Below are 46,131 nucleotides of genomic sequence, written 5' to 3'. Positions count from 1 at the left end.
ATAGCTTGTTTCATCCATTTCTGGTTCGTAATGATCAGCCGTTACCAAAACCAACGACGCCAATGCCTTCGCTCGATCTGTTAGCCAGCCCTTTAGCAGAAGAAGAACCGGTTGATATGTTTGCTCTTGAGCAGACTTCCCGTTTAATTGAAGCGCGTTTGAGTGATTATCGGGTTAAAGCTGATGTGGTTGGTTTCTCGCCAGGTCCGGTGATTACCCGGTTTGAACTGGATTTGGCTCCAGGTGTTAAAGCATCACGAATTTCTAACTTATCAAGAGACTTAGCACGTTCGTTATCTGCGGTCGCTGTGCGTATTGTTGAAGTGATTCCAGGTAAACCTTATGTCGGTTTGGAATTGCCGAATAGAAAACGTCAGACGGTCTATTTGCGCGAAGTATTAGATTGCGAAAAGTTTCGCGATAATCCATCACCACTGACAATTGTATTGGGTAAAGATATTGGTGGTCAGCCGGTTGTCGCTGATTTAGGTAAAATGCCTCACTTGCTGGTGGCGGGTACGACCGGTTCAGGTAAATCTGTTGGGGTCAACGCGATGATCCTCAGCATCCTCTATAAAGCAAAACCGGAGGATGTCCGCTTTATCATGATTGACCCGAAAATGCTGGAGTTGTCGGTTTATAAAGGCATTCCGCATCTGTTGACTGAAGTTGTCACTGATATGAAAGACGCGGCAAATGCACTGCGCTGGTGTGTTAGTGAAATGGAACGTCGTTATAAACTGATGTCCGCGTTGGGTGTACGTAATCTGGCTGGTTATAACGAAAAAGTTAAACAGGCGGAAGAGATGGGTCGTCCAATTCCTCATCCATTCTGGAAACCTGGCGACAGCATGGATATCACTCATCCTGTGCTGAAAAAAGAGCCTTATATTGTTGTTATGGTAGATGAATTTGCTGACCTGATGATGACAGTTGGCAAAAAAGTAGAAGAGTTGATTGCCCGCTTGGCGCAGAAAGCCCGGGCTGCCGGTATTCATTTAGTTCTGGCGACCCAACGTCCATCTGTCGATATTATTACCGGCCTGATTAAAGCTAACATTCCAACCCGTATTGCCTTTACGGTTTCCAGCAAGATTGATTCCCGAACGATCCTTGATCAAAGCGGTGCTGAATCTCTTTTGGGAATGGGGGACATGCTTTATTTAGCACCAAACTCCTCTATCCCGGTGCGTGTTCACGGTGCATTTGTCCGGGATCAGGAAGTTCATGAAGTGGTTAATGATTGGAAAGCCCGTGGTCGTCCTGAGTACGTTGACAGTATCCTCAGTGGTGGTGATGATGCTGAAGGTGGATTGGGTCTTGACAGTGATGAAGAACTGGATGCCCTGTTCGATCAGGCAGTTGAATTTATTACTGAAAAACGGCGGGTTTCGATTTCTGGTGTACAGCGCCAGTTCCGTATTGGTTATAACCGTGCTGCGCGGATTGTGGAGCAAATGGAAGCACAGCAGATTGTCAGTGCTCCAGGCCATAATGGCAATCGTGAAGTATTGGCGCCACCGCCACATGAGCGCGGATAATTAATTTTAAACGCGGGAAATTCCGATAATAAATACACCGGGTAATAATGCTGAGTAAAGGTATTTCTTACATGAAGAAGCTAATATTGATGGGTTGTTTGATGGCTGGCATGGGTATCAGTTCTGCATGGGCAAATGCCAGCCAGGATTTGCAGGAACGTTTGGGCAAAGTAAATAGTTTTCATGCCAGCTTTACTCAAACAGTAACCAGTGATGATGGTGCAACAATTCAGGAAGGTGAAGGGCAATTGTGGGTTAAACGCCCAAACTTGTTTAACTGGCATATGACATCACCTGATGAAAGTGTTCTGGTATCGGATGGTAAAACGTTGTGGTTCTATAATCCGTTTGTTGAGCAGGTAACAGCCAACTGGCTGAAAGATGCCACCGGCAACACGCCGTTTATGCTTATTACCCGTAATGATGCTAAAGACTGGTCTCAATATAAAATCAGCCAGAAAGGGAATGATTTTGAGCTGACACCGAATAATATCAATGGCAATTTAAAACGCTTTTTTATTACTGTAACGACTGATGGCACTATTCAGAAATTTTCGGCTGTTGAGCAGGATGGACAAAAAAGTATCTATCAATTAAAAGGGCAGCAAAATACCCATGTGGATGCGACAAAGTTCAGTTTTACGTTACCGAAAGGCGTCACGCTGGATGATCAGCGCCAGTGAGGTTTTAAGTGAATAACCTGTCACTCGATTTTTCACAAAATGAATTCCAGCCACTGGCCGCGCGTATGCGGCCGGTGACATTAGAGCAATATATCGGCCAGCAGCATTTACTGGCTGAAGGAAAACCATTGCCAAGAGCTATTCGGGCGGGGCAACTGCACTCCATGATTTTATGGGGGCCGCCTGGAACGGGGAAAACAACATTAGCTGAAATTATTGGACATTATGCGCAGGCGGATATTGAACGAATATCTGCGGTCACTTCCGGTATTAAAGAGATACGTGAATCTATTGAAAAAGCGCGGCAAAACCGGAATGCAGGGCGTAGAACTATTTTGTTTGTTGATGAAGTACATCGTTTTAACAAAAGCCAGCAGGATGCTTTTTTACCACATATCGAAGATGGCACGATTACCTTTATTGGTGCTACGACAGAAAACCCCTCTTTTGAATTGAATTCCGCATTACTCTCACGGGCGCGTGTTTATCTGCTTAAGTCATTGACGATAGAAGAGATTGAACAAGTGCTTGATCAAGCCATGAAGGATAAAGAGCGTGGTTATCATGGTCAGGATATTGTTTTGCCGGAAAACATTCGTCACATGGTTGCAGAGCTGGTTTCCGGTGATGCCCGTCGTTCACTGAATCTGCTGGAAATGATGGCGGATATGGCAGAAACCAATACTCAGGGACAACGGGTTTTGACACTCGAGCTATTGAACGAAGTCAGTGGAGAGCGCAGTGCCCGTTTTGATAATAAAGGTGATCGTTATTACGATTTAATTTCAGCATTACATAAATCTGTGCGTGGCTCTGCGCCTGACGCTGCGCTTTACTGGTATGCCCGGATTATTACTGCTGGTGGCGATCCGTTATATGTTGCCCGCCGTTTACTGGCTATTGCTTCGGAAGATGTTGGCAATGCGGATCCCAGGGCAATGCAGGTTGCCATTGCCGCATGGGATTGTTTTACCCGGGTTGGGCCAGCGGAAGGTGAAAGGGCAATTGCTCAGGCGATTGTTTATCTTGCCTGTGCACCGAAAAGCAATGCTGTTTATACCGCGTTTAAAGCAGCGCTGGCTGATGCAAAGGAAAAGCCTGACTATGATGTTCCTGCACATTTGCGTAATGCGCCGACAAAATTGATGAAAGAGATGGGGCTTGGTGAAGAATATCGCTATGCTCATGACGAACCTAACGCTTACGCTGCCGGTGAAGTTTATTTTCCGCCTGAAATGCGGGAAACCCGCTATTATCACCCGGCTAACAGAGGTTTAGAAGGCAAAATAGGTGATAAACTCGCCTGGCTTGCTGAACAGGATCAAAATAGCCCGATAAAACGCTATCGCTAATGTTGCTGTTGCGGTAAGGTTGACGGGTAAAAATATCTTATGGCCCATAAACTTGTGGGTCTATTCACATCATCTAACTTAATAACGACAAGCACAGGACAAGCATGCTCGATCCAAACATACTGCGTAATGAGCTAGACGCAGTCGCCGAAAAACTGGCTCGCAGGGGTTATACCCTTGACGTGGATACGCTGCGCAAACAAGAAGAGCGCCGCAAAGTTTTACAAGTTGAAACTGAAACCCTGCAAGCAGAACGTAATTCCCGATCGAAAGCTATTGGTGCGGCAAAATCCCGTGGTGAAGACATTGATCCGTTACGTCAGGAAGTGAACCAGTTAGGTGAGAAGTTGGATACAGCGAAATCCGAACTGGAAAAACTTCAGGCTGAAATCCGCGATTTGGTGTTAAGTATTCCTAACATGCCAGATGACTCTGCACCAATAGGTAAAGACGAGAATGACAATTTGGAAGTGAGTCGCTGGGGTGAACCACGTAAATATGATTTTGAAATCAAAGATCATGTTTCATTAGGTGAACTGGCGAATGGTCTGGATTTTGCCGCTGCCGTTAAACTGACCGGTTCGCGCTTTGTGGTGATGAAAGGGCAGATTGCCCGTCTGCATCGTGCTTTGGCGCAATTTATGTTGAATCTTCACACCGAGCAGCATGGTTATCTGGAAACCTACGTTCCTTATCTGGTTAACCATGACACTTTATATGGTACAGGTCAGTTGCCTAAATTTGGTGAAGATCTTTTCCATACCAAGCCCTTGGAAGAGGAAACAGCGAACCATTACGCACTGATCCCGACGGCTGAAGTGCCGGTAACCAACCTGGTTCGTGGTGAAATTCTGGATGAAAGCGAATTACCACTGAAAATGACAGCGCATACACCTTGCTTCCGTTCAGAAGCGGGTTCTTATGGCCGTGACACCCGTGGCCTGATCAGGATGCACCAGTTTGATAAGGTTGAATTGGTCCAGATTGTTCATCCTGACGAATCAATGAATACGCTTGAAGAGCTGACTGGTCATGCAGAGAAAGTATTGCAATTACTTAACCTCCCTTATCGTAAGGTCTTACTGTGTACGGGTGATATGGGCTTTGGTGCATGTAAAACTTACGATCTGGAAGTGTGGTTACCGGCGCAGAACACTTACCGTGAAATCTCTTCCTGTTCTAACATGTGGGATTTCCAGGCCCGCCGTATGCAGGCGCGTTTCCGTGGCAAAGACGATAAGAAGACTCAGCTGCTTCATACCCTGAATGGTTCTGGTTTGGCTGTTGGCCGTACTTTGGTTGCTGTTATGGAAAACTATCAGCAAGCAGATGGCCGCATTGAAATTCCAGAAGTATTACGTCCATATATGGGCGGTTTAGAATATATTGGCTGATTATTATTGTATTAATGAAAAGCGCCAGTTTGGCGCTTTTTTAAGGACACAACGCTAATAAATTATCACTTTGATATATGGTTTTTTAATGACTAAACCAAATTTATTGTGCCAAAACCGAATTTAGCTCTCACCTCAAAATTGTTAAATTCCAAACTTTCAGGATATGGTGGTGTCAACTTTGATCGTAACACCTTTATTTGAGATCAAAATTCGTTCTGACTTCCAATGAATGATAAGGCAACAACCCAGTGAAAATAGGGCTAAAACAACACCTTCGTATTCTAATAGGATTAGCAGTAATACTGATCATAACCCAATTGCTTGATACTTTAACCGGTAGCGCACTAAGTAATTTCGGTATCATTCCCCGATATGCTCAAGGATTAATTGGCATTCCACTGTCGCCATTCCTACATGGTAACTGGGAGAACTTATTTAGCAATCTCCCCGTATTATTAGTACTGAGTGCGTTACTTATGACACACTCCATTCGTTATTATGTGCAGGCCAGCCTGTTTATTATCTTTACGGAAGGAACATTAGTCTGGTTATTTGGGCGCACTGCTATTCATATTGGTGCTAGTGGATGGATTTTTGGTCTGTGGGGATTGTTGCTGGCTAACGCCTTTTTCCTGAGAAGAGCAAAAGATTTCTTCTTTGCGATTCTGGTATTTGTGTACTACGGTGGGATCGTATTTGGCCTGTTGCCGTGGCAAGAGGATATTTCAACGGAAGGACATATTTTTGGCGCGATATCTGGGCTGATTTTCTCTTGGCTGTCAAAGAAATGGGTAATAACGGGCCATTAGTGTTATGATATTGGGGATAGTAGATTATCCCCATTTCAGATACTCATTAATATAAACAGTAAAAAAATAGACTTAGTTACCTTTATTCTACGAATAAATTACCATTCAAAGTAGAATGACAACTTGGGATATTTAGGAATACAATATTGCGACTTTTAATCATGATCTCATTTCTGAATTAAGAGTCGTATTCTATATCATTCAACAGAGTTCAATTTAACTCTGTTTCGAACAGCTCAATGAGCTTTATATTTATGAAACAAGATCTTATATTTATGCTTTTAAAAAAAGCAAATAATATATAACCACTGATTTTTGGATTTCGTATGGTTATGTCCATTTCAACAAAAGATCAATTTCGTGTCGGAAAAAGGAGAGTTCAGTACCTCAATAACCAGTTCAATAGCCCCTGCTGGAGTATAAAATAATCCAGAGAAGGGGGGATTCTCTGAATTATTTCAACGATACGGAGTTGTTCAAGGTATCTTAACCGAACAGCATTACCTTTTAAGGAGGTGTTCTTTTACATTTCTATTATTTACTCATTTACTGAAAATCAAATTGCTAGATTTGGTAAAGAATAGATATAGCTTTTAGCTAACTAAAATGGATGATTTTTCCTTACTGATAAAAATGCTGCGGTAAGATGAATAATAGCTAGCCAAAATTAACGGCATAGAGATTAAAAGACCTAAGCCGAAAGGGATTATGGAGATTATGAGTATTACTGCCATAATGGTAAAGAATAAGAAACCGGACAGTAAATTCTTTTTCACGGCTTCTAAACTCATTGATACGGCAGCACCAAATTTCAAATTATGGAGGACGATTAATGCTGGTGCAAACCAGGTTAAAGCAGCAGTAATAATACAGAAAATTATTAGAACAAAGGCTCCAAGAAATAACGAGGACATGCTGTTTTGGAGAATTTCAACTGAGGGTTCACCATATTGGCTGGCTAATGGGAGATGTATCATTGCACTACCGCCGATAATAAACATTGCGATAATGCCAAGGATCATAATACCAAATGACAAAGCACCAACGCCAAGCAGCGCGGCAAAATTTTTCTGGAATCCATTGAACAACAGTCCTAGCTCAAATTTTCCGGTAGTTCTTTGCTTCTCACACAGGACAATAATACCGCCAAGAAATACTGGATTCAGAATCCCGGCAAATAGCCCAATGAGAGGAATAAGCTGGAGAACAGACACAATAGTTAAATAGACAATGTTAAGCAGTATCCACATACCCAATTTACTTTTGACGAGACTCCATGCCTGACCAATCCATTTTACCCCATTTTCCCCGCTGAGGGACTGACCACCAGCAATAAATACCTCCTGATTATCAGATATTGCTTGGGAATTAAAACTTAGGTTTTTATTATCCATGTATTTTTCCAATTTCATTGTTGATTTATATTAAATAGCTTTTTCTGTCTGTACCTCAAGAACTCCAGTCAGCTGGAGAAAGCCGGCAGGTATATTATATTAATTTTATTAATCGACAAGTACTAAATAGGAGTAATAAGCCAAAAATATTGGTTGATTTCTATTCAATGCATAGCTGAATATTTTTAACTGTACAAAAATATCCCAAAGTAACCTAAATAGCTAAGTTATCTCTGTAATATATTGCTGTTTTTTATATAGCCTAATTAATGCTTATATTTTAGATGATTTTAGATGACCAAAATATTATTTTGATAATTCTTTTTAACAAAAAACATGAGTAGCATACATGAATCAGTAAATTGGTATTACCATTATAAGAAGGACATGTGCAACTATATTGCTACGGGGCGTGTGACCCCCCGTCGCTATAAAGTATGTTTAACTATTTCAATCGTCTCTCTAAATTTTTGATAAAATCGTCTGCACTAAGTTTTACTCCACAGGAAGCTATTATCAGTTCATCGAATTCGTGGTAACAACCTTGCCTATAGATTTTTTTGTCTAACCATTGGAGTAAACTGCTAAACTTTCCCCTAGAGAGTTCCATTTCAATTGATGGGTTTTTCCGAGCTTTGTTGAATAATTGCGCGGAAATAACTGCGCCCATGAGGTAGCATGGAAAGTACCCAAAATAACCGACAGCCCAGTGGATATCTTGCCAGGGGCCTTCATGAGGTGATGGGCTGATATCAAGATATAACTCGAATAATTCTTGCCATCTGCTTTTGAGCTGTTTTGTAGAAAGTTCGCCTGAGAGTAGTTCTTTTTCGATTTTATAGCGTATAAGAATATGTGCGGGGTAGGTGAAATCATCAGCTGTAACTCGGATACCATCCGTATGGATTGTGTTGAAGTGTTCACACAACCGCTCCTTGTTGAAATAATCAACATGGTCGAAGTTATTTTCCAACTGTTTGGCCAAATATCCTAAGTAGGCGTCGGAGTGACCGACCTGTCTTTCGAATAGCAGAGCTAGACTTTCATGAATACACATTCCCCTAGAGTCACTGACCGGTTGCCCAAGGTGCTGTTTTGGAAGTCGTGCTTCGTACGACGCATGGCCTGTCTCATGCATAAGAGCTGAAATGCTCAAAAGTATGTTTTCTGGTTTGAAATAGCTGCAAACCCTGATGTCGCCTGTTAGGCCTCCAGTGAAAGGATGACGGCTTTCATCCAGCCTTCCGGTGTTAAAATCAAATTCCATGTTTACCATTAAGGTGTTGGCAAATTTCTTTTGTTGGTTCTTACTTATTCTTGGCCAGATGTTTTGTTGTTTTGGTGAACCTTTTATTGTGGCGACCAAGCTTGAGGTGAATGGTTCTATTTTACTGAAAATAGCATCGACCGATTCAGCTCTCAGACCTGGTTGATGCTGTTCTAGTAAAGCATCATATGAGCTTATCCCAAGTTTTTCTCCAAGGGAAGATGCCATTTCCCGTGTCAGCGCTAGCAGCTCCTCAAAGTTTTGCTCAAGAGACGGTTGACTTGTTTCATTAGCCTGGGCATACCACGCCTCTTCGCATTTTACAGCTGCTCGGGTGAGCCTACTGGTTAATGCAGGGGAGGTTGCGATAGCCATGATATGCAAACGATGTATTTCTCTGATGTTGGCTTTTTGCCAATCATTTAGAACGGTGATGTCGATGCGATCCAGAAGTTCCGCTACCTCCTGGCTTGCGATTATCTCATGTTGCATAGTACTGAGTACTGACATTTGCTCTGCTCTCAGTGAATGGCTTCCTTTAGGCATCATTGTGGCTTTGTCCCAGTTTAAGATTGCATAGGCACCATACAATGAGCTCCATTTAAACATTAGGTTAGTTAGTTGCTGATAATCGTTCATTCGTATACCTCAGGCCATCTATAGAAATAGACTCTGTTCCAGTGGGAACCTACGATAAGCTGACCTTGCTCTGTAATAAGAGGAGCTGAGTGTATGCCTGTGGGAGCAGTGATTTTCCAGCGCAGGCTTCCATGTTGATGATCATAGCAATGTACAGCTTCATCAATATGTGTGGGGTTATCAGTGGTACCGACAAATATAGGGTCACCATTAGGTAGCGTAGAAAAGGGAGTGTATACAAAGCGCGCTCCTACTTCGGATTTCCATATGACTTCAGTACTCTGTAAATTTACCCCATAAATATAGCGATCATCACTTCCTATAGTTGCAATATGATCATACCCAACTGATGGGCATGATACTATGAAGCCACCGGTCTCATGGATAGCGCGTATGGTTCCTGTTCTCGAGTTAAAAACAACGATTTGACCGTTTTCTTCGGTCCCAATAACACCTGTTTCAATGCTATAATCTAATGCTGCACTGCCCTCAAAACGTCCTTCGTTTTCAATTTCCCATACCGTATTTCCGGTTTTATCTATACAAACTAATGTCTTGTTCGTTCCAAAGATAATATTGCCTTCGACTGTCAGGGCGGGGGAACTATATATATCGTCTACAACATCTTCTTCAAACATGCGTTTCCAGACTAGTTTTCCACTTTTTGCATTCAACGCATACATACTGTGATCATAGCTTCCAGCGTAAACTAGCCCGTTCTTTTCATCCAATGTTGGGGTGGAATGGAATACATCATTAGCTTTGAATTGCCATAGGCAGAGTCCATTTGAAGAAACCATTCTAAGCGTTGCATCCTCCCCACCGATTATGAAATCACCTCTCGTTGTCACTGCGGGGGAGCTATAAATCGGCCCAGCTGTCTGTAATCGCCAATTTTGTTTTAACGTTTTGGTATCGTAGCAATATATATATCCGTCATAGCAACTGATAATTACACAGTTGTTGCTAATAATTGTAGGAATACTCCAGATTCGTTCGCTGAACTCCAATTCTCCATAGAGCACAGGGGGCTTAGTATAATCATGTCGGATAGATGTCCATTTCTTTTTGAAGCTTCGGAGGGATTGTTTGTTTTTATACCAAGTGGTGCTTAAATGTGAATTGAACGCGGCAAGAGAGTGCTTTGTTTTTAGTGTCATTGCTCTTCCTCAATTGTGAACACAACTCTGGATGTAATAGGCCACAAGAATTCCTGTTTTGATCAATGAAGCTTAAGCATAGTTGATGTATAAGCGTTTAGCCATTATCTCAGGTCGATCACATTAACAGGTTTGCAGGATCTAAGTACAATAGGTTTTTGATTCGCTTTGATAGCTTACTTATCTACAGGTCACGCTCTGAATACCGATTCAAAAGGTAATTCTGCCGGCCACGTAGCAGGAGTGTGAATTTGATGAGCTCCTCCATAACATCCACAAGCCGGTTGTAGTAAGAAGAGGGCCTCATGCGGCCAGTATCGTCAAACTCTAGAAAGGCTTCGGGTACCGATAATTGATTAGGGATAATGAACATACGCATACATCTCCCTACCGTTCGCAACTGGTTCACTACGTTGAACGATTGAGCTCCGCCATTAACCTGAAGTAAGGCCAATGTCTTACCTTGTGTAAAGTGCAGCTCGGGAACCCAGTCAAGCTGGGATTTGAACACTGCACTCATCGATCCATGGTATTCTGGAGAACACCACACTTGCCCTTCTGACCATTGCATAAGCTCATGCAGTTCTACCACTTTTTCATGGGTATCGGGTGTAATATCCGGCAAGGGTAAACTGGACGGATCAAAAATCTTAATTTCAGCGCCTATTTGCTCAAGTAGGAGTGCGGATTCTTGAACCAGTAATCGGCTAAAAGAAGGCTGACGATTCGAACCATATAGAAGTAAGATCCGTGGGTTATGTGAGGAAAAGTTCTGTACTTCCAATTTCTCTAGAGAAGGGATATCCAAAAGTTTGTGAATAATATTTGGTAAAGTATCGGTCATATAATTCTCCAAAGATCAGATGTTGTCATGCCCAAAACTGTTGGAACCTCTTGCGCTCACAATGAGGATTGTTCAAAAGTCTCTGGGCTAAGTTCATTGATATAGCCGTGGTGACTATGTTTCTTTTGGGTGAAATTCCTTTGTTCCAATAATTTTAATGCATATTCTCTCCTTCCAAATGGGAAATACATCACAGATAAATAGTTCACATAATGTATTAAACGGGAAAATTCTTCGCTTTGCATATGGCTTAAGAGATAGAATAGCAAGACTATTGACTATTTAAAATAAATGTATGGCAATATTATCAGGATGTTAATTTAGTATGTGAATCTACCTAATCAATTTATTGAAAATATAATTATATTTTGATAAATTTGGGTGATCATATATTTTCAGTAAATACAGTAAGCTAGCTCAATAGAGGTAAGAAAATAAATTTGACAAAAGGTGTCCTATAAATAGGATTTTTGGTAAAATTCCTTTGTTAAATAATTGGTTGCAGGTATTTTCTTGATGTTTTTAATTTTATGGTTTTATTTTTATTTAAAATAAAACGATTATGGAAATCAATTAACTTGACATAAAAATAACTGCGTAGATATATTTAATTAACTCTTGTCTTTTCCAAGAGTATGAAGTTATGAGTAATGTGTGACGTTTGGCATAATCTTGGCAATGTTCTGTTTCTGACTGTTATGTTTGTTAGCAGAATAATCATGCCAGAAATAAAATACTAATTTAATGGAGTATGCTGATATGATTAATTTTACAAGTATTGAGTTGCGTATCGAACCTGCGATGTTCTGTTTTTAAATTATTTAGAATATTGTAAGTAGAAAGTCAGAGCGAGCGATTAAAGCGTTCGCTCGCCATTTCCGAAACTATCAAACAGCGAAGTGTCCGGAGAAAAATATGAGTTCTGAATCTCAATCTTTAATTGAGGCAACGCTGTATTATAATAGAACTGGTGTAAGGGAAAGTATCTGGTCTAAAGCGACTTGCTTGGCGCTGACTCATCATAATTTTGATATGAATGGATATGTCATCACTCAGGCTTTGGAACCTTCATGTCTCAAGGAGGTTTCTAATACGGTCAATATTCCCTACACGATGGTCGAAAATTTCACATACCCATGTAAAGGTCCTGGTAATGCCTTACAATGGTTACTTTCTATGAGACCCAACCTGCCAGACATACAAAAACTGAACTTGGCTAGAGCTTTGATCACCACTGCACGATACCGCTTGTCCCAAGAGATATTGGCCGAGATTAATAGCCAAAAACTTTACCCTGAACAGCGAATGACTTATCTGATAACGCGATTTATTGCCGACAATCGTTTGGGAATACATGCTAATCATACCCATTTATTTGAAAATGTAAGAACTATTATTGAGACCGAAAAAATTTCTGAAGAAAGTATACTTGAAGTAACTTCATTAGCGATTGTTTGGTACTTGAAGACCAAAGCGATAGATCCTGTTGCCTATAAATGGTTTGAAGCATGTGGAAGATGCGTTGCCGAGAGCATACTTGAGCGTGAAACATTTAAAGCAAAATTGGCGCTCTCATCGTTTTATCGTGCTTATGCTATGGTTCCAGCATCCGTTAGTAACCCATCTGCAACTCGCACACTTATGCTGAAGGCACAACACGTTGCTGAAAGTCTTGAACCTCAGAATGATCTGGAGGAGGTGTTGGCTGCTACTGCGAAAAAGACTGTTCTAGAGTCTTCTATTAAGGAGATGCTTTATGTTAGTCAGAATTTCGATGCAGCTGAACAATATGGCTTAAAACTCATATCGTTGGACCCACATTGGTCTATCAATTATCAAGAGCTTGCCGAAGTCTATATTAAAAAAAGTGAATATGAAAAGGCTCTTGAACAGTACAATAATGCTAAACACATTGGGTTACCCAGAGCTACCTTAACTGAATATATGATTGGTGTATGTCATGCTTATCTTGGCGACTCGACCGCAGCAATAGATGCTTTCAAGAGTGTTTTACAAGCTGACGTGACAAATATATCGGCTGGTTTGTCTGGCTACAAGGTCGCTTCTAAGAACGATCTCTCGTCTAAAGAATACTTTCGCGATTTTCTTGAGCGTTGGGATGAGCAAGGCCTTCTTACCAAAGAGCACAAGGAGATGATGCTATGAATTCCATAGTACAACAGATCAACACTATCAAGGTGACACGATTCGACCATATACAAATGGAAGTATCTAACCTTGAAGAAAGTATCCGCTTCTATGAGGATGTGTTTGGATTCAAGAAGAAGGAAGCAGGTCTGAGGAGAATGGTTCGTTGGGTAATAATGGGTAACGAAAGCAAACTATATTTGTGTATGCATGAGTATGCAGATCGAGCTGGTATTGAAAATACGGGTCTGGAGATTACTCATGTGGGATTCATCGTAGAAGATTTCTCCTCGGTTGTGCAGAAATTGAAAGTGCATGGTGTAACGCTACCGGATGGGGAGATGATTCAATACCATTCTTCTCGATCTGTTTATTTTCTCGACCCCAACGGTTACAAAATAGAAATCTCCGAATTCGATGGAGGCGGTATCGATAGCTAACTGTGGATCAACTGCTAGATATAGATAGCCGGAGAATATGGACGATAACGAAGAATAATTTCGTTGCGTGAAAAAGTGCTACTAAGTTCGACTTTCTCAAGGCTTCTATAAAATCGGTAAAGGTTATATTACCAATATCAAATCTTGAAAGAGGAAACTATGCTGGGTGAAGACAGAGTGGGAGTAAGGCCTACAGGTTGGAAAGTGGACGATAGCATACATGCTCGATGTGTGATTCAACTAGATCCAGCCCATACTGAAGAATTGTTGGCAGAGCTGTCGGGTTCGCCAGTTAGACTACTTAACGGGTTGACTACTCAAGAGAATTCGGGTGGTGAAGTTGGTGAATTAATGGAAAGTGTGTACGAGCGTGTCAAAAGTGGAGATGGGCTTGTTATCTTGAAGGGAATCTCTGTTGCTGGCTTGGACGAGAATGAGTTAGGAGATAGTTTTTTACAGCTCTGTAGCCGAATGGGTAAGCCTGTTTCTCAGAGCGTGATGGGGGATATAATCGGCCGGGTTGAAGATATGACTCACATGGACCCTGACGCCAGGGGATATAGGAATCGTGAAGAGTTGGTAATGCATACGGATCAGCCAGATGTGGTTTGTATGTTATGTGTCAGGAAAGCTAAGCAAGGAGGTTATAGCAAATTTGCGAGCGCGTTAGCTCTTCATGATGCCATCAAGAAAAGTCGACCAGACTTGCTGCCAGCATTATACACTGGTTATCCCTACCACCGGCTCAATGAGCATCCTCTAGGAGCGAGTGAAATAACCGAATACAATGTACCGGTATTTTCCGAATGTAACGGGGATATTAGCATTCGATACCTGAGGTTTAACATGTTTGCCGCTGCGTTTGCTCGGGGCGAGAAAATCCCAGCCAAGCTGCGAGAAGCTGTCGACTATCTTGATGAGTTGGCAACATCTTCTGCTTTTTGCTGGATTACATCTCTTGAGGAAGGCGACATGGTTTTCTTCAACAATTATCTATGCCTGCACTCTCGCACAGCATTCGAAGATAATGATGATTCTAAGAATAAACGGCTGATGTACAGAGTTTGGCTTGAATGTGAAAACTTTCGGTCTATACGTCCTGAACTTGCTGTTCATCCTGAAGGTGGTGGTGGGCGGGGAGGAATAACGCCTCAAGTTGGTAAGCGACCTGTCTTCGACTATGATTTCGACTGGGACTAAAAAATATACTCATGAAATATAGAACTCTTGGATATAGTGGAGCTTATGTATCACCTATTTGCCTTGGTACCCAGCAGTTCGGCAGATGGGTGGATGAAAAAGGTGCGCACGAAATACTTAATGTATTCACCGAGCAAGGAGGTAACTTCCTTGACTCTGCTGATTGCTATCCAATTTATTTGCCAGATGATAATGAAGGAGGGCAGGTATCAGAGATAATTATCGGTCGCTGGTTGAAGTCGTATGCTAGACGGGATGATCTCATTATCGCGACCAAATTTTCAGCGCCCATGGGAAAAGGACCGAACAGCGAAGGGCTTTCGAGGAAACATATTATCAAAGCGGTTGAACAGTCCTTAAAACGTCTTGGAACTGATTACATTGATCTTTACCAAGCTCACGATGACTATCCTAATGTACCTATGGAGGAAATTCACCGGGCTCTGGATGATCTGGTAACACAGGGTCTTGTGCGTTATATCGGGTGTTCAAACTTTCCAGCCTGGAGACTTATGAAGTCATTAGGGTTATGTGCTAAACATAACTACGTTTCGTATGTGACGGTACAGGGAAAATACAACCTGTTGGATAGAGCCGAGTATGAGTGTGAAATGATGGATTTGTGTCAAGAAGAGAGGATTGGAATGTTGCCGTATGTTCCTCTCGCTAAAGGTTTTCTTACTGGGAAATATCATCAAGATGCACCGAAAATCCAATCTCTTAGGGCAGATGATGTGAACAAACTCTACAACAGCGATAAGAGCTGGAAAATCCTCCAATTGATTAGGGATATAGCTGGTAGAAATGCCGTGAGTTGTACTCAAGTCGCTCTGGTATGGTTATTGCAAAGGCCCGCTGTTATATCGCCAGTGGTGGGTGTTAATAGTGTTGAACAATTAAAGGAAGTCCTTGGAGCAATTGATGTTTTCCTGCCTATTGAAGATATGGTTGAATTGAATAGGTGCTAGGAGTCGTCAACTATGATTGCGTTAATAGATCATTGCTATGGCATCCTTCCAGCCGGGAGTAGGAAACAGGCTATCGCTCGCTTAGAGCAGGCAGGATTCTTGATTAGCCAAAATTCTCTCCGGCATAAAGGGGGCAAGGATAGTATTTTTGTTCATTTCACAGGTTCATATCTTGAATTGATAGAGATAGTAGATTCACGTGAATTCGAAGCCTGCTGCACTGAAGCAGAACAACGTGCCTCCCGATTCGGTTACCCCTATGCACTTGTGGCTGCTACTGCGGATGTACAGTCCTGTGCAGAGATTTTGAAAGACTTTCCCCTAAATACTTCGGATGTTCGGTATATTGTTCCTCAACTGGAGGGGTGGGTAGAGCCAGCTTGGGCTGTCTTGGATGTTCTTGACACTGAGACGCCAGGTTGTACTCTACAGATAATCCAATACCTGCTTCGTCGGAAGGCATGGGCTGAAGCGACTTGTTGCCTTAATGGGATTTATGGGATTGGTGGGTTCTATTTTTGTACTCATACTCCAGTCGAGGATGCAAGGCGTTGGTACCAGCTTCTTTTTTCTATAGGGAGTTGCGGTGAGCAGAACAAACGAACTGTACTGATTGGACAACAGCAATTACATTGGCTTAGTCCTGCTGAGTTCCAATTGTATTTCGGTGTTGAACTTAACCTTGATGAAAGCGGAGGAGCCCAGTTGGGGGCGGTTAAGCTTCTCACGTCTGACGTCAGGGTATCTTTAAGATCTCTGCAAAATGCGGGTTTTATTGTAGAAAGTAGTGAACCCCATAGCTTCCGTACACGTTTCGATCTCGATTTAGGCTATGCCTTTCATGTGGAGCAGGGACTAGGGGCTTCTGATTATGCCTCCGATATTAACAGGCGGTTACTGGCCTGCAATTCAATTAAATTAGACATTTGAGGGCTTGATGAGAGAATTTGATGTTAATGTATTCGACGCTCACATTCATACTGAATTTGACGGTAGGTCGGATCATTTCAGTGGTGTGGAGTGTTCGCTGGCCTCTTACAAAGAATCTATAGCTGATATACGCTTCATTGGTTCCCTCTCGGATTCTGCATCTCCATCTAAGGAGCATGGTGATCTAAGTCAATTAGGGATTTACCATTGTGCTGTTGTGCGAAGCTTGGACTATGACCTTACCTCAATCAGTCAGAGCCTTTCGTCAGGGGAAAAATTGGCGATAAAAATTAATGTTGGTTTTATACATCGGTATGCATCTGATGATATATTCCAACCTCTCTATTCTCTCGCATCAATGTTGAAAATCCCCGTTATGTTTCACAGTGGTGACCCTGGTTGGCCCCACGCTAAAATTAAATATGCAGACCCTGTTTCTTTAGACGAGATAGCTGTCGATTATCCTGATGTCAACTTTGTGCTGGTCCATGCTGGAAACCCATGGTTTCGCAGTGCTGCTGCTGTTGCCTCGAAAAACACTAATGTCTTCCTTGAGGGGTCGTCTCTCATTGATGGGGATCTCAGGACTCATTCGGATGAGCGTGCAAACAGGCTTATCTCAAAGCCGCTGTCTTGGATGCTTGACTATCTTGGCACTTCTCGAAAATTAATTTTTGGTTCCGGCTGGCCGATGGTGCATTTAGGTTCTTATATTGATGCATTTAGTAAAGGTCTACCTGAGGAAGCTTGGGAAGATGTTTTTTGTAACAATGCACTCGGACTCTATGGACTCAGGATAGCACAAGAGGAGAGTGGGCGATTAGTACGAGCGGTTAAAAATTAGTTTGAGAATTCAATTAGCGGATTTCTATGAGCATTATTCAAGTAAGAAATTTGAGTAAGTCCTACAGTATCTACACAAAAAATCCCGGTCTTTTGGGTAGTCTAAAGTCATTCGTTAAAAGAGACTATGCAGTAGTACAGGCGGTGAAGGCGATTAATTTCTCCATTGAAGAGGGAGAAATTATTGGTTTTCTTGGTGCGAATGGAGCGGGAAAAACCACCACTATGAAAATGTTGGTTGGCATCATTCAACCCTCTTCTGGGGATATCAATGTCTTAGGACATACGCCTTATGAACGTAGGAACGAATATTTAAAATCAATATCATTTGTGGCAGGGCAGAAACAGCAACTCGCCTGGGATCTCACGCCGAATGACTCCTTCATACTCAATAAGGTTATCTATGATTTGGAAGATGATGAGTTTTCCAGATGCCGCGACGAGCTTGTTGAATTGCTTTCTATTCGTTCAGTGATTGACAGGCCGGTTCGTAACCTGTCTCTTGGAGAGCGCATGAAATGCGAATTGGCTCTATCACTGTTACATAAGCCAAAGGTTTTGTTTTTGGACGAACCCACTATTGGACTAGATGTAAACATGCAGCGAGTCGTCCGTGAATTTATCCTGCATTATAATCAGACACACAAAGCAACAATTCTCCTAACTTCTCACTACATGGCGGATGTGGAAGCACTTGCACGACGTGTCATCATCATCAATTCGGGAGAGATTGTCTATGATGGACAGCTCTCGCATTTAATTGCAAAGCGCTCTCCCAGAAAGATTGTAAAGGCCACTCTTTCAGGTCCGATGAGGCCGGCACTGAATTCGTTACCCGGCTTGCTATTCTATGATGGTCACGATATCGAATTAGTCGTGGAGCATGACGCACTACCTTCTGCAATTACAAGATTGATTTCGGAACGAATTGTTCTTGATATTTCAATCCATGATGAACCGATAGATCGTGTACTAGAGGGGTATTTATCTTCAAATGGTGAGTCTAATGTTCAAATGCTTTAAGCGGACCCTACAGTTATGGAGGGTGCTCATTGGTCAATCTTTCTCTCAGGCTATTGCATATCGAGCGCAGTCGATGGTTTGGATGATAGGTGGTGTGATGCCTATCGCTGTGATGCTAGTTTGGTTTAATCTGGCAGATGGAGGGGTCATCGGCGGTTATACACCCAGCGATTTCGCGGTTTATTTCCTTTCTATTTACTTGGTGCGTCAATTAACGTCCATTTGGGTAATGCAGCGCTTGGATCGTGATATCCGCCGAGGTGAACTCTCTATGCTATTGTTGCGCCCTGTGTCTCCCCTCTATTGCTATATTGCAGATCACGTGGGACAGATGATTGTTCGGGGGCCGATTATATTAGTGGTTTTTATTTCTGGTATTGTTTTGACTGGTAATTTGCAACGTTTAGATATCTGGAGCTTTTTGTTTTTTTTACCTTCACTCATGCTTGCTTGGATTATCATTTTCCATCTTTATTATTGTCTGGGCTTGCTGGCCTTTTGGATTAATAACGCAATGGCGTTTGACCCATTGCTTTGGGCGCTTTATACGATACTTGGAGGATCACTCATTCCTCTTGATTTATATCCACCTGGCATCGCAGGATTATTGAAAGTTTTGCCTTTTGCATCGGCAATGGATTCCCCGGTTCAAATAATATTAGGAAAACTAGACCATGATGAATTGCTAATAGGCTTCTTGATACAGCTATTTTGGGTTATAGCGCTCATGCTAATTCGTGTTTTTCTATGGTCGATAGGATTGAAAAAATATACGGCTTCAGGAGTTTAACTAAATGCGGTACGGTTTACTATTGTTGGTATTGATAAGAAATTCTTTCATCTTGGAACTTGAATTTCGGCTTAACGCTTTGGTCAATTTGATCAACTCCGCCCTTGCTTGCCTGCTAGCTTTACTTGTTCTGACGGGGTTCTTTGGTCAGGTTTCCCAAGTAGGAGGATGGGATTTCAATCAGATGGTTGCTTTGCTTGGTGTCACCCTTATTATAGAGTCACTCATTGATAGCTGGTTATTTCCAAGCATCCACTCCTTATCAGAATACATCAGGCGAGGTGACTTAGATTTTATGCTTATTCGCCCTATCGACCATCAGTTTTTTATCACATTTCATCGTTTCAATGTGTGGGACGGTGCAAATTTTATTGTTGGCTATATAGTTGTTTTGGTGGCTATGTTTCAAGGAGAAGCCTTAACATTACCAAATTTCCTGCAATTTAATTTAACGTTATTATTGGGTGCATGTATTTTCTATTCTCTGTTCATGTGCTCAAATCTCATTGCTTTTTGGTTCACTAAAGTTTCTGACGTATGGATCATTTGTTATTCTCTCATGGATATGGGGCGATTCCCTGTCAGCGCTTATCCTGGTGCTATGCGGTTCGTTCTTAGTTTCATATTACCTATTGCTTTCGTCAGTAATGTGCCTGTGCAAGCCGCCTTAGGTATTCTGAATTTCGGCACGTTGGCTTTAGCTTTTATATATGCATTGGGAGCGTTATTCTTGACCCGATACCTCTGGCTCAAGGCACTTGCAAGATATAGTAGTGCAAGCAGTTGATGAGATATATTTTGGAGAAAAATCTTTTGATCTTCTAAGTTAAATGGGTTTTTTTCCTGATAACTTTATTTTTTCATTCTATTTATAGTAGTATCCAAAATTATTGGTTGGTATCTGACTATTCATCATTGTTAATAAATCTGAGTCATAATACTATAATTTAATGTTATTGAGTAACTGAAAATAGATCAAAAATATAAGAAGTAAAAACAACTATATGATAATCAATAGGTAAATTAATTATTATGTATTTTTTATATTCTGAGATATAATTAATGAATCTGATTTTAATACACCTAAATATAAGTTACGTATACCAGTAAAAATGACTTCTACAGTGACATTGGTTTTTGTATCTATTTTTAGGAAGAAAAGCTTAGCAGGGGAAGAGGAAGTTCATGCTACTACATCAACATTTAAATGAGTTTTCTGACAACTTTGAAACCGTACATCTGAATCAGGATAGTTTGGAATTGAGTGCTATTGATGAGCTGATGTTATCAGGGACAAAATTAAAAACGGCAAGTTTTTATAACAATAACATTAATGTATTTCCTGATGCTATCTGTAATCACAAAAATTTGCAGGTTCTTAATATATCATGCAATAAGTTGAAAATAATTCCTGAATCTATTTGTAAACTTTCTTCATTAAAGATGTTGGATCTCGGTCACAATGAAATAGACAACTTACCAAATGGGATAGGTGATTTAGAGTCATTGCAATATTTATATATTAGCGATAACAATATATCATTAATTCCTGAGAGTTTTCATAAACTAAGAAATACCATTTATCTTAATCTTACAGATAATTTATTTGAGCAGATCCCAGATGTGGTTTTTAAAATTAATTCTTTAGTTGAGTTGCGGTTATATAATAATAAAATTACCCATATAGATGAAAGAATTTCACACTTATCGAATCTTCGTGAACAAATAACCATATTAGATTGTTGCCTAATGAAATTAGTCTTATGAAATCTCTAACCATAATGGATGTATCAAATAATTTAATTTCAGATATTCCATTAGATTTTGGTAATCTTACTTCACTTAGAGAATTGAACTTTAGGTTCAATAAACTTAATGAATTGCCTAATTCATTTGGTTCACTGAGTGAACTTACGACTTTGTATTTACGAGCTAATAATCTATCTACTTTACCTGATAGCTTTATTGATTTATATAATCTTAAAAAACTTGATCTCAGGTGGAATAGTTTTTCAGAAGTACCTTATGCCGTTTCCATACTTATGGAACGTGGCTGCCTGGTGCATATGTAATATTTCGTTAAGGGTTTTTGATTACTTATTTTTACTGTTGTCATATTTATTAATTTGCTGAAAATAAAAATGACTTTTTTCAGCAAATAGTAGATGTGTCTTTTAGCTAATTAAAGTAGATGATTTCTCCTTACCGATAAAAATGCTGCGATAAGAGGAGTAATAGCTAACCAAAAATAGTGGCATAGAGATTAAGAGGCCTAAACCTAAAGGAATTGCGGAGATCATGAAAATTAAGCCGATAGTCATGAAGAATAGAAAACCTGGTAACAAATTCTTTTTCACGGCTTCCAGGCTCATTGATATGGCAGCACCGAATTTCAAATTATGGATAATGATTAATGCGGGTGCAAACCAGGTTAAAGCGAGGGCAACGATGTAGAAGATAAATATAACAAAGGTACTGAGAAATAGCGTAGATAGGCTATGTTTGAGCATTTCGGCTGAAATGTCCCCTTGTTGGCTGGATAATAAGATATGAATCATTGTACTACCGCCGACAATGAGTGCTGCGATTACGCCAAGGATTATAATGCCAAATGATAAAGCACCAACGCAAAGCAGTGATGTAAAATTTTTCTGAAATCCACTGAATAACAGCCCTAGCTCAAATTGTCCGGTAGTTCTCTGTTTTTCACACACAGCAATAATACCGCCAATAAATATTGGACCTAAAACTCCAGCGAACAACCCAAGAAGAGGAATCATCTGGAGACCCATAATAATAGCCAGATAGATAATATTGAGCAGTACCCACATGCCTAATTTGTTTTTGACGAGATTCCATGCCTGACCAATCCATTTTACTCCATTTTCCCCATCAAGGGACTGACCACCAGGAATAAACACTTCTTTATTGTCAGGTATGTTGGGATTAGAACTTAGATCTTGATTATTCATGAATTTTCCAGTTTATCTGTTAGTTAGTAATAGGCTAAATAGCTTTTTCCTGTCTTCATTTAAAAAGACATCACTATTTGAGAAATCTGAGTATATATTATATTAATTTCGTTAATCGAAAAGTGATAATTATAATGAGTAAGCCAAAAGTTCTGGTTAATTTAAATTCAATGTGTTGCTGAATGTTTCTAATTGTATTAATTTGTAAATAATTGTAACAAAGTGTTTCAATGTAATTTAGTGGCTGAGTTTAATTGAAATATATCCCTGAAATCATAAATTTTAATTCTATTTGGGCTTTTTTTATGTAGAATGAAGACTCGTGTTAATGGTAAGTCATCGGTATTTGAGCACTAAGAAGGAGTGTATATGTCAGACTTAATTTATTTAACGTTGAAAGGCCGTAAGCAGGGGTTGATATCGGCAGGTTGTTCATCTGTAGACTCAATAGGAAATAAAGGTCAATTAGATCATATAGACAAGATATTCGTATATAATCTCACTCATTCTCTAACCAGGGATCAGAATGTTAATCACCATCCTATAACATTTAAAAAGCCTGTTGATAAGTCATCACCGCTTTTGGGGGTGGCGATTTCAGATAATGAAGTGTTAGATGCTTTCTTTGATATTTGTAGAACGAATCAATTTGGCATTCAGGAGTTGTATTACACTATAAAAGTGATTGAGGCGACGATAACTGATTTAGCTGTTTATCATCCTCATTCAATAACACATGCGGGGTCACAGCCGCAAGAAACGATCTCTTTGCGATATAAGAGTATCACATGGACTCATCATATAGCAGGGACTAGTGCTTATAGTATTTGGGATGATCGAATTTATTAATCTATGTGCAGGTAAAATAGTTTTATTTTACCTGCAAAAATCATCTGTTTTCTCTATAAAATCTCTTATGTGCAATCCAATATGGAATACAGCAAAGTAGGGCAAGAATTAAGGATGCGAATTGCAATGGGTCATTAATGCCTATATTGATAATTGGAATGCGGTAAAAATTAAAAACGTACATATGGAATGCTATATAAACAAGTACAACTAATCCAGCGGAAAAATTGCAGTAATAATTATTGGATTGTAGAAGCCACTTTGAAAAAAATACAAAGGAATCATCATAATCAAGGAAAATAAAACGTAGATATAGGTTATTACTTATATCCTTAGTATAGCTGATTATCGATCATTAATTTATTTATCTATAAAATCACCATTTGTTTTTTCTATAATGTCTGCTGTGTGCGATCATACAGGTAATGGTACACAACCAAGATAGTACAAAAGGACTGTAAAACATGAAGTCATTATCTGATATGGACACACCCAAAAATGGAATCCGACTAGTATAGAAAACATGTATATGGAAAAGATTAGATGCTACCATAAGTAATACAGCTGAAAAATTAATATAAACATCATAGGGGGTTAAAAGTTTTTTAAAAGCAATGTATAGAGGATAAAGCGCAAGTAAAGAAAAAATAATGTATAAATAATCTACCATTCTATCCTTCCTTCAATACGATCTATATTGCCCATAAACGGTATTCAGGTCACCTGTGATTTCTAAAGCAATCTCTTTATAATTCATAGTTTCTATACCTTGTCGCTTCAAACCAACAAGCAGATCAGCATTTATATACCGATATAATCTTTGACTATCTGGTTCGAGTTTATAGCCAAGAAACCCATTAATAGACATACCAACATCAACCGATGTATATATTACATCAGCATTGCGTTTATCCATCCCAAAAGCTTTTTCTCCAACCCCTTCATAGACAAATTTAACCGGTCCAGTATAGCTCTCACGATAAAGGATATAATGCCCACTTTCAATAATGTTATTAAAGCCATGAGCCATCAATAGTGCTCCTGGCGCTGCTCCAACAAGGGAATCAATAGCAATAAACCCACCAAGGAATTGTATACTTCCAGATACAAATCCAATCCATGCAATAATCAAATTGACTACTTCATCTCTTCTGCTTTTAGTATTCTCATCTGGCGCTTTTTTCTTTACAACGATAGCTTGCCTTACTCTCTTTTGAGAAAGCATTGCATCCTGTTTTTCTAACGATCGCATCTCTTCATCTAACGACGCTATTGCCTCAGAGATCGAAAGCTCCCCGGTATTTATCTTTGCGGTGATATCTTCAGAATAAGCAATAACTTCATGAATAAAATGGTCTTTAGCCAGGCTCCATTTCATATATTTGTTGGCAACTCTATCCATGAGCACCATCAACTCATTTTGTTTATCCATCTGAATTTTCAAAAGTTTCCTTTCTTTATTGGTACTATTATCAAAGTACCCTCTGGCCCAAGGGTTTCTTTCGTAGAATTCATCTAAAGTATCCATAATAGACAACCTGTTTCTTTGAAGCTTAACTTAATATATACCCTTCATCTTTCAAGTTGCTGCTTTGTTGGATGCGTTCACTTGCCGCCGCGCTGCAACTTGAAATCTATTGGGTATAGTGCGATGTACTAAAAATATACAATGTAAATCATAAGTCAATATTTATTTTTGCCTATAAGGATATTTTCTTAAGCGTGTTTTAGACGCAGGAGCAGTTAGCCTGGAAATATAAGTAGCAGTTCTTCGGTTATTTCCTGAATGCATCTCTGTCTTTCGGAGAAATTAGGCTTGAATTGATAGATGTTCTCTTTTTTATTTTAATCTTGAAAACCGGAATAATCCGATTTTCAGTTTTACTGTACTTCACATTTCATTTCAGGAATGGCGGTTAAGAAATTCAATACACAACCTTATGCCCATAACTTTCCAAAATACCTTTAACTCTGTCCATTGTCTCTTTTGCAGGAGGTTTAACACCTTCCAGCTTATATTCCTCACCCATGGTAATCCATTTATGTTTACCCAGTTCGTGATAAGGCAGAAGCTCAATTTTCTCAATGTTTTTCATATCCCGGGTAAATTCACCCAGCATATGAGCGGATTCATTATCATCAGACCAGCCTGGAACAACAACGTAACGAATCCAGGTTTTTTGATTACGTTTAGCCAGATAGCGGGCAAACTCCAAAGTGCGGTGATTTGAAACACCGACCAGCTGTTGGTGGATTTCATCATTAATCTGTTTTAAATCAAGCATAACAAGATCAGTCGCGTCCATCAGCTCATCAATAACCGGATCATAGCGGCGGACAAATCCGTTGGTATCAAGACAGGTATGAATCCCCTCGGTATGGCAGGCTCTAAACCAGTCACGCACAAATTCAGCCTGAAGAATGGCTTCACCACCCGATGCGGTAACGCCGCCGCCTGAGGCGTTCATAAAATGACGATAGGTCGTTGCTTCTTTCAACAATTCTTCGACAGTGACTTCTTTACCACCGTGGGTATCCCATGTATCGCGGTTATGGCAATAGAGGCAGCGCATCAGACAGCCCTGAAAAAAGACGATAAACCGGATACCTGGGCCATCAACGGTGCCACAGGATTCGGAAGAGTGGATTCGGCCAAGTACGGACATAACAGGATTGCTCCAAAACTGACGGGATAAATGAATAAAGGCCCCAGAATTCAGGGCCTTTTGGCAATATATTATTACATAGATTGTGTGAAAGTACGGGTGATAACATCCTGTTGTTGTTCTTTCGTCAATGAGTTGAAACGCACGGCATAACCCGATACCCGAATGGTTAATTGAGGGTATTTTTCAGGGTTTTCCATTGCATCCAGCAACATGTCTCGGTTCATTACGTTGACGTTCAGGTGCTGACCACCCTCAATCGTTGCTTCGTGGTGGAAGTAACCATCCATCAGACCTGCCAGGTTTGTTTTACGTGCCTCGTCATCTTTACCTAACGCATTCGGTACGATAGAGAAAGTATAAGAGATACCATCTTTCGCATAGGCGAATGGCAGTTTAGCAACAGATGTCAGAGAAGCGACGGCCCCTTTCTGATCACGGCCATGCATTGGGTTAGCGCCTGGGCCAAATGGCGCGCCAGCGCGACGTCCATCAGGCGTGTTGCCGGTTTTCTTGCCATATACCACGTTAGAGGTGATGGTCAGAACAGATTGAGTAGGCACGGAGTTACGGTAAGTCTTCAGTTTCTGGATTTTCTTCATGAAGCGCTTAACTAGGTCACAGGCGATATCATCAACACGCGGGTCGTTGTTACCAAATTGTGGGTATTCACCTTCAATGTTGAAGTCAACAGCTAAACCGTCTTCGTCACGGATCGGAGAGACTTTGGCATACTTGATTGCAGACAACGAGTCCGCCGCGACGGACAGACCCGCGATACCACAGGCCATAGTACGGTAAACATCACGATCATGCAGCGCCATCAGTGCCGCTTCATAGCTGTATTTATCATGCATATAGTGGATGATGTTCAGTGCGGTAACATACTGTTTTGCCAGCCAATCCATAAAATGATCCATACGGGCCATAACTTTGTCGTAGTCCAGGACTGCATCTTTCATTGGCTCTTCTTTAGGGCCAACCTGCATTTTCAGTTTTTCATCCACGCCGCCGTTGATTGCGTACAGCATAGTTTTCGCTAGGTTTGCGCGGGCACCAAAGAATTGCATCTGTTTACCGACAATCATCGGGCTGACACAACAGGCGATAGCGTAGTCATCATTGTTGAAGTCAGGACGCATCAGATCATCGTTCTCATACTGTAAAGATGAGGTGTCGATGGAAACTTTTGCTGCGAACTTTTTGAAACTCACAGGCAGTTTTTCAGACCACAGGATAGTCATGTTGGGTTCGGGCGATGGACCCATGGTGTATAAAGTGTTCAGGAAACGGAAACTGTTTTTCGTCACCAGAGTACGGCCATCCACTCCCATACCGGCCAGAGATTCTGTTGCCCAAATGGGGTCACCGGAAAACAGTTCATCATATTCAGGTGTGCGCAGGAAGCGAACCATACGCAGTTTCATGATCAGATGGTCGATCAATTCCTGAGCTTCAATTTCTGTCAGTTTCCCGGCTTTCAGGTCCCGTTCGATGTAGATATCCAGGAAACTGGACACGCGGCCGAAGGACATCGCGGCGCCATTCTGAGATTTAACCGCCGCCAGATAAGCGAAGTAAGTCCATTGCACCGCTTCTTTAGCGTTAGTCGCGGGACCAGAAATATCATAGCCATATTTAGCCGCCATCTCTTTAATCTGGTTCAGAGCACGATGCTGTTCGGCAATCTCTTCCCGTAACTGAATAGTTGTCGCCAGATCTTCGCCGTTTTCCAGTTTTTCTTGCAACGAATTGAATTGGGCGAATTTATCATCACGCAGATAGTCGATACCGTATACCGCAACTCGGCGATAGTCACCAATGATACGACCACGGCCATAGGCATCAGGCAAACCTGTTAGCACACCGGATTTTCGGCATTTTAGAATATCTGGCGTGTAAACATCGAACACACCCTGGTTATGCGTCTTACGATATTCAGTGAAAATTTGTTTCAGTTTAGGATCGAGTTCACGGCCATAAACTTTACATGATCCTTCCACCATTTTGATGCCGCCAAATGGGATCAGGGCGCGTTTCAGCGGGGCTTCGGTTTGCAGGCCAACGATAGTTTCCAGATCTTTTTCGATGTAACCCGCATCATGGGAGGTAATGGTAGCAGCAACATTAGTATCAAAATCAACCGGCGCATGAGTGCGGTTTTCGATTTTGATACCTTCCATGACTTTTTCCCACAGGGTATCAGTTGCTTTGGTCGAACCTGCCAGGAAAGATTCATCACCCTCATAGGGTGTATAATTTTTTTGGATGAAGTCACGAACGTTAACTTCGTTTTGCCAGTCACCCTGATTAAAACCTTGCCATGCGACAGAGAATTTTCCATTTAATTCACTCATGATACTTCTACCTTTTAATAATCGAACTTTTGAGAAACCCGGCGAGGGAGCTAATTAATGTTTTTGCTCGCTACGCAGATAAATGAACCAGTAAGTCAAACCCACCAAAATTGCGCCACCGATAATGTTACCGATAGTGACCGGAATTAAATTGTCAGTAATAAAGTGTGAAATGGTGAGTTGAGAAAATTGTTCGGGTGTTGTTCCCACATTGATCCAGAATTCAGTTGGTGCGAAATTCTTAATAACAATACCAAGCGGAATTAAAAACATGTTAGCAATACTGTGCTCAAAGCCGCTGGCGACAAACATGGCTACAGGTAAAATCATGACAAATATTTTGTCCATTAAACTCCGTCCGGCGTAACCCATCCAAACCGCGAGGCAAACCATCAGATTAGCGAGAATGCCTAAAAACAGGGCTTCAATAAACGTGTGGTGTACTTTATGGTCAGCTGTTTGCAGTACGTTCAGGCCCCATAATCCGTTAGCAACATTATATTGACCGGCAAACCATATCATTGCGACGAAAAATAGCGCGCCAATCAGGTTACCTAAATAAACGTTAATCCAGTTTTTAAACATTTGGTGCCAGGTTATCCGTCCGGTTGCTTTAGAAATAATTGTGAGCACAGTGGAAGTAAATAAGTCTGCCCCACAAACGACAACTAACATTAATCCGAGGGAGAAACAGATTCCGCCAACTAATTTAGCCAGCCCGTAAGGGACAGAGGCGGTTCCTGTGGTGGCGGTAATATAAAAGACAAACGCAATAGAAATAAAAATCCCGGCAGTGATGGCTGATATATAGGTTATTGCCGGATGTTTGGTGGTTTTATAAACACCAATATCATCGGCGATTTGTGTCATTACAGCAGGTGGCAATAAGTTAAAAGGGCTGTCAGCTCGCATACTAACATTCTCTTTATTATTCATTAGTTATTGTACGTAATGATAGTAACAAAGGTGCGTGGGGCTAAATTTGATATAGATCATAATCCTCAGAGCGCAAACGCTGTTTTGATGGGTTTGAATGGATAAAATGCTAATTAATTTATTGAGTTATGTGAATTAAAATTTTTTTAAATTTTATTGTATTTTTTTATTTACTGATTGAAAGGCCATTCAATCAGTAAAATTTCAGGTTAATTTGTTATTTATTTGTTGTTTTAAATAAACTTAATTTAACCTGAATTTTACTTTTAATAATAAATTATCTTTTCAGCCAAATTGAATATTATTTGGCGTTCCAGAAATGATTTTTTGCTTTTTGCAACTTATCATAAGCGGCTAATAAAGCCTGATGAGCAGACAGTGATTTTAAATCTGAATCGATTGACCACAGGCCATAAAAACAATTTTCACCGGAAATAGCCGCTGACGCTGCTTCAACAGCATCCTGTCCGTACATTTTTATGAATGCCTGGTAATATTGTGAAGGTTCTTTATCCGTTTCCAAAGCAAGTAAAAGCAGTGTTTGCAGACAGCGATAATAGTTAGCCCGTTCAGTTGTAAAGACTGAGGCGTTAAAATCCTGAGTCCACTCTACCCAAATCAGCGCTTGTTCCAGATCACCACCTGCCAGCGCTAACATGGATTTCAGTTCACCAATACGTAAATTGCTCCAGCCATTATCTTTACCAACAGCAATGCCAAGCAGTTCACGGACACGGGTAAAATCGTCCAGACCTTCTTCATCTAATTGCTCAAGCAGTGCCAGATATTCCTCCGGTTGCCATTGGCTATCCGGTAGCGCGAATAAAGTTTCACGCAGATGAATCCCCATGGTGTTATTGGCAATATGCAAATCTTCCACGGGATAAATATCAGACATACCCGGCACCAGAATACGGCAGGCATAAACACCAAGGTGTTCGTAGTCAGCAATATAAACTTCCGCATCCAGCTGTTTGAAGATAGCCATCAAGGTGGCAAATTCTTCTTCTGTGGTGCCGCTGAAATTCCAGTCAGCAAATGCATAATCAGCATCTTGCTTGAATAGATCCCAACTGATTAATCCACTCGAATCAATAAAGTGGGTTTCCAGATTGGTATGTTCCGCAACTTCTTCATTATCGAAAGTGGGGGCATTGAACACATCCAGATCTTTTAGACTGCGGCCCTGCAACAGTTCGGTAACTGTACGTTCCAGTGCCACACCAAATTCAGGATGAGCACCAAAAGAGGCGAAACAGGTACCATTATTGGGGTTAAACAGAACCACACAAATAACCGGGAATTGCCCACCAAGAGAAGCGTCATAACAATAGAGTGGGAAGCCTTCATCCTGTAATTTGTTAACTGCTTCAACAACCCCAGGATAACGACTCATCACTTCCTGGGGAATTTCTGGCAGGCTGATGCCTTCTGCGATAATCCGGTTTTTTACATAGCGTTCAAAAACTTCTGATAACCCCTGAACTCTGGCTTCATTGACTGTATTGCCTGCTGACATCCCATTGGAAACATAAAGATTGCCAATAATATTCATTGGTATATAAACGGTATGATGATCAGATTGACGGGTAAATGGCAGTGAGCAGATTCCGCGCTCTTCATGACCTGATTGCAAATCAACTAACTGACTTGCACATAAATCATTCTCAGGATCGTAAAACTGACGTAACCGGGTATCCAGAATACCTTCCGGCAGGGAATCATCTTCCGGTAAAGCAAACCATTTCTCATTGGGATAATGGACAAAATCACCGTTAGCGATAGCTTGTCCTAAGTAGAAATCAGCAAAAAAATAGTTGGTTGACAAACGTTCAAAATATTCCCCTAAAGCAGAAGCTAAAGCGGCTTTTTTACTTGCACCTTTACCGTTGGTAAAACATAAAGGGCAGTCACGGTCACGGATATGCACTGACCAGACATGAGGAACCGGATTCAGCCAGGAGGCTTCTTCGATATTAAAGCCAAGATGTTGCAGTTTTTGCTGAAAGCTATTGATTGAATCTTCCAGTGCGGCGTCTTTGCCGGGAATGAAGGTTTGCATCATGATATTCACTTATGAGAGCCCATTACAAAACACTCATCATACGAGTTTTTTTTCAGTAGCTAAAGTCTGGTATGTATCGCAGATTTATTGATACTATCATTCATAATCAAATAGGATATTTTTTATTAAGGAAAGCAGTATGAAAAAGATGAAACACACAGCTTTAGCCAGTTTATTGGCATTAATCAGCAGTTCAGCTATTGCTTTGCCAAATATTACGCTTTTAGCAACAGGAGGAACGATTGCAGGTGGGGGCAAATCTGCAACAGAATCCAATTATGTTGCTGGAAAAGTGGGTATTGATGTATTAGTCAATGCTGTTCCTGGCATCAAAGATATCGCCAACCTGAAAGGTGAGCAGGTGTTTAGTATTGGCTCACAAGATATGAATGATCAGGTGTGGCTGACACTGGCGAAAAAAATCAACGCAGATTGTGACGAGACCGATGGTTTTGTTATCACACACGGTACAGACACGATGGAAGAAACGGCTTACTTCCTCGATCTGACGACCCAATGTCAGAAACCGATTGTGATGGTTGGCGCAATGCGCCCATCTACGGCGCTTGGTGCTGATGGTCCATTGAATCTGTATAACGCTGTGGTGGTTGCGGGTGATAAAGAATCAGCCAACCGTGGTGTGTTGATGGCAATGAATGATGCTGTTATCAGCGGGCGTACCGTGGTGAAAATGAGTACGACGGAAGTTCAGGCGTTCCAGCCAATTAATGCCGGCGCTGAAGGTTTTGTTCATAATGGCAAAGTCAATTATTACGCTGAAGCGAAGCCGAGAGCGGACAAGGCTATTTTCGATATTAGTAAATTGGATAAGTTGCCAAAGGTCGGGATTGTTTATAACTATGCGAATGCTTCTGATCTACCAGCGAAAGCACTACTGAGTGGTGGCTATCAAGGGATTGTCAGCGCAGGGGTGGGTAACGGTAATATGTACAAAACGATTTTCGATACCCTGGCTAAAGCCGCTAAAAATGGGGTTGTGGTCGTGAGAGCAAGCCGTGTACCGGTGGGTTACGTGACTCAAAATGCGGAAGTGGATGATAGCAAATATGGCTTTGTGGCATCTGAACGCCTGAATCCGCAAAAGGCCAGAGTGCTTTTACAATTAGCCCTGACTGAAACCCATGATCCGGTAAAAATTCACGAGATGTTTGTTAAATATTGAATGAATTCCGAGATAACAGAAGGGCGCATGAGTGTGTGAAATGCGCCCTGATATTTCTTGCTTGAGCAATTGCTTAACAGCGGTAGTGTTCGGTCCAAAAAGTGGCTAAGATATTACTCGTACGGAAATTTACCGTACGATTTTAGTTGAGGTGTATTATGGCTACTTCCACAGCGCGTTTTGAGGCGCGCATGAGTCCTGATCTACATGCCCTGATTAAACGTGCCGCTGAAATTCAGGGACGTACTATGACTGATTTTGTCGTGTCTGCTGCACAAGATGCTGCGCGGCGCGCGATTGAGCAATCAGAGGTACTCCGTTTGTCTCTGGCTGATCAGACGTGTTTTGCGCAGGCGTTACTGAATCCATCGGAACCTACTCCGGCGCTTGAGCGTGCATTCGCACGTCGCCGCTCTCTGTTACGATCAGAATGAGTTCCATGATGTTTAATGTTATGCAACTCAACGAAGAACACGATCGTGATTCATTCTACAGTGGTTCAGAACCTCTGGATGGTTACTTTCAGAGACAGGTTGGTCAAGATGTTAGGCGCCGCGTAGCAGCTTGTTTTGTTGCGCTTCATGATCACCATGTGGCCGGATATTATACTCTGGCTGCTGCCAGTATACAGTTGACCGACCTCCCGGTGGCCATGATCAAGAAACTGCCACGATACCCAACAGTGCCGGCAGTGCGGATGGGGAGGTTAGCCGTTGATCGGGCATTCAGAAATCAGGGATTAGGTGGAGCGTTGCTGGCCGATGCTCTTGAGAGAACCATTCGTTCCGAAATTGCTTCTTATGCACTGTTCGTTGACGCAAAAGATGATAATGCAGCGCAATTTTACCAGTATCACGGCTTTATTGCTTTACCCGATTCGCCATTTAAGTTATTCCTCCCTCTAACGGCGGTGAATAAAAAGGAGAAAAAATAAGAAGTTCACCTGTGATAGCGCTGAATGAACAAGTTTATTGGCTATTTTTGCGATAGTTTTGATCAACGTTTGAATAACCATTGCAGCAATGAAAGGGGAATGATACAACCGATATATCAGATTCTTATTGTTATTATTATCATTTCGTCAGATGGAGTGAAGTAAATGAGTCAGGTATATAATTTCAGTGCTGGTCCGGCTATGCTACCAGCTGAAGTGTTGCGCCGTGCAGAACAAGAACTTTGTAACTGGCATGGTATTGGGACTTCGATTATGGAAATCAGTCACCGCAGTAAAGAATTTATCTCTGTAGCAAAAAAAGCTGAACATGATCTGCGGGATTTATTATCAGTGCCTGAAAATTATAAGGTGTTGTTTTGCCACGGTGGTGCCCGCGGTCAATTTGCCGCTATCCCAATGAACCTGCTGGGTGACAATGTTAAAGCTGATTATATTGATGGCGGTTACTGGGCTGAATGTGCAGTCAAAGAAGCAGAAAAATATTGCACGCCCAATGTGATTAATATTAAAACCGAAATTAATGGTTTTAAAGGCGTTAAGCCAATGAGTGAATGGTCATTAAGCAATGATGCGGCTTATGTCCATTATTGCCCAAATGAAACCATTGACGGTATCGCCGTTCATGAAGAGCCGGATTTTAATGATGATAAAGTGATTATTGCGGATTACTCTTCCTCTATTCTTTCCGGACCGTTGGATGTCAGCCGTTATGGTATGATTTATGCGGGAGCGCAGAAAAATATTGGCCCGGCGGGGCTCACTCTGGTTATTGTTCGTGAAGATTTATTAGGTAAAGCTCGTAAAGAAACCCCATCGATTTTTGACTATACCGTTCTGGCGGAGTATGACTCCATGTTCAACACACCGCCAACTTTTGCCTGGTATCTCTCCGGCTTGGTCTTCAAGTGGCTGAAAGAGCACGGTGGGGTACAAGAGATGGCAAAACGTAACCAGGCCAAAGCCGGGCTGCTTTATCATGCCATTGATAACAGCGATTTCTATCGCAACCAGATTGCCCCTGAAAATCGTTCTCTGATGAATGTACCGTTCCAGATGGCAGATGCTTCACTGGACAGCAAATTTCTGGCAGAAGCAGAGGCACAAGGATTGCAGGCACTGAAAGGACACCGTGTTTCCGGCGGTATGCGTGCTTCTATTTATAATGCTATGCCGATAGAAGGCGTTCAGGCTTTAGTTGATTTTATGGCTGATTTTGAGCGCCGTAACGGCTAGCTTGTCAACCATGACCGGGAACACATGTTCCCGGAATATTCAGGGTTAAGGAAATATTTCCAAACGTAAAAATTACTCATTTTATACTTAAAATAATTTAATTGAGAATCGGAGATCCTGTTATTTATGCAATCCCTGACGCTACAACCTATTTTCTCCATTAATGGAACTATTAACCTGCCAGGGTCAAAAAGTGTTTCCAACCGTGCACTATTACTGGCGGCTTTTGCCGAAGGCACAACCTGTCTGACTAACTTGCTGGATAGTGATGATATCCGCCATATGCTCAATGCTTTGACGGCATTGGGGGTCAGCTATCGCCTGTCTGATGATCGTACCTGTTGTGAAGTTGACGGTATTGGCGGGGTGATTACCGGCAAAGGGCCGGTGGAACTGTTTCTTGGTAATGCCGGCACCGCAATGCGCCCATTAGCTGCTGCTTTATGCCTTGGCAAAAATGACGTCATTCTCACTGGCGAACCCCGGATGAAAGAGCGCCCGATTGGTCATCTTGTGGATGCTTTGCGTCAGGGGGGCGCGGAAATTGATTATCTGGAGCAGGAAAATTATCCGCCGTTACACATTAAAGGCGGCTTTATTGGCGGTAAAGTGACCGTAGATGGCCGTGTTTCCAGTCAGTTTCTGACCGCATTGCTAATGACCGCGCCATTGGCGGAAAATGATTCTGAAATTCATATTCAGGGTGAATTGGTTTCTAAACCTTATATTGATATCACTCTGGCACTAATGAAAAGTTTCGGAATTACCGTAAGTCACGATCAATATCAGGTTTTCCATATTAAAGGCCGGCAAAAATACCACTCTCCGGGCCACTATTTGGTTGAAGGTGATGCGTCTTCTGCTTCCTATTTTCTGGCGGCGGCGGCAATCAAAGGTGGTAGTGTGCGTGTGACTGGAATTGGTAAAAACAGCCTTCAGGGGGATACCAAATTTGCCAATGTACTGGAAAAAATGGGGGCGAAAATTCGCTGGGGTGATGACTTCGTTGAATGTGAACGTGGTACCCTGACTGGCATTGATATGGATATGAATGCGATCCCTGATGCTGCGATGACAATCGCGATGACCGCGCTGTTTGCGGAAGGGGAGACGGTTATTCGCAATATTTACAACTGGCGGGTGAAAGAGACAGACCGGCTCCATGCAATGGCAACTGAATTGCGTAAAGTGGGTGCGGAGGTGGAAGAAGGGGAAGATTACATCCGGATTACTCCGCCACAAAGATTACTACCGGCAGAAATTGGCACCTATAATGATCACCGGATGGCAATGTGCTTCTCGCTGGTGGCCCTGTCTGATACACCGGTTACTATCCTTGATCCAGGTTGTACAGCAAAAACCTTCCCGGACTATTTCAATCAATTGGAAAGATTAAGCCGGCGGAAGTCATAACTGGCGATGATTATGACTCAATAAAGCGTATTTCTTTGATCAAAACCGACTTACCGTAGAATCCGCTTATGCCGCTTTCTTTTTGATGGCGTATAATAAACTACAGATTATTGATTATTTTATTGAGTAAATATTCAGCATTCGGCGAAGAATGAATTCGCCATGCGAAAGGAGAACAATAATGGTGGCGATAGCCCCAGTAGTAACTGTTGATGGGCCAAGTGGCGCGGGTAAAGGCACTTTATGTCAGGCACTGGCGAAAGCTTTAGGTTGGCAACTGCTTGATTCAGGCGCTATTTATCGGGTATTGGCGCTGGCGGCGATTCATCATCAGGTGGATATCCGGTCTGAAGACGCGTTGGTTCCTTTGGCGGCTAATCTTGATGTCCGTTTTGTCCCGGAAAAAGGGAAGCTAAATGTGATACTTGAGGGGGAAGACGTCAGCAATGAAATCCGTACCGAAATGGTGGGAAATACCGCCTCACAGGCAGCCGCTTTTCCACGGGTGCGTGAAGCATTGTTACGGCGTCAACGTGCTTTTCGCGTTGCGCCGGGTTTGATTGCTGATGGTCGGGATATGGGAACGGTAGTGTTTTCTGATGCGCCGGTGAAAATATTCCTTGATGCTAGCGCAGAAGAACGTGCGCGCAGACGTATGCTACAGTTGCAGGAAAAGGGCTTTAGTGTTAACTTTGAACGTCTTTTATCCGAGATACAGGAACGCGATTATCGCGACCGTAACCGGACCGTTGCACCGTTAGCGCCCGCTGAAGACGCATTAATATTGGATTCAACCAGTATGTCTATCGAAGAAGTTATCGATAAAGCGCTAAATTATGTGAAAAAAACGCTTTCATTACCTAAGCAATTTTAAGTTTTTAGCTTATAATTGATGGTGATGTACTGAAAATTAGGTACGTGGGCTAATAAAGTTTTCCCACAAACCAAACAACCTTGTCACAAGGAACAGTGACAGGGCATGTAAAACAACCCCATTCGGCGGGAAGCTAAGTGGACGTTAAATTGAAATCTTGAAGATCATTAACATGACAGAATCTTTTGCTCAACTCTTTGAAGAATCCCTGCTATCTATTGAAACTCGTCCAGGTGCTATCGTTCGCGGCATCGTTGTTGCTATCGATAAAGACGTTGTATTGGTTGACGCAGGTCTGAAATCAGAATCTGCTATTCCTGTAGAACAGTTCAAAAATGTTCAGGGTGAGCTGGAAATCCAGGTCGGTGATGAAATTGATGTTGCGCTAGACGCTGTTGAAGATGGTTTCGGTGAAACTGTTCTGTCCCGTGAGAAAGCAAAACGCCATGAAGCATGGCTGATGCTGGAAAAAGCTTACGAAGAAGCAGAAACTGTTACCGGCATCATCAACGGCAAAGTGAAGGGCGGCTTTACTGTCGAACTGAACGGTATCCGTGCATTCCTGCCTGGTTCTCTGGTTGATGTTCGTCCAGTTCGTGATACGACTCACCTGGAAGGTAAAGAGCTTGAGTTTAAAGTCATCAAACTGGATCAGAAACGCAACAACGTAGTTGTTTCCCGTCGTGCTGTTATCGAATCTGAAAACAGCGCAGAACGTGATCAACTGCTGGAAAACCTGCAAGAAGGTATGGAAGTTAAAGGTATCGTTAAGAACCTGACTGACTACGGTGCTTTTGTTGATCTGGGCGGCGTTGATGGCTTGCTGCACATTACTGATATGGCTTGGAAACGTGTTAAACATCCAAGTGAAATCGTCAATGTGGGCGATGAAATTGCAGTTAAAGTACTGAAATTCGACCGTGAGCGTACCCGTGTGTCTCTGGGCCTGAAACAACTGGGCGAAGATCCATGGGTAGCAATCGCTAAACGTTACCCAGAAGGGACTAAACTGACAGGCCGTGTAACTAACCTGACTGACTACGGCTGCTTCGTAGAAATCGAAGAAGGCGTTGAAGGTCTGGTACACGTTTCAGAAATGGACTGGACCAATAAAAACATCCACCCATCCAAAGTTGTTAATGTTGGTGATGTTGTGGAAGTTATGGTTCTGGATATCGACGAAGAACGTCGTCGTATCTCCCTGGGTCTGAAACAGTGTAAAGCTAACCCATGGCAGCTGTTTGCTGAAACTCACAACAAAAACGATCGTGTTGAAGGTAAAATCAAGTCTATCACTGACTTCGGTATCTTCATTGGTCTGGATGGCGGCATCGACGGCCTGGTTCACCTGTCTGACATCTCCTGGAACGTTACCGGTGAAGAAGCAGTTCGTGAATACAAAAAAGGCGACGAAATTGCCGCTGTTGTGTTGCAAGTTGACGCAGAGCGTGAGCGTATCTCCCTGGGCATCAAGCAACTGGCGGAAGATCCATTCAATAACTACCTATCTGTAAACAAGAAAGGTGCTATTGTTAATGGTAAAGTTACCGCGGTTGATGCTAAAGGCGCCACAGTAGAACTGGCTGACGGCGTTGAAGGTTACCTGCGTGCATCAGAAGCTTCTCGTGACCGTGTTGAAGATGCAACTCTGGTTCTGAACGTTGGCGATGCAGTTGAAGCTAAATATACTGGTGTTGATCGCAAAAACCGTGTAATCAACCTGTCTGTTCGCGCTAAAGACGAAGCTGATGAAAAAGACGCTATCGCTTCTGTGAACAAACAAGAAGAGACAAACTTTGCTAACAACGCAATGGCTGAAGCTTTCAAAGCAGCTAAAGGCGAGTAATTAAAGTTAATAACGGTGGATAACACATCACATTAGTGTTATTCAAGTACGGTAGTTTAGGGAGGTACTAATGACCAAGTCTGAATTAATCGAAAGACTTGCTGGCCAGCAATCTCATATTTCGGCCAAAACCGTTGAAGATGCAGTGAAAGAAATGCTCGACCATATGGCAATAACATTGGCAGATGGTGAGCGTATAGAGGTGCGCGGATTCGGCAGTTTTTCTCTTCACTACCGTGCCGCGCGCGTAGGTCGTAACCCTAAAACAGGTGATAAAGTAGAACTGGAAGGTAAATACGTTCCCCACTTTAAACCTGGCAAAGAGTTACGTGATCGCGTGAATATCTACGATTAAGTTTGAAGATACAAGTTATTGCTTATTCTAAACAGCACCTTTGGGTGCTGTTTTAGACTGTTGACGAACCCCATTCAAAATAATGGGGTTTGTTTTTTTCATTATGAAAAATGCTGTGTCCATTTTTTCTCACTAAGCTGGTCTCAGCACTCACCCAGACACCATTTTGGACCCTGCTACACTGAATATCCCCCCATCCACAGATAAAAATAATAAAGCTTTGCGATCGGCAACTCATCTGCTTGATATTTTGAACTGTTGCCGCCAAAAGGCATTATATTTGCGTTTTCAGCAACCCACGAAAACGGGCCTAATGGTACAATAAGCATTAGAAGGCACAACTCGCTGTTCGTTCTTTGACTTGTGCGGATTGACACTGGCTTTCAGATGGGTGCTTGACTATTGATACGTTATCGGCATAAAAATGCTTGAGTTAATGCACGAAACGCATAGAAGCGGCACATTTACATTCCAAGCGATAAGACCGAGTCTGAATCTACGTGCTTCTGAAATCTCTGTTCTTAAGCAGAGCTGAAGTTAATAAGGCAACAACACAGTGAAAATAGGGCTAAAACAACACCTTCGTATCCTGATTAGGATTAGCAGCAATACTGATCATAACCCAATTGTTTGAGAGTTTAACCGGTAGCGTATTAAACGATTTTGGTATTATTCCCCGATGCACTCAAGGGTTAATTGGCATTCCACTATCTCCATTCGTTATTATGTGCAGGCCAGCCTGTTTATTATCTTTATGGAAGGAACATTAGTCTGGTTATTATGGACGCACTGCTATTCATATTGGCGCCAGCGGATGGATTTTTGGTCTGTAGGGATTACTGCTGGTTAACGCCTTTTTCCTGAGAAGAGCAAAAGATTTCTTCTTTGCGATTCTAGTGTTTGTGTACTGCGGTGGGATTGTGACTGGCTTGTTACCATGGCAAGAGGATATTTCAACGGAAGGACATATCTTTGGCGTGATATCTGGACTGATTTTTTCTTGGTTGTTAAAGAAATGGGTAATAATGAGCTATTAGTTTTATGATGAAGGTATTTGATCGCTGTCGTCGGTTGCTACCTTTTATTCTTGTCGGAAGGATGAAGAAGATGACTATAACCGTCTGGTTATGAGTCCCTCCCTTTATTTGGATATCTTCTTCATCCAACATTTAATGTGGTTATGTCCATTTCAACGCGGCATCATCGATAGGCTGTTCCAAAACCTGTTTATCTTTTTTGTAATCATGTGGAACCTGCCAGGTCGAGCTGCGTCCCTGACGTGGAAGAGAATCCGCTGCACGTTTTACATAACCAGATTTCAAAGCACCAAAAATATTTTCGTCCTCCAGTATTTCACCTGGTTGAGCATATGGTGTCACAACCGTCGCACCGCGACGCTCCATCTCGTTCAACAAACGGCAGATATATTCCGCAGATAGATCAACTTTCAACGTCCAAGCGTTATTGATATAACCAAACAGACAGGCAAAATTAGGGATATCCTGTATCAACGTCCCCTTATAGAGCATGCGATCATGACTTTGCTGCTTTTGCCCATCAATAGAGAGTTCAATCCCGCCAATAAAATGTAATTTCAGTCCAGTCGCTGTAACAATAATATCCGCGGGTAACTCTTTGCCGGACTGTAATAAGATACCGTTTTCAGTTATGCGTTCAATATGGTCAGTAACGATAGACGCTTTACCTTCTTTCAGTACTTTAAACAGGTTACTACTGGGAATAAAGCACAGCCGTTCATCCCATGGCATATACTTCGGAGTAAAGTGCTTCATGTCAAAATCTGGGCCGACACGTTTGCGAGCAGACGCCAGCAAAAACGATTTCAATAAGTTGGGTAAATATCGACTCGTTTTATAAAGTAAACGGTACAGAAAGAGATTGCGATTTCTACTCAATGTGTAAATCCAGCGCTGTGGAATAATGCCTTTGCAGTACTCTGCTATCTTATCTCTTCCTGGTATTGAAAAAACATAACTCGGAGAGCGCTGTAACATCGTGATATGTTCAGTATCATTTGCCATAGCAGGGAGTAAAGTGACTGCTGTTGCGCCGCTACCAATCACAACAACCCGCTTTCCTTTGTAATCCAATCCTTCAGGCCAGTGTTGAGGGTGAATTACCGGGCCTTTGAAATCTTCAATACCGGGGAATTTAGGTACATAAGGTTCATCATAGTTGTAATAACCTGTTGCAGCGACGAGAAAATCACAGGTAAATTGCCGGGTTTCTCCACTGATTTCGTCAATCGCGGTAACGGTCCACTGGCGAGTCGCATTTGACCAATCAGTTTGAGTGATTTTTAGCCCAAACTGTATTTTCTTATCAACTTCATACTCTTTTGCTGTTGCATGGATATAACTTTTAATTGAAGGCCCATCTGCAAAAATACTGGTGTCTGTCCAAGGGCTGAATTTATAGCCATAGCTCATCATATCTGAATCTGAGCGAATGCCCGGATAGCGAAATAAATCCCAGGTACCGCCTATCGTATGGCGACGCTCTAAGATAATAAATTTCTTATCAGGACATTTCTTTGTTAAATGACATGCTACACCAATGCCAGCAATACCCGCGCCAATAATCAAAACATCATAATGGTTATTCATTGTTATTTCTCCCACTAGATCATCTTTTGATGACTGCTCCTCTTCCTCATCTTTGAAAGATAAATATTAAAGCAAGCATAGGAATAGAATCCCCGGGTGGATATCTCATCCCGGGTTTTTCAGCAAATTGTAAACAGCATTATTTCTTGTCGTTATATTGCTGTGACTTATTTCATTTCTGGCATCACACCAATAAAAGAGGTTTTCTTCCTTGGCTCAGATATCAGGAATTCAAGCTCTTCAACACATTTCAGATAATGAGGTGTTTTTTTATGTGCATCGGCAGCTTTCTCATCGACATACGCTTCATAAATATAAAAACGGGTAGGAATATTTTCATCCCGTAATACATCAAAGCGCAGGTTACCTTCTTCCTGAATTGAACCCAGATGATTGGAGCGGAAAACTTCAAGAAATTTATCTAATTTGTCCTGTTTAACATTAATTTCAACCAGAGTTACGTGCATCTTAATTCTCCTTACCCTTTCTCACTTAAAAACAATTCATAAGCTTTGTTGGCATTTTCATTCTGGTGTACGACCGCGTGAACGGCTTTCAACATAGCAACCGGTGCTTCGGATTGAAAAATATTGCGCCCCATATCGACACCAGCAGCGCCTTGATCAATTGCCTGATAACACATCTCCAGCGCCTCTTTTTCTGGCAGCTTTTTACCACCAGCAATCACAATAGGAACCGGGCATCCACTGGCAATACGCTCAAAGCCAGTATCGACATAGTAAGTTTTGATAATTTGCGCGCCCATTTCGGCAGCAATGCGGGTCGCCAGAGAGAAATAACGCTGATCCCGAACCATATCTTTACCAACGCCGGTGACTGCCATAGTTGGCATCCCGTAGCGCATTCCCTGATCGACTAACTTGATAATATTCTTGATCGATTGATGCTCATATTCAGAGCCGATATACACCTGAGCGGCTACCGCACAGACATTCAGGCGTAAAGCGTCTTCCATAGCGACAGCAACCGCCTCATTAGACAATTCCGTCAGAATCGAGTTGGCGCCGGAAGCACGTAACACCACCGGTTTATTGGTTGCGGGCGGAACCTGACTGCGAAGAATACCGCGGGTACACATCAATACATCAGTATGCGGAAATAACGGCGCAATATTGATATCAATGCGTTCAAGGCCGGTTGTTGGCCCCTGAAAGTAACCGTGGTCGAAAGCCAGCATAACAGTTCGATTGGTTTTGGGATTGAAAATACGTGATAGTCGTGATTGCATACCCCAATCAAGTGCGCCACAGCCTTTCAGTTCAAATAAACTGTTCTTCTGCGGGACATCAAGACCAAAATCTTTACCATCTTTAATATCGTCTAAATCTGCCATTTTTCCTCTCCTAACTAGCTTACACTGGGCCAGCAACCCTTAATGGCGGAGATTGCCGGACAGTAGAATTAGAAATCGTACTGATTGATATTGTCTTTGGTGAAAATCACCCGTTCAGGCAAAACAACAATGCTGTTTCCTTTGGCTTCATAGCTGTAGCCCTGAATGCTGTTTGGTGCAACTTCGACGGCGCCAATATTACGCTGGAAAATTGCTTACTGATGCCACTGATTTCTAATAGCGGTGGTACTGCGGTGTTGTTATGTAACATCGCGGCATCCTCTTAATGCAGGTGCTGAGGCAAATAAAATGAACATTTATGTAACTAAAAAACAATTGTTCAACATGGTAGCTGTTAAATTGTGATATTGGCACTATTTAGATCACATTTTGTGAAAAAATTAGATCTGCGTAATATTATGTTCAAATTTTTACGGTAAGACTCTGGCGTGTTATACGTTTTAATGGTTATCTGTTGAATGCGGATAAAAGAAAGTGGTTATGTTGATAAAATCAGCGAAAGAAAAATCAGTTAAAGAGAAAAATGTGTCGTCTGAGGACACCTATCCGGGTAATAGCATGAGTGAAGAAGAGCTGCTTGCGCGTATTGCATGGTTTTACTATCACGATGGCCTGACACAGGGGGACATCGGCGATCTGTTGGGTTTGAGCCGGTTAAAAGTTTCCCGGTTACTGGAAAAAGGGCGGCAGTCAGGTGTGATTCGGGTACAAATTAACTCCCGTTATGAGGGGTGCCTGGAACTGGAAGATACCCTGCAAAAACATTTCTCTTTGAAACAAGTGCGCGTTTTACCTGCACTGGCTGATATGAATCTTAATGCCAGATTGGGGGTTGGGGCAGCCCATTTGCTGATGGCGTTAATTGAACCACAGCAATTACTGGCAGTCGGGTTTGGTGAAACCACCATGTGCACATTGCAGCATTTAAGTGGTTTTATCTCATCACAACAAATCAGGCTGGTAACGTTGTCCGGTGGTGTCGGTCCTTATATGACTGGCATCGGCCAACTGGATGCCGTCTGTCCAATCAGTATTATCCCCACACCACTGCGTGCTTCGACGGCTCAGGTAGCCGAAACATTCCGTCGAGAGAGCAGCGTCCGTGATGTGCTGTTGGCGGCTTGCGCGGCTGATGTGGCTATCGTTGGCATCGGCGCAGTTAATCAGAAACAGCAGGCGACCATTATGCGTTCTGGCTATATCAGCGGTGGTGAACAACTGATGTTTGGCCGGAAAGGCGCGGTGGGCGATATCCTTGGCTATTTTATGCAAGCAGATGGTCAATTGGTGGACGATATGCAGATTCATCAAGAGCTTATTGGTATCTCTATGCCGGAACTGAAAACGATTCCAACGGTTATCGGTGTTGCGGGAGGAGAGGACAAAGCGGAAGCCATTGTTGCTGCACTTAATGGTCAATATATCAATGCGCTGGTGACGGAAGAGCAGACCGCCAGAGCGATGCTGAATTTGTTGCGCTGAACCCGCATTCAATCTATCCGTGAATAAACAGAAAAAATTTGAGGTAAGGCTATAAGTTCAAAAAGTCATTAAACTGAGGATAGCATCATGAATCAACGCCGTAGTGTTAATCCATCGGGAAAATATCTGATGGCGCTTGATGCAGGAACAGGGAGTGTTCGTGCAGTAATATTTGATCTTGAAGGGAATCAGATAGCCGCAGGGCAGGCTGAATGGATACATCAGCCTGTCCCTGATGTACCAGGTTCAATGGAGTTTGATTTAGTGAAGAACTGGCAACTGGCTTGCCAGTGTATCCGCCAGGCACTGAAAACGGCGGAATTGCCCGCCAGTGCTATTCAGGGAGTGGCGTCCTGCTCTATGCGGGAAGGGATTGTGCTTTATGACAGCAACGGTGAGCCGATCTGGGCCTGTGCTAATGTGGATGCGCGTTCCAGCCGTGAAGTGAGTGAGTTGAAAGCGCTGTATAACAACACCTTTGAATATGATGTTTATCGGTGTTCAGGACAAACGTTAGCACTGGGGGCGATGCCTCGTCTGTTATGGCTTGCGCATCACCGTCCGGATATTTACCGTCAGGCAGCTGCTTTAACGATGATCAGTGATTGGCTGGCGAATATGCTCAGTGGTGAATTGGCAGTCGATCCCTCTAATGCCGGTACAACAGGAATGCTGGATTTGGTGAGCCGTGACTGGCGTCCTAACCTGCTTGAGATGGCTGGTTTGCGTTCTGATATTCTTTCTCCGGTAAAAGAGACAGGAACCCTGTTAGGTTACATCACTGAAAAAGCCGCTTCTCAATGCGGGCTTAATGTTGGAACACCGGTCATTATGGGGGGAGGCGATGTACAGCTCGGTTGTCTTGGCTTAGGGGTGGTTAAGCCGGCACAAACCGCGGTTCTCGGAGGTACTTTTTGGCAGCAGGTTGTCAATTTACCAGAACCGGTCACTGACCCGAATATGAATACACGGATAAACCCGCATGTTATTCCCGGTATGGTTCAGGCGGAATCCATCAGTTTCTTTACCGGTTTGACAATGCGTTGGTTCAGGGATGCATTTTGCGCGGAAGAGAAATTATTGGCGGAGCGTCTTGGTGTTGATACATATAACTTACTGGAAGATATGGCTGCCAGAGTACCTGCCGGCGCTTATGGCGTCATGCCAATTTTTTCTGATGTGATGCGGTTTAAAGCCTGGTATCACGCGGCACCTTCTTTTATTAACCTTTCGATAGATCCTGAGAAATGCAATAAAGCGACATTATTCCGCGCATTGGAAGAAAATGCGGCGATTGTCTCGGTCTGTAATCTGGATCTGATTTCTGCATTTTCGGCTGTTAAACCGGATTCACTGGTATTTGCTGGCGGTGGTTCAAAAGGAAAATTGTGGAGCCAAATCTTATCTGATGTGACAGGGCTACCGGTTCGGGTACCGATGGTTAAAGAATCTACTGCTTTGGGATGCGCCATCGCCGCGGGAGTCGGGGTTGGGCTTTATGATGCAATGAGCGCG

At 42.2% G+C, this 46,131-nt stretch carries 42 protein-coding genes and 1 pseudogene (1 of these 43 cut by a window edge); 29 read left to right on the top strand and 14 right to left on the bottom strand.

Translation table 11 applies throughout. From position 1 onward, the window contains the following. The 5 genes from LGZ99_RS06900 to LGZ99_RS06880 all read left to right on the top strand — a co-directional run. Positions 1-1,541, top strand: a 1,541-nt coding sequence (locus LGZ99_RS06900; RefSeq protein ID WP_262978975.1) for a DNA translocase FtsK, incomplete at its 5' end; no start/stop codon positions are given. Between the two features lie 71 nt (positions 1,542-1,612). Next, entirely contained in the window at positions 1,613-2,224 is a 612-nt protein-coding gene (gene lolA / locus LGZ99_RS06895) for an outer membrane lipoprotein periplasmic chaperone LolA (RefSeq protein WP_031280830.1), read from the top strand. A gap of 8 nt (positions 2,225-2,232) precedes the next feature. Beyond that, positions 2,233-3,576: a replication-associated recombination protein A gene (locus LGZ99_RS06890; RefSeq protein WP_262978974.1), complete on the top strand. Its 1,344-nt coding sequence runs from the start codon at positions 2,233-2,235 to the stop codon at positions 3,574-3,576. A gap of 104 nt (positions 3,577-3,680) precedes the next feature. After that, positions 3,681-4,970, top strand: a complete 1,290-nt coding sequence (serS, locus tag LGZ99_RS06885) for a serine--tRNA ligase (protein ID WP_021325210.1) — start codon at positions 3,681-3,683, stop codon at positions 4,968-4,970. A 251-nt stretch (positions 4,971-5,221) separates the two neighbouring features. Further along, positions 5,222-5,782, top strand: coding sequence for a rhomboid family intramembrane serine protease (locus LGZ99_RS06880; protein WP_036838106.1), 561 nt, complete (start codon positions 5,222-5,224; stop codon positions 5,780-5,782). A gap of 593 nt (positions 5,783-6,375) precedes the next feature. Here LGZ99_RS06880 and LGZ99_RS06875 read toward each other — a convergent pair. The 4 genes from LGZ99_RS06875 to arsH all read right to left on the bottom strand — a co-directional run bounded on the left by LGZ99_RS06875 (position 6,376) and on the right by arsH (position 11,086). Then, entirely contained in the window at positions 6,376-7,176 is an 801-nt protein-coding gene (locus LGZ99_RS06875; RefSeq protein ID WP_036838104.1) for a BPSS1780 family membrane protein, read from the bottom strand. Positions 7,177-7,621: 445 nt separating this feature from the next. After that, on the bottom strand, positions 7,622-9,082 hold the full coding sequence (locus LGZ99_RS06870) for a carboxypeptidase M32 (RefSeq protein ID WP_036838101.1): 1,461 nt from the start codon (positions 9,080-9,082) through the stop codon (positions 7,622-7,624). Next, on the bottom strand, positions 9,079-10,242 hold the full coding sequence (locus tag LGZ99_RS06865) for an outer membrane protein assembly factor BamB family protein (RefSeq protein ID WP_036838099.1): 1,164 nt from the start codon (positions 10,240-10,242) through the stop codon (positions 9,079-9,081). Before LGZ99_RS06865 ends, LGZ99_RS06870 begins: the two co-directional genes overlap by 4 nt. A gap of 184 nt (positions 10,243-10,426) precedes the next feature. Next, entirely contained in the window at positions 10,427-11,086 is a 660-nt protein-coding gene (gene arsH, locus LGZ99_RS06860; RefSeq protein ID WP_036838155.1) for an arsenical resistance protein ArsH, read from the bottom strand. Between the two features lie 915 nt (positions 11,087-12,001). On the opposite strand from arsH, the gene LGZ99_RS06855 reads away from it, so the two are divergent. The 11 genes from LGZ99_RS06855 (at position 12,002) to LGZ99_RS06805 (ending at position 21,500) form a co-directional block, all read left to right on the top strand. Further along, entirely contained in the window at positions 12,002-13,252 is a 1,251-nt protein-coding gene (locus LGZ99_RS06855; RefSeq protein ID WP_036838096.1) for a tetratricopeptide repeat protein, read from the top strand. Next, complete coding sequence (locus LGZ99_RS06850) at positions 13,249-13,674, top strand: VOC family protein (protein WP_036838094.1); 426 nt, start codon at positions 13,249-13,251, stop codon at positions 13,672-13,674. The genes LGZ99_RS06855 and LGZ99_RS06850 overlap by 4 nt, the downstream gene beginning before the upstream one ends. 159 nt (positions 13,675-13,833) lie before the next feature. Beyond that, a complete protein-coding gene (locus LGZ99_RS06845) occupies positions 13,834-14,874 on the top strand; it encodes a TauD/TfdA family dioxygenase (protein WP_036838092.1) in 1,041 nt (346 codons plus the stop codon). 11 nt (positions 14,875-14,885) lie between these two features. Further along, positions 14,886-15,842: an aldo/keto reductase gene (locus LGZ99_RS06840; protein WP_036838090.1), complete on the top strand. Its 957-nt coding sequence runs from the start codon at positions 14,886-14,888 to the stop codon at positions 15,840-15,842. Positions 15,843-15,854: 12 nt separating this feature from the next. Then, positions 15,855-16,772, top strand: a complete 918-nt coding sequence (locus LGZ99_RS06835) for a VOC family protein (RefSeq protein ID WP_036838088.1) — start codon at positions 15,855-15,857, stop codon at positions 16,770-16,772. Positions 16,773-16,779: 7 nt separating this feature from the next. Further along, positions 16,780-17,616, top strand: coding sequence for an amidohydrolase family protein (locus LGZ99_RS06830; protein WP_051769325.1), 837 nt, complete (start codon positions 16,780-16,782; stop codon positions 17,614-17,616). Between the two features lie 26 nt (positions 17,617-17,642). Continuing rightward, on the top strand, positions 17,643-18,638 hold the full coding sequence (locus tag LGZ99_RS06825; protein ID WP_051769322.1) for an ABC transporter ATP-binding protein: 996 nt from the start codon (positions 17,643-17,645) through the stop codon (positions 18,636-18,638). Between the two features lie 97 nt (positions 18,639-18,735). Next, positions 18,736-19,428, top strand: a complete 693-nt coding sequence (locus LGZ99_RS06820; protein ID WP_235184723.1) for an ABC transporter permease — start codon at positions 18,736-18,738, stop codon at positions 19,426-19,428. 4 nt (positions 19,429-19,432) lie between these two features. Further along, positions 19,433-20,215 carry an ABC transporter permease gene (locus tag LGZ99_RS06815; RefSeq protein WP_036838081.1) on the top strand — a complete coding sequence of 261 codons (783 nt, stop codon included), beginning with the start codon at positions 19,433-19,435 and terminating at the stop codon, positions 20,213-20,215. A 398-nt stretch (positions 20,216-20,613) separates the two neighbouring features. After that, positions 20,614-21,195, top strand: a complete 582-nt coding sequence (locus LGZ99_RS06810) for a leucine-rich repeat domain-containing protein (protein ID WP_051769318.1) — start codon at positions 20,614-20,616, stop codon at positions 21,193-21,195. Then, positions 21,192-21,500 carry a leucine-rich repeat domain-containing protein gene (locus LGZ99_RS06805; protein WP_051769315.1) on the top strand — a complete coding sequence of 103 codons (309 nt, stop codon included), beginning with the start codon at positions 21,192-21,194 and terminating at the stop codon, positions 21,498-21,500. Before LGZ99_RS06810 ends, LGZ99_RS06805 begins: the two co-directional genes overlap by 4 nt. A gap of 102 nt (positions 21,501-21,602) precedes the next feature. Here LGZ99_RS06805 and LGZ99_RS06800 read toward each other — a convergent pair whose 3' ends face one another. Next, entirely contained in the window at positions 21,603-22,400 is a 798-nt protein-coding gene (locus tag LGZ99_RS06800) for a BPSS1780 family membrane protein (protein ID WP_036838078.1), read from the bottom strand. Between the two features lie 369 nt (positions 22,401-22,769). Between LGZ99_RS06800 and LGZ99_RS06795 the strand changes: the two genes are divergently transcribed. Then, positions 22,770-23,249, top strand: a complete 480-nt coding sequence (locus LGZ99_RS06795; protein WP_021325205.1) for an Hcp family type VI secretion system effector — start codon at positions 22,770-22,772, stop codon at positions 23,247-23,249. A 682-nt stretch (positions 23,250-23,931) separates the two neighbouring features. On the opposite strand, the gene LGZ99_RS06790 is transcribed toward LGZ99_RS06795, so the two are convergent. The 5 genes from LGZ99_RS06790 to ycaO form a co-directional block, all read right to left on the bottom strand. Further along, positions 23,932-24,777: a DUF4225 domain-containing protein gene (locus tag LGZ99_RS06790; RefSeq protein ID WP_036838075.1), complete on the bottom strand. Its 846-nt coding sequence runs from the start codon at positions 24,775-24,777 to the stop codon at positions 23,932-23,934. Positions 24,778-25,174: 397 nt separating this feature from the next. After that, positions 25,175-25,915, bottom strand: a complete 741-nt coding sequence (gene pflA / locus LGZ99_RS06785; protein ID WP_036838072.1) for a pyruvate formate lyase 1-activating protein — start codon at positions 25,913-25,915, stop codon at positions 25,175-25,177. A gap of 74 nt (positions 25,916-25,989) precedes the next feature. Then, complete coding sequence (pflB, locus tag LGZ99_RS06780; RefSeq protein WP_036838070.1) at positions 25,990-28,272, bottom strand: formate C-acetyltransferase; 2,283 nt, start codon at positions 28,270-28,272, stop codon at positions 25,990-25,992. A 54-nt stretch (positions 28,273-28,326) separates the two neighbouring features. Next, positions 28,327-29,184, bottom strand: coding sequence for a formate transporter FocA (focA, locus tag LGZ99_RS06775; protein ID WP_021325199.1), 858 nt, complete (start codon positions 29,182-29,184; stop codon positions 28,327-28,329). 325 nt (positions 29,185-29,509) lie between these two features. Next, positions 29,510-31,273 carry a 30S ribosomal protein S12 methylthiotransferase accessory factor YcaO gene (gene ycaO / locus LGZ99_RS06770; protein ID WP_036838068.1) on the bottom strand — a complete coding sequence of 588 codons (1,764 nt, stop codon included), beginning with the start codon at positions 31,271-31,273 and terminating at the stop codon, positions 29,510-29,512. 139 nt (positions 31,274-31,412) lie between these two features. Here ycaO and ansB point away from each other — a divergent pair, with 139 nt between their 5' ends. The 10 genes from ansB to LGZ99_RS06720 all read left to right on the top strand — a co-directional run bounded on the left by ansB (position 31,413) and on the right by LGZ99_RS06720 (position 40,169). After that, a complete protein-coding gene (ansB, locus tag LGZ99_RS06765) occupies positions 31,413-32,456 on the top strand; it encodes an L-asparaginase 2 (protein ID WP_036838065.1) in 1,044 nt (347 codons plus the stop codon). A gap of 158 nt (positions 32,457-32,614) precedes the next feature. Continuing rightward, the gene (locus tag LGZ99_RS06760) at positions 32,615-32,890 is read left to right on the top strand and encodes a type II toxin-antitoxin system TacA family antitoxin (RefSeq protein ID WP_021325196.1); all 276 of its coding nucleotides are present in this window, start codon (positions 32,615-32,617) and stop codon (positions 32,888-32,890) included. 5 nt (positions 32,891-32,895) lie between these two features. After that, positions 32,896-33,390 carry a GNAT family N-acetyltransferase gene (locus LGZ99_RS06755; protein ID WP_235184721.1) on the top strand — a complete coding sequence of 165 codons (495 nt, stop codon included), beginning with the start codon at positions 32,896-32,898 and terminating at the stop codon, positions 33,388-33,390. 165 nt (positions 33,391-33,555) lie between these two features. After that, a complete protein-coding gene (serC, locus tag LGZ99_RS06750; RefSeq protein WP_023044851.1) occupies positions 33,556-34,644 on the top strand; it encodes a 3-phosphoserine/phosphohydroxythreonine transaminase in 1,089 nt (362 codons plus the stop codon). 126 nt (positions 34,645-34,770) lie between these two features. Continuing rightward, the gene (aroA, locus tag LGZ99_RS06745; RefSeq protein WP_036838061.1) at positions 34,771-36,057 is read left to right on the top strand and encodes a 3-phosphoshikimate 1-carboxyvinyltransferase; all 1,287 of its coding nucleotides are present in this window, start codon (positions 34,771-34,773) and stop codon (positions 36,055-36,057) included. A gap of 181 nt (positions 36,058-36,238) precedes the next feature. Beyond that, entirely contained in the window at positions 36,239-36,931 is a 693-nt protein-coding gene (gene cmk / locus LGZ99_RS06740) for a (d)CMP kinase (protein WP_023044852.1), read from the top strand. A 172-nt stretch (positions 36,932-37,103) separates the two neighbouring features. Continuing rightward, positions 37,104-38,777, top strand: coding sequence for a 30S ribosomal protein S1 (rpsA, locus tag LGZ99_RS06735; RefSeq protein WP_023044853.1), 1,674 nt, complete (start codon positions 37,104-37,106; stop codon positions 38,775-38,777). A 70-nt stretch (positions 38,778-38,847) separates the two neighbouring features. After that, positions 38,848-39,132 (top strand): integration host factor subunit beta, encoded by a 285-nt coding sequence (ihfB, locus tag LGZ99_RS06730; RefSeq protein WP_021325190.1) that lies wholly within the window; start codon positions 38,848-38,850, stop codon positions 39,130-39,132. 679 nt (positions 39,133-39,811) lie between these two features. Then, the gene (locus LGZ99_RS06725; RefSeq protein WP_235184720.1) at positions 39,812-39,982 is read left to right on the top strand and encodes a hypothetical protein; all 171 of its coding nucleotides are present in this window, start codon (positions 39,812-39,814) and stop codon (positions 39,980-39,982) included. A gap of 46 nt (positions 39,983-40,028) precedes the next feature. Continuing rightward, positions 40,029-40,169, top strand: coding sequence for a rhomboid family intramembrane serine protease (locus tag LGZ99_RS06720; protein ID WP_315903471.1), 141 nt, complete (start codon positions 40,029-40,031; stop codon positions 40,167-40,169). A gap of 141 nt (positions 40,170-40,310) precedes the next feature. Here the strand turns inward: LGZ99_RS06720 and LGZ99_RS06715 are convergent, their stop codons facing one another. From LGZ99_RS06715 to LGZ99_RS06700, 4 genes and pseudogenes are all read right to left on the bottom strand, one after another. Continuing rightward, a complete protein-coding gene (locus LGZ99_RS06715; protein ID WP_036838060.1) occupies positions 40,311-41,759 on the bottom strand; it encodes a flavin-containing monooxygenase in 1,449 nt (482 codons plus the stop codon). Between the two features lie 167 nt (positions 41,760-41,926). Next, on the bottom strand, positions 41,927-42,226 hold the full coding sequence (lsrG, locus tag LGZ99_RS06710; RefSeq protein WP_036838058.1) for a (4S)-4-hydroxy-5-phosphonooxypentane-2,3-dione isomerase: 300 nt from the start codon (positions 42,224-42,226) through the stop codon (positions 41,927-41,929). 11 nt (positions 42,227-42,237) lie between these two features. After that, positions 42,238-43,113 (bottom strand): 3-hydroxy-5-phosphonooxypentane-2,4-dione thiolase, encoded by an 876-nt coding sequence (lsrF, locus tag LGZ99_RS06705; protein WP_036838057.1) that lies wholly within the window; start codon positions 43,111-43,113, stop codon positions 42,238-42,240. A 68-nt stretch (positions 43,114-43,181) separates the two neighbouring features. Continuing rightward, a pseudogene (locus tag LGZ99_RS06700) lies at positions 43,182-43,313 on the bottom strand (autoinducer 2 ABC transporter substrate-binding protein LsrB); the annotation flags it as partial. Between the two features lie 301 nt (positions 43,314-43,614). On the opposite strand from LGZ99_RS06700, the gene lsrR reads away from it, so the two are divergent. Beyond that, positions 43,615-44,616: a transcriptional regulator LsrR gene (gene lsrR, locus LGZ99_RS06695; RefSeq protein WP_023044959.1), complete on the top strand. Its 1,002-nt coding sequence runs from the start codon at positions 43,615-43,617 to the stop codon at positions 44,614-44,616. 87 nt (positions 44,617-44,703) lie between these two features. Next, positions 44,704-46,131: the 5' portion of an autoinducer-2 kinase gene (gene lsrK, locus LGZ99_RS06690; protein WP_036838056.1), read on the top strand. 165 nt of this gene lie beyond the right edge of the window; the window shows 1,428 of its 1,593 coding nt (coding positions 1-1,428); its start codon is at positions 44,704-44,706; its stop codon lies beyond the right edge, outside the window.

It is taken from the genome of Photorhabdus temperata (genome assembly GCF_025384845.1).
In the GTDB taxonomy this organism is placed as follows: domain Bacteria; phylum Pseudomonadota; class Gammaproteobacteria; order Enterobacterales; family Enterobacteriaceae; genus Photorhabdus; species Photorhabdus temperata.
Note: the sequence above shows the minus strand (reverse complement) of the source record. Positions and strands in the feature narration are given on the sequence as shown.

Excerpts from the sequence above, each read along its gene's own strand:
- LGZ99_RS06795 (WP_021325205.1), top strand. The coding sequence starts at position 22,770 with ATGTCAGACTTAATTTATTTAACGTTGAAAGGCCGTAAGCAGGGGTTG.
- LGZ99_RS06870 (WP_036838101.1), bottom strand. The coding sequence starts at position 9,082 with ATGAACGATTATCAGCAACTAACTAACCTAATGTTTAAATGGAGCTCA.
- LGZ99_RS06800 (WP_036838078.1), bottom strand. The coding sequence starts at position 22,400 with ATGAATAATCAAGATCTAAGTTCTAATCCCAACATACCTGACAATAAA.
- pflB (WP_036838070.1), bottom strand. The coding sequence starts at position 28,272 with ATGAGTGAATTAAATGGAAAATTCTCTGTCGCATGGCAAGGTTTTAAT.
- pflA (WP_036838072.1), bottom strand. The coding sequence starts at position 25,915 with ATGTCCGTACTTGGCCGAATCCACTCTTCCGAATCCTGTGGCACCGTT.
- focA (WP_021325199.1), bottom strand. The coding sequence starts at position 29,184 with ATGCGAGCTGACAGCCCTTTTAACTTATTGCCACCTGCTGTAATGACA.
- LGZ99_RS06835 (WP_036838088.1), top strand. The coding sequence starts at position 15,855 with ATGATTGCGTTAATAGATCATTGCTATGGCATCCTTCCAGCCGGGAGT.
- arsH (WP_036838155.1), bottom strand. The coding sequence starts at position 11,086 with ATGACCGATACTTTACCAAATATTATTCACAAACTTTTGGATATCCCT.
- lsrG (WP_036838058.1), bottom strand. The coding sequence starts at position 42,226 with ATGCACGTAACTCTGGTTGAAATTAATGTTAAACAGGACAAATTAGAT.
- ihfB (WP_021325190.1), top strand. The coding sequence starts at position 38,848 with ATGACCAAGTCTGAATTAATCGAAAGACTTGCTGGCCAGCAATCTCAT.
- LGZ99_RS06810 (WP_051769318.1), top strand. The coding sequence starts at position 20,614 with ATGCTACTACATCAACATTTAAATGAGTTTTCTGACAACTTTGAAACC.
- LGZ99_RS06760 (WP_021325196.1), top strand. The coding sequence starts at position 32,615 with ATGGCTACTTCCACAGCGCGTTTTGAGGCGCGCATGAGTCCTGATCTA.
- LGZ99_RS06825 (WP_051769322.1), top strand. The coding sequence starts at position 17,643 with ATGAGCATTATTCAAGTAAGAAATTTGAGTAAGTCCTACAGTATCTAC.
- LGZ99_RS06725 (WP_235184720.1), top strand. The coding sequence starts at position 39,812 with ATGCACTCAAGGGTTAATTGGCATTCCACTATCTCCATTCGTTATTAT.
- LGZ99_RS06815 (WP_036838081.1), top strand. The coding sequence starts at position 19,433 with ATGCGGTACGGTTTACTATTGTTGGTATTGATAAGAAATTCTTTCATC.
- ycaO (WP_036838068.1), bottom strand. The coding sequence starts at position 31,273 with ATGATGCAAACCTTCATTCCCGGCAAAGACGCCGCACTGGAAGATTCA.
- rpsA (WP_023044853.1), top strand. The coding sequence starts at position 37,104 with ATGACAGAATCTTTTGCTCAACTCTTTGAAGAATCCCTGCTATCTATT.
- lsrF (WP_036838057.1), bottom strand. The coding sequence starts at position 43,113 with ATGGCAGATTTAGACGATATTAAAGATGGTAAAGATTTTGGTCTTGAT.
- LGZ99_RS06845 (WP_036838092.1), top strand. The coding sequence starts at position 13,834 with ATGCTGGGTGAAGACAGAGTGGGAGTAAGGCCTACAGGTTGGAAAGTG.
- LGZ99_RS06850 (WP_036838094.1), top strand. The coding sequence starts at position 13,249 with ATGAATTCCATAGTACAACAGATCAACACTATCAAGGTGACACGATTC.
- ansB (WP_036838065.1), top strand. The coding sequence starts at position 31,413 with ATGAAAAAGATGAAACACACAGCTTTAGCCAGTTTATTGGCATTAATC.
- LGZ99_RS06820 (WP_235184723.1), top strand. The coding sequence starts at position 18,736 with ATGCCTATCGCTGTGATGCTAGTTTGGTTTAATCTGGCAGATGGAGGG.
- aroA (WP_036838061.1), top strand. The coding sequence starts at position 34,771 with ATGCAATCCCTGACGCTACAACCTATTTTCTCCATTAATGGAACTATT.
- LGZ99_RS06755 (WP_235184721.1), top strand. The coding sequence starts at position 32,896 with ATGATGTTTAATGTTATGCAACTCAACGAAGAACACGATCGTGATTCA.
- lolA (WP_031280830.1), top strand. The coding sequence starts at position 1,613 with ATGAAGAAGCTAATATTGATGGGTTGTTTGATGGCTGGCATGGGTATC.
- LGZ99_RS06790 (WP_036838075.1), bottom strand. The coding sequence starts at position 24,777 with ATGGATACTTTAGATGAATTCTACGAAAGAAACCCTTGGGCCAGAGGG.
- lsrR (WP_023044959.1), top strand. The coding sequence starts at position 43,615 with ATGTTGATAAAATCAGCGAAAGAAAAATCAGTTAAAGAGAAAAATGTG.
- LGZ99_RS06855 (WP_036838096.1), top strand. The coding sequence starts at position 12,002 with ATGAGTTCTGAATCTCAATCTTTAATTGAGGCAACGCTGTATTATAAT.
- serS (WP_021325210.1), top strand. The coding sequence starts at position 3,681 with ATGCTCGATCCAAACATACTGCGTAATGAGCTAGACGCAGTCGCCGAA.
- cmk (WP_023044852.1), top strand. The coding sequence starts at position 36,239 with ATGGTGGCGATAGCCCCAGTAGTAACTGTTGATGGGCCAAGTGGCGCG.
- LGZ99_RS06805 (WP_051769315.1), top strand. The coding sequence starts at position 21,192 with ATGAAATCTCTAACCATAATGGATGTATCAAATAATTTAATTTCAGAT.
- LGZ99_RS06715 (WP_036838060.1), bottom strand. The coding sequence starts at position 41,759 with ATGAATAACCATTATGATGTTTTGATTATTGGCGCGGGTATTGCTGGC.
- serC (WP_023044851.1), top strand. The coding sequence starts at position 33,556 with ATGAGTCAGGTATATAATTTCAGTGCTGGTCCGGCTATGCTACCAGCT.
- LGZ99_RS06865 (WP_036838099.1), bottom strand. The coding sequence starts at position 10,242 with ATGACACTAAAAACAAAGCACTCTCTTGCCGCGTTCAATTCACATTTA.
- LGZ99_RS06840 (WP_036838090.1), top strand. The coding sequence starts at position 14,886 with ATGAAATATAGAACTCTTGGATATAGTGGAGCTTATGTATCACCTATT.
- LGZ99_RS06830 (WP_051769325.1), top strand. The coding sequence starts at position 16,780 with ATGAGAGAATTTGATGTTAATGTATTCGACGCTCACATTCATACTGAA.
- LGZ99_RS06875 (WP_036838104.1), bottom strand. The coding sequence starts at position 7,176 with ATGGATAATAAAAACCTAAGTTTTAATTCCCAAGCAATATCTGATAAT.